The 57,414-nt window shown below is 73.5% G+C and carries 47 protein-coding genes and 1 tRNA gene (1 of these 48 running past the window's edge); 36 read left to right on the forward strand and 12 right to left on the reverse strand.

Annotated features, from left to right (window positions below):
* Window positions 1-398: 398 nt before the first annotated feature.
* Window positions 399-743 (forward strand): WhiB family transcriptional regulator, encoded by a 345-nt coding sequence (locus ACIQVI_RS24710; protein WP_030206027.1) that lies wholly within the window; start codon window positions 399-401, stop codon window positions 741-743.
* An 82-nt stretch (window positions 744-825) separates the two neighbouring features.
* Here the strand turns inward: ACIQVI_RS24710 and ACIQVI_RS24715 are convergent, their stop codons facing one another.
* Both ACIQVI_RS24715 and ACIQVI_RS24720 read right to left on the reverse strand, forming a co-directional pair.
* Window positions 826-2,292 (reverse strand): ArsA family ATPase, encoded by a 1,467-nt coding sequence (locus tag ACIQVI_RS24715; protein WP_403599497.1) that lies wholly within the window; start codon window positions 2,290-2,292, stop codon window positions 826-828.
* Window positions 2,289-3,251 carry an ArsA family ATPase gene (locus ACIQVI_RS24720; protein WP_403599503.1) on the reverse strand — a complete coding sequence of 321 codons (963 nt, stop codon included), beginning with the start codon at window positions 3,249-3,251 and terminating at the stop codon, window positions 2,289-2,291. The genes ACIQVI_RS24715 and ACIQVI_RS24720 overlap by 4 nt, the downstream gene beginning before the upstream one ends.
* 148 nt (window positions 3,252-3,399) lie before the next feature.
* Here ACIQVI_RS24720 and ACIQVI_RS24725 point away from each other — a divergent pair, with 148 nt between their 5' ends.
* From ACIQVI_RS24725 to ACIQVI_RS24745, 5 genes are all read left to right on the forward strand, one after another.
* Window positions 3,400-3,558, forward strand: a complete 159-nt coding sequence (locus tag ACIQVI_RS24725; protein ID WP_106969341.1) for a DUF4177 domain-containing protein — start codon at window positions 3,400-3,402, stop codon at window positions 3,556-3,558.
* Entirely contained in the window at window positions 3,555-4,025 is a 471-nt protein-coding gene (locus ACIQVI_RS24730) for a RidA family protein (protein WP_161373010.1), read from the forward strand. Before ACIQVI_RS24725 ends, ACIQVI_RS24730 begins: the two co-directional genes overlap by 4 nt.
* Window positions 4,026-4,216: 191 nt before the next feature.
* Window positions 4,217-5,104, forward strand: coding sequence for an NUDIX hydrolase (locus ACIQVI_RS24735; RefSeq protein ID WP_403599506.1), 888 nt, complete (start codon window positions 4,217-4,219; stop codon window positions 5,102-5,104).
* Window positions 5,101-5,931, forward strand: coding sequence for an MBL fold metallo-hydrolase (locus ACIQVI_RS24740; RefSeq protein ID WP_403599509.1), 831 nt, complete (start codon window positions 5,101-5,103; stop codon window positions 5,929-5,931). Before ACIQVI_RS24735 ends, ACIQVI_RS24740 begins: the two co-directional genes overlap by 4 nt.
* Window positions 5,932-6,111: 180 nt before the next feature.
* A complete protein-coding gene (locus ACIQVI_RS24745; RefSeq protein WP_351973347.1) occupies window positions 6,112-6,996 on the forward strand; it encodes a prohibitin family protein in 885 nt (294 codons plus the stop codon).
* Between the two features lie 122 nt (window positions 6,997-7,118).
* On the opposite strand, the gene ACIQVI_RS24750 is transcribed toward ACIQVI_RS24745, so the two are convergent.
* Complete coding sequence (locus ACIQVI_RS24750; protein ID WP_015034542.1) at window positions 7,119-7,793, reverse strand: Crp/Fnr family transcriptional regulator; 675 nt, start codon at window positions 7,791-7,793, stop codon at window positions 7,119-7,121.
* Window positions 7,794-8,048: 255 nt separating this feature from the next.
* On the opposite strand from ACIQVI_RS24750, the gene nth reads away from it, so the two are divergent.
* From nth to ACIQVI_RS24765, 3 genes are all read left to right on the forward strand, one after another.
* On the forward strand, window positions 8,049-9,101 hold the full coding sequence (gene nth, locus ACIQVI_RS24755) for an endonuclease III (protein WP_403599513.1): 1,053 nt from the start codon (window positions 8,049-8,051) through the stop codon (window positions 9,099-9,101).
* Between the two features lie 161 nt (window positions 9,102-9,262).
* The gene (locus ACIQVI_RS24760; protein WP_403599515.1) at window positions 9,263-9,997 is read left to right on the forward strand and encodes an NUDIX hydrolase; all 735 of its coding nucleotides are present in this window, start codon (window positions 9,263-9,265) and stop codon (window positions 9,995-9,997) included.
* Between the two features lie 48 nt (window positions 9,998-10,045).
* Window positions 10,046-11,245 (forward strand): MarP family serine protease, encoded by a 1,200-nt coding sequence (locus ACIQVI_RS24765; protein ID WP_351970818.1) that lies wholly within the window; start codon window positions 10,046-10,048, stop codon window positions 11,243-11,245.
* Between the two features lie 57 nt (window positions 11,246-11,302).
* Here ACIQVI_RS24765 and ACIQVI_RS24770 read toward each other — a convergent pair whose 3' ends face one another.
* The 6 genes from ACIQVI_RS24770 to ACIQVI_RS24795 form a co-directional block, all read right to left on the reverse strand.
* Complete coding sequence (locus tag ACIQVI_RS24770) at window positions 11,303-11,494, reverse strand: hypothetical protein (protein WP_121830210.1); 192 nt, start codon at window positions 11,492-11,494, stop codon at window positions 11,303-11,305.
* A 155-nt stretch (window positions 11,495-11,649) separates the two neighbouring features.
* The gene (locus ACIQVI_RS24775) at window positions 11,650-12,588 is read right to left on the reverse strand and encodes an alpha/beta fold hydrolase (RefSeq protein WP_121830211.1); all 939 of its coding nucleotides are present in this window, start codon (window positions 12,586-12,588) and stop codon (window positions 11,650-11,652) included.
* The gene (locus ACIQVI_RS24780) at window positions 12,585-13,091 is read right to left on the reverse strand and encodes a phage holin family protein (RefSeq protein ID WP_403599520.1); all 507 of its coding nucleotides are present in this window, start codon (window positions 13,089-13,091) and stop codon (window positions 12,585-12,587) included. Before ACIQVI_RS24780 ends, ACIQVI_RS24775 begins: the two co-directional genes overlap by 4 nt.
* A gap of 36 nt (window positions 13,092-13,127) precedes the next feature.
* On the reverse strand, window positions 13,128-14,519 hold the full coding sequence (gene nhaA / locus ACIQVI_RS24785; protein ID WP_403599523.1) for a Na+/H+ antiporter NhaA: 1,392 nt from the start codon (window positions 14,517-14,519) through the stop codon (window positions 13,128-13,130).
* A gap of 284 nt (window positions 14,520-14,803) precedes the next feature.
* Window positions 14,804-16,759, reverse strand: coding sequence for an acetate--CoA ligase (gene acs / locus ACIQVI_RS24790; protein ID WP_351970815.1), 1,956 nt, complete (start codon window positions 16,757-16,759; stop codon window positions 14,804-14,806).
* Window positions 16,760-17,035: 276 nt separating this feature from the next.
* Complete coding sequence (locus ACIQVI_RS24795; RefSeq protein ID WP_403599527.1) at window positions 17,036-19,528, reverse strand: SulP family inorganic anion transporter; 2,493 nt, start codon at window positions 19,526-19,528, stop codon at window positions 17,036-17,038.
* Window positions 19,529-19,841: 313 nt separating this feature from the next.
* Between ACIQVI_RS24795 and ACIQVI_RS24800 the strand changes: the two genes are divergently transcribed.
* Window positions 19,842-21,149, forward strand: a complete 1,308-nt coding sequence (locus ACIQVI_RS24800; RefSeq protein ID WP_121830215.1) for a hypothetical protein — start codon at window positions 19,842-19,844, stop codon at window positions 21,147-21,149.
* A gap of 22 nt (window positions 21,150-21,171) precedes the next feature.
* Here ACIQVI_RS24800 and ACIQVI_RS24805 read toward each other — a convergent pair whose 3' ends face one another.
* A complete protein-coding gene (locus tag ACIQVI_RS24805; protein ID WP_351970813.1) occupies window positions 21,172-22,146 on the reverse strand; it encodes an ATP-binding protein in 975 nt (324 codons plus the stop codon).
* 102 nt (window positions 22,147-22,248) lie between these two features.
* Here ACIQVI_RS24805 and ACIQVI_RS24810 point away from each other — a divergent pair, with 102 nt between their 5' ends.
* Window positions 22,249-23,067 (forward strand): oxidoreductase, encoded by an 819-nt coding sequence (locus ACIQVI_RS24810; RefSeq protein WP_351970812.1) that lies wholly within the window; start codon window positions 22,249-22,251, stop codon window positions 23,065-23,067.
* Between the two features lie 419 nt (window positions 23,068-23,486).
* Here the strand turns inward: ACIQVI_RS24810 and ACIQVI_RS24815 are convergent, their stop codons facing one another.
* The gene (locus tag ACIQVI_RS24815) at window positions 23,487-24,356 is read right to left on the reverse strand and encodes an HAD-IB family hydrolase (protein WP_351970811.1); all 870 of its coding nucleotides are present in this window, start codon (window positions 24,354-24,356) and stop codon (window positions 23,487-23,489) included.
* 684 nt (window positions 24,357-25,040) lie between these two features.
* Here ACIQVI_RS24815 and ssd point away from each other — a divergent pair.
* The 7 genes from ssd to ACIQVI_RS24850 all read left to right on the forward strand — a co-directional run bounded on the left by ssd (window position 25,041) and on the right by ACIQVI_RS24850 (window position 30,317).
* The gene (gene ssd / locus ACIQVI_RS24820) at window positions 25,041-26,111 is read left to right on the forward strand and encodes a septum site-determining protein Ssd (protein ID WP_403599532.1); all 1,071 of its coding nucleotides are present in this window, start codon (window positions 25,041-25,043) and stop codon (window positions 26,109-26,111) included.
* Window positions 26,108-27,283 (forward strand): TadA family conjugal transfer-associated ATPase, encoded by a 1,176-nt coding sequence (locus tag ACIQVI_RS24825; protein WP_403599535.1) that lies wholly within the window; start codon window positions 26,108-26,110, stop codon window positions 27,281-27,283. Before ssd ends, ACIQVI_RS24825 begins: the two co-directional genes overlap by 4 nt.
* Window positions 27,277-28,149, forward strand: coding sequence for a type II secretion system F family protein (locus tag ACIQVI_RS24830; protein ID WP_403599537.1), 873 nt, complete (start codon window positions 27,277-27,279; stop codon window positions 28,147-28,149). Before ACIQVI_RS24825 ends, ACIQVI_RS24830 begins: the two co-directional genes overlap by 7 nt.
* Complete coding sequence (locus tag ACIQVI_RS24835) at window positions 28,149-28,925, forward strand: type II secretion system F family protein (RefSeq protein ID WP_403599817.1); 777 nt, start codon at window positions 28,149-28,151, stop codon at window positions 28,923-28,925. Before ACIQVI_RS24830 ends, ACIQVI_RS24835 begins: the two co-directional genes overlap by 1 nt.
* Window positions 28,926-29,003: 78 nt before the next feature.
* A complete protein-coding gene (locus tag ACIQVI_RS24840; RefSeq protein WP_121830235.1) occupies window positions 29,004-29,216 on the forward strand; it encodes a DUF4244 domain-containing protein in 213 nt (70 codons plus the stop codon).
* Window positions 29,203-29,817 carry a TadE family type IV pilus minor pilin gene (locus ACIQVI_RS24845; RefSeq protein WP_403599540.1) on the forward strand — a complete coding sequence of 205 codons (615 nt, stop codon included), beginning with the start codon at window positions 29,203-29,205 and terminating at the stop codon, window positions 29,815-29,817. The genes ACIQVI_RS24840 and ACIQVI_RS24845 overlap by 14 nt, the downstream gene beginning before the upstream one ends.
* 125 nt (window positions 29,818-29,942) lie before the next feature.
* Window positions 29,943-30,317: an Rv3654c family TadE-like protein gene (locus ACIQVI_RS24850; RefSeq protein ID WP_403599543.1), complete on the forward strand. Its 375-nt coding sequence runs from the start codon at window positions 29,943-29,945 to the stop codon at window positions 30,315-30,317.
* On the opposite strand, the gene ACIQVI_RS24855 is transcribed toward ACIQVI_RS24850, so the two are convergent.
* Window positions 30,217-32,736 (reverse strand): DEAD/DEAH box helicase, encoded by a 2,520-nt coding sequence (locus tag ACIQVI_RS24855; protein WP_403599546.1) that lies wholly within the window; start codon window positions 32,734-32,736, stop codon window positions 30,217-30,219. The two genes, ACIQVI_RS24850 and ACIQVI_RS24855, sit on opposite strands and share 101 nt — an antisense overlap.
* 80 nt (window positions 32,737-32,816) lie before the next feature.
* Here ACIQVI_RS24855 and ACIQVI_RS24860 point away from each other — a divergent pair, with 80 nt between their 5' ends.
* The 18 genes from ACIQVI_RS24860 to ACIQVI_RS24945 form a co-directional block, all read left to right on the forward strand.
* On the forward strand, window positions 32,817-33,170 hold the full coding sequence (locus ACIQVI_RS24860) for an STAS domain-containing protein (RefSeq protein ID WP_030205962.1): 354 nt from the start codon (window positions 32,817-32,819) through the stop codon (window positions 33,168-33,170).
* A 15-nt stretch (window positions 33,171-33,185) separates the two neighbouring features.
* Entirely contained in the window at window positions 33,186-33,644 is a 459-nt protein-coding gene (locus tag ACIQVI_RS24865; RefSeq protein ID WP_121830223.1) for an ATP-binding protein, read from the forward strand.
* 256 nt (window positions 33,645-33,900) lie between these two features.
* Window positions 33,901-36,258, forward strand: a complete 2,358-nt coding sequence (locus ACIQVI_RS24870) for a sodium-translocating pyrophosphatase (protein WP_403599550.1) — start codon at window positions 33,901-33,903, stop codon at window positions 36,256-36,258.
* A gap of 161 nt (window positions 36,259-36,419) precedes the next feature.
* Window positions 36,420-37,100, forward strand: coding sequence for a small secreted protein (locus ACIQVI_RS24875; protein WP_351972860.1), 681 nt, complete (start codon window positions 36,420-36,422; stop codon window positions 37,098-37,100).
* A gap of 229 nt (window positions 37,101-37,329) precedes the next feature.
* Window positions 37,330-38,877, forward strand: coding sequence for a methyltransferase (locus ACIQVI_RS24880; RefSeq protein WP_403599553.1), 1,548 nt, complete (start codon window positions 37,330-37,332; stop codon window positions 38,875-38,877).
* A 180-nt stretch (window positions 38,878-39,057) separates the two neighbouring features.
* Window positions 39,058-39,213, forward strand: a complete 156-nt coding sequence (locus ACIQVI_RS24885; protein WP_403599556.1) for a hypothetical protein — start codon at window positions 39,058-39,060, stop codon at window positions 39,211-39,213.
* A 279-nt stretch (window positions 39,214-39,492) separates the two neighbouring features.
* The gene (locus tag ACIQVI_RS24890; RefSeq protein WP_351972863.1) at window positions 39,493-39,690 is read left to right on the forward strand and encodes a hypothetical protein; all 198 of its coding nucleotides are present in this window, start codon (window positions 39,493-39,495) and stop codon (window positions 39,688-39,690) included.
* 271 nt (window positions 39,691-39,961) lie between these two features.
* Window positions 39,962-42,793, forward strand: coding sequence for a type I DNA topoisomerase (topA, locus tag ACIQVI_RS24895; protein ID WP_351972864.1), 2,832 nt, complete (start codon window positions 39,962-39,964; stop codon window positions 42,791-42,793).
* A gap of 169 nt (window positions 42,794-42,962) precedes the next feature.
* Window positions 42,963-46,601: a dTMP kinase gene (gene tmk / locus ACIQVI_RS24900; RefSeq protein WP_403599559.1), complete on the forward strand. Its 3,639-nt coding sequence runs from the start codon at window positions 42,963-42,965 to the stop codon at window positions 46,599-46,601.
* 142 nt (window positions 46,602-46,743) lie between these two features.
* Window positions 46,744-47,943 (forward strand): DNA polymerase III subunit delta', encoded by a 1,200-nt coding sequence (locus ACIQVI_RS24905; protein ID WP_351972407.1) that lies wholly within the window; start codon window positions 46,744-46,746, stop codon window positions 47,941-47,943.
* A gap of 115 nt (window positions 47,944-48,058) precedes the next feature.
* The gene (locus ACIQVI_RS24910) at window positions 48,059-49,609 is read left to right on the forward strand and encodes an alpha/beta hydrolase (protein WP_403599564.1); all 1,551 of its coding nucleotides are present in this window, start codon (window positions 48,059-48,061) and stop codon (window positions 49,607-49,609) included.
* An 85-nt stretch (window positions 49,610-49,694) separates the two neighbouring features.
* Window positions 49,695-49,768: transfer RNA gene (locus tag ACIQVI_RS24915), tRNA-Thr, on the forward strand.
* Window positions 49,769-50,145: 377 nt separating this feature from the next.
* Window positions 50,146-52,761, forward strand: coding sequence for a BTAD domain-containing putative transcriptional regulator (locus ACIQVI_RS24920; RefSeq protein ID WP_403599567.1), 2,616 nt, complete (start codon window positions 50,146-50,148; stop codon window positions 52,759-52,761).
* A 356-nt stretch (window positions 52,762-53,117) separates the two neighbouring features.
* Window positions 53,118-54,095 carry a LuxR C-terminal-related transcriptional regulator gene (locus ACIQVI_RS24925; RefSeq protein WP_403599570.1) on the forward strand — a complete coding sequence of 326 codons (978 nt, stop codon included), beginning with the start codon at window positions 53,118-53,120 and terminating at the stop codon, window positions 54,093-54,095.
* Entirely contained in the window at window positions 54,092-54,805 is a 714-nt protein-coding gene (locus ACIQVI_RS24930; RefSeq protein WP_403599573.1) for a pyridoxamine 5'-phosphate oxidase family protein, read from the forward strand. The genes ACIQVI_RS24925 and ACIQVI_RS24930 overlap by 4 nt, the downstream gene beginning before the upstream one ends.
* A gap of 138 nt (window positions 54,806-54,943) precedes the next feature.
* Window positions 54,944-55,816 carry a diiron oxygenase gene (locus ACIQVI_RS24935; protein WP_351972402.1) on the forward strand — a complete coding sequence of 291 codons (873 nt, stop codon included), beginning with the start codon at window positions 54,944-54,946 and terminating at the stop codon, window positions 55,814-55,816.
* Window positions 55,813-56,718 carry a hypothetical protein gene (locus tag ACIQVI_RS24940; RefSeq protein WP_403599576.1) on the forward strand — a complete coding sequence of 302 codons (906 nt, stop codon included), beginning with the start codon at window positions 55,813-55,815 and terminating at the stop codon, window positions 56,716-56,718. Before ACIQVI_RS24935 ends, ACIQVI_RS24940 begins: the two co-directional genes overlap by 4 nt.
* A protein-coding gene (locus ACIQVI_RS24945; protein ID WP_403599579.1) for a 4'-phosphopantetheinyl transferase superfamily protein crosses the window boundary here: on the forward strand, window positions 56,715-57,414 show its 5' portion. 47 nt of this gene lie beyond the right edge of the window; only the first 700 of its 747 coding nucleotides appear in the window; the start codon lies at window positions 56,715-56,717; its stop codon lies beyond the right edge, outside the window. Before ACIQVI_RS24940 ends, ACIQVI_RS24945 begins: the two co-directional genes overlap by 4 nt.

Below are 57,414 nucleotides of genomic sequence, written 5' to 3' on the forward strand. Positions count from 1 at the left end.
CATTCGCCGGACAGGCGCACAGGCCTTGGCCTAAGCTGCTCACAACTGTCACAGCAGTGCGGTCCGACAACAAGGCCCGGTTGTGACGTCGGCATGAATTCCCGTGACCCCGAAACACGGGAAGCTCGTGTCCGATTCAGGATCATGCGTCACGCGGTGTCCGAAGTGAGACCGCCGAGGAAGGGCATATCCACGAGGTATGTCCCTTATCCCACGCATGTCCATCGATCACTCCCCTGGGTGATCTGACGCGCACGCATAGTCCGTTCGGGCCATTCAAGATTGGGCCCGAAGGGGGTGTTGCGCTGTGCCCACCTTCCGTAACGTCCCAACTGGCAGCGGTGAATATGCCGCTGCCGCCGTGGGGGAGCCTCGATTCGGGAGAGGACGGCGCCGGTATGGGCTGGGTAGCTGACTGGAGTGCGCAGGCGGCCTGCCGCACTACCGATCCGGATGAACTTTTCGTGCAGGGAGCGGCGCAGAACAGGGCGAAGGCGGTGTGCACCGGATGCCCGGTGCGGACCGAGTGCCTTGCCGACGCCCTCGACAACCGCGTGGAGTTCGGCGTGTGGGGCGGGATGACGGAGCGCGAGCGCCGCGCCCTGCTGCGCCGGAGACCGACCGTCACCTCGTGGCGCCGGCTCCTGGAGACCGCGCGCACGGAGTACGAGCGGGGAGCGGGCCTGCTGCCCGTGGCGATGGACGACGACGCGACGTACGAGGCGTACGCGGCGGTCGGCTGAACGCGCCGGGGCGTGCGCCCCGTTGGAACGGACCCGTACGCGCACCGGGAGGGGATCCCGACGCGCGGACGGCGGAGAGGGCTCAGGCCGAGGGCGTCCGCCCGGTCGTGAGCCGGTCACCGATGGCCCGCAGTCCGGCGAGGTCGTGCACATCGCCGGGCAGGGCGGCCACTTCCGCCACGGCCACCTCGGGGTGGCGCGCGGTGAAGCGGTCGCGCGTGTGCCGCTCGCGCGCGAGCACCCGCATCCGCTCGGCGTGGAGGCGCAGGAGTCCTGCGGTGAGCCGTCGTACGTCTACGTCTATGTCCACGTCTGCGTCTGGATCTACGTCTACGTCTGCGTCTGCATCCGCGTCTGCGGCGTCGTGCGCTTCGTCATCGGGGGCGGCGTCATCGATTGCGTCGTCGTGCTGTGCGGCCGGATCGGCAGTGGCTGTGGGGGCAGCCTCGGATCCGGCGGGTACGGCAGGTGCGGCGGGTACGGCTGATGCGGCGGCGGTGGCGAGTTCGGACGGCTCGGGGTCGGTGGCCGGGGAGCCACGCTGACCAGTCTTCCCGTCCCCCTGATCCACAATGCGACCCTCGTCAAGATTTTCCGCGGCGGCCCGCGCCCGCTCCGCCGAGAGGCCGGCGGCCCCGCTGCCGTGCACGCGGTTGAGGACGAGACCGGCCAGCGGCATCCGCTCCGCGGCCAGCCGCTCCACGAAGTACGCGGCCTCGCGCAGCGCGTCCCGCTCCGGCGTGGCCACCACGAGGAAGGCCGTGCCCGGGGCCTGGAGCAGCTTGTACGTGGCGTCGGCACGGGTCCGGAAACCGCCGAACATCGTGTCCATCGCCGCCACGAACGTCTGCACGTCCTTGAGGAACTGACCCCCGAGCAGCTTCCCGAGCGTCCCCGTCATCATCGACATCCCGACGTTCAGGAACTTCATCCCGGCCCGGCCGCCCACCTTCGCCGGGGCCATGAGCAGCTTGATGAACGTCCCGTCGAGGAAGGACCCGAGCCGCTTCGGCGCGTCCAGGAAGTCCAGGGCGGACCGGGACGGCGGGGTGTCGACGACGATCAGGTCCCACTCGTCGCGCGCCCGGAGCTGGCCCAGCTTCTCCATCGCCATGTACTCCTGCGTACCGGCGAACCCGGCCGACAGGGACTGGTAGAAGGGGTTCTCCAGGATCGCCCGGGCCCGCCCGGGCTCCGCGTGCGCCTCGACGATCTCGTCGAAGGTCCGCTTCATGTCGAGCATCATCGCGTGCAACTCGCCGCCGTCGGAGCCCTTGATCCCCTCCACCTTGCGCGGGGTGTTGTCGAGGGAGTCGATCCCCATCGACTGGGCGAGACGGCGGGCCGGGTCGATGGTGAGGACGACGACGCGCCGCCCGCGCTCCGCCGCCCGCACGCCGAGGGCCGCCGCCGTGGTCGTCTTGCCGACCCCGCCCGCGCCGCAGCAGACGATGATGCGGGTGCCCCGGTCGTCGATCAGCGGATCCAGCTCCAGCACGGCGACGGCGTCGAGCCCGCCCGTGGCGGCGGTCGCAGTCTTCTCCGTCACGCGCCCACCCCTTGCCTCCGCAGTTCCTTCGCCAGTCGGTAGAGCCCCGCGATGTCGCCCCCGTCCCCCAGGTACGGAAGCTCGTACGTGGGGACGCCGACGCCGTCCAGGACGGCGCGCTGCGCCCGTTCCAGCTCCACCCGCCGGGCGTGCTCGGCCGCCTGGTCCAGGAGCGGCTCGACCAGCTCCGCGGAGCCCGCGACGCCGACCGAGGCCAGGGTCTTCGCGATCGCCCGCCGGTGGTCGCCGGAGGCGGCCCGTACCGCAGCGGCGTCGAGGACGTGCGGCCGGACCATGTTCACCACGACCCGGCCCACCGGGAGTTCGGCCGCGCGGAGCTCCGCGATGCCGTCCGCCGTCTCCTGGACCGGCATCTCCTCCAGGAGGGTCACCAGGTGGACCGCCGTCTCGGGGGACTTGAGGACCCGCATGACGGCCTGCGCCTGGTTGTGTATCGGGCCGATCCTCGCCAGGCCGGCCACCTCGTCGTTGACGTTGAGGAAGCGGGTGATCCGGCCCGTGGGCGGCGCGTCCATGACCACGTGGTCGTAGGTCGGACGGCCGTCCTTCTCCCGCCGCCGGACAGCCTCGCACGCCTTGCCGGTCAGCAGGACGTCCCGTACGCCCGGCGCTATCGTCGTCGCGAAGTCGATCGCGCCGAGCTTCTTCAGGGCCCGCCCCGCGCTGCCCAGCTTGTAGAACATCTGGAGGTAGTCGAGGAGCGCGCGCTCGGCGTCGATCGCCAGCGCGTACACCTCCCCGCCGCCCGGGGCGACGGCGATCTTGCGCTCCTCGTACGGAAGCGCCTCCGTCTCGAAGAGCTGTGCGATGCCCTGCCTGCCTTCGACCTCGACGAGGAGGGTCCGCTTCCCCTCCGTCGCGAGGGCGAGGGCGAGGGCGGCGGCGACCGTCGTCTTACCGGTACCACCCTTGCCGCTGACGACCTGGAGCCTGCTCACGTTGTCGAGCCTAACCACTGGCGGCCGCGCCCAATCAGGAGGCCGCCCCCGAGAAGCTCCCTAGGGGGCGCCTCGGGGCCGCCCCGGAGGGCCGCTTCGCAGAGCCGCCTCGGAGAGCCGTCCTCCGGCAGCGGATACAGTCGGGCCCATGACCAAGTGGGAGTACGTCACGGTGCCGCTTCTGGTGCACGCGACCAAGCAGATTCTGGACACCTGGGGCGAGGACGGCTGGGAGCTCGTCCAGGTCGTGCCCGGGCCGAACAACCCCGAGCAGCTCGTGGCCTACCTGAAGCGGCCCAAGTCGTGAGCGGGGCCGTCGAGGCGAAGCTCGCCGAGCTGGGCCTGACGCTGCCGGAGGTCGTTCCTCCGCTGGCCGCGTACCAGCCGGCCGTCCAGTCGGGCGTCTACGTCTACACCTCGGGCCAGCTCCCGATGGTGGCGGGCAAGCTTCCGGTGACCGGCAAGGTCGGCGCCGAGGTCACCGCCGAGGAGGCCAAGCAGCTCGCCGCCACGTGCGCGCTCAACGCCCTCGCGGCCGTGAAGTCGGTCGCCGGTGACCTCGACCGCGTCAAGCGCGTCGTCAAGGTCGTCGGCTTCGTCGCCTCCGCCGCCGACTTCACCGGGCAGCCGGGCGTGATCAACGGCGCCAGCGAGCTGCTCGGCGCCGTCCTCGGCGAGAAGGGCGTGCACGCGCGCAGCGCCGTCGGCGTGGCCGTGCTGCCGCTCGACGCGCCGGTCGAGGTCGAGGTCCAGGTCGAGCTGACCGAGGCCTGACCGCCCCTCCCGCCGCACGTACGCGCGTGGGCCGGCCACCCCGCACGGGGCGGTCGGCCCACGCGCGCGTGGAGCCCCCACCGGCACCGGCCGCGAGGCCTGGCCCGGGTACAGCCGGACCACGCGCGCGTGGAGCCCCCGCCCGGCGGCTCGCCCTCGTGCATTCCCGTCCTTCCGCATAGCATCCGGCCATGTCGAATGGTCAGTCGAAGCAGTCGAACGGTCAGTGGTACCCGCCGGAGTGGCCCGACCGCATCCGCGCCCTCGCCGCCGGTGAGCTGACCCCGGTGGTGCCCCGGCGCGCCGCCACCGTCCTGCTCCTGCGGGACGGGGCCGCCGGGCCCGACGTCCACATGCTGCGCCGCCGCACCTCGATGGCCTTCGCGGGCGGCGCGTACGCCTATCCCGGCGGCGGCGTCGACCCGCGCGACGAGCACCCGGTGCGCTGGGCGGGCCCGTCCCGGGAGACCTGGGCAGCCCGGCTCGGCCTCGACGACCCCGCGCAGGCCCAGGCCGTGGTCTGCGCCGCCGTGCGCGAGACCTACGAGGAGGCGGGCGTCCTGCTCGCCGGGGAGACCGAGGACGGGGTCGTCGGGGACACGACGGGCGAGGACTGGGAGCGGGACCGGGAGGCGCTCGTCGCCCGCGAGCTGTCCTTCGCGGACTTCCTCGACCGGCGCGGGCTCGTCCTGCGCTCCGACCTGCTCGGCGCCTGGGCCCGCTGGATCACGCCCGAGTTCGAGCAGCGCCGGTACGACACCTGGTTCTTCGTGGCCGCCCTCCCGGCCGGGCAGCGCACCCGGAACGCCTCCACCGAGGCCGACCGCACGGTCTGGATCCGCCCGGCGGAGGCCGCCGCCGGCTACGACCGGGGCGAGCTGCTCATGATGCCGCCGACGATCTCCACCCTGCGCACCCTGGAGCCGTACGGGACGGCCGCCGAGGCCCTCGCGGCGGCGGAGGCGCAAGACCTGGCCCCCGTGCTCGCCCAGGCGCGCCTGGAGGGCGAGGAGCTGGTCCTGAGCTGGCCGGGCCACGAGGAGTTCACCAAGATCATCCCCTCCGGGGGTGCGCGATGAGCGACGCCGCCGCCCTGCCCGGGCAGCCGCGCGGGCTCGTGGTCACCGGGCCCGCGACCGACCGCGCCGTGAACGTCCTGGCGCCCAACCCGTCCGCGATGACCCTCGACGGCACCAACACCTGGCTGCTCTCCGAGCCCGGTTCGGACCTGGCCGTCGTCGTCGACCCCGGCCCGCTCGACGAGGGCCACCTGCGGAACGTGATCGGGACCGCCGAGAAGCTCGGCAAGCGGGTCGCGCTCACCCTGCTGACCCACGGCCACCCGGACCACGCGGAGGGCGCCGGGCGCTTCGCCGAGCTGACCCGGACGCCCGTGCGGGCCCTCGACCCGGCGCTCCGGCTCGGCGACGAGGGGCTCGGCGAGGGGGACGTGGTGACCGTCGGCGGCCTGGAGCTGCGGGTCGTCCCGACGCCCGGCCACACCTCGGACTCGCTCTCCTTCCACCTCCCCGCCGACCGGGCGGTCCTCACCGGGGACACGATCCTGGGGCGCGGGACGACGATGGTCGCGCACCCGGACGGGCGCCTCGGGGACTACCTGGACTCGCTGCGGCGGCTGCGCTCGCTGACCGTCGACGACGGGGTGCACACGGTCCTGCCGGGCCACGGGCCGGTCCTGGAGGACGCGCAGGGTGCCGTGGAGTTCTACCTCGCGCACCGGGCGAGCCGGCTCGCCCAGGTCGAGACGGCCGCCGAGAACGGCCTCCGCACGGCACCGGAGGTCGTCGCCCACGTGTACGCGGACGTGGACCGGTCCCTGTGGCCGGCGGCCGAGCTGTCGGTACGGGCGCAGCTGGAGTACCTGCGGGAGCGCGGGCTGATCTGACGCGGCCCTCCGGCCGCGCTTCCCCCTCCCCGCCGCCGTCCTTCCCGGGGAGGGGCCGGATTCCGGCAGCGGGGACCGGGGAATGGTTGCTGGGACCCGGCATGGCCCGGGGGACACGCCATGCTTTACGGTCCCTTTACGTCCGTTGTCTCGGCCATCGTTCCACCGGGGGGATTTCTCGTGTTCGTCCTGGCCATTCTTCTGCTCATAGCCGCGGTGGTGCTCTACTTCGTGGGGCGCTCCATGGACCGCACCGGCCTGCGCCTCGGCGCGCTGGGCGCCCTGATCGCCGCCCTCCTCGCGGGCATCACCAGCATCGTCCACGTGGTCGGCGCGTACGAGGTCGGCGTGCCGGTGACCTTCGGCAAGGTGGGCTCGCCCATGACGCCCGGCGTGAACGTGATCTCGCCGTTCACGACGGTCACCTCCTTCTCCACCCGCCCGGTGGACCTGAACCTCTCCGACCAGGACGTGGTCGAGGTCCGTTCCTCGCAGGGCGGTGTCATGGAGGCCGAGGTGACCGTGAAGTGGGCGGTCGCGCCGACCAAGGCCGTGGAGCTGTACCGGCTCGCCGGCAGCGAGGCCGCCATCCAGCAGCGGCTCGTCTTCCCGGACAGCCGGGAGATCGTGCGCAACGTCTTCGCCCGCCACACCAGCGAGGAGGGCTACAGCTCCGCCCGCGAGAAGATCAACGCCGAGATCGGCACCCTGATCAAGGAGCGGCTGGCCCCGCGCGGCATCGACGTGACCACGGTCAACCTGCGCAACGTGAAGCCGTCCAAGGCGCTCCAGGACCAGATCGACCGCAAGATCCAGCAGCAGCAGGCGACCGAGCGCGCCCTGGAGGCCGCCCGTACCGCCAAGGCCGAGTCCGACCGGCGCCGGATCGAGGCGGAGGGCATCGCCCGCGCCAACAAGATCCTCAACGACTCGCTGACGGACAAGGTCCTGATGAACCAGTGCATCGACGCCTTCAAGGAGGCGGCGGCGAAGAACCCGATCTACACCGTGCCCTGCGCGAACGGCTCCTCGGCGCCGGTGATCGTGGACGGCTCGAAGCGCTGATCCGGTAGCACGCGCGCGTACGTACGCGGAAGGCCGCCCCCGTGGACCGGGGGCGGCCTTTTCCGTGCCTACTTCCGTGCCTACGCGCGGACGTGCGCGTGCGTGCTCGCGTACGGGCGTGCTTACCGCGAGCGCTTCGCGAGGCGCTCCACGTCGAGGAGGATCACGGCGCGGGCCTCCAGGCGCAGCCAGCCGCGCTGGGCGAAGTCCGCGAGCGCCTTGTTGACCGTCTCGCGGGAGGCGCCGACGAGCTGGGCCAGCTCCTCCTGGGTGAGGTCGTGGACGACGTGGATGCCCTCCTCCGACTGCACGCCGAAGCGGCGCGACAGGTCGAGGAGCGCACGGGCGACACGGCCCGGCACGTCGGAGAAGACCAGGTCGGACATCTGGTCGTTGGTCTTGCGCAGCCTGCGGGCGACCGCGCGCAGCAGCGCGGTGGCCACCTCGGGACGCGCGTTCAGCCAGGGCTGGAGGTCGCCGTGGCCCAGGCCGAGCAGCTTGACCTCGGTCAGCGCGGTCGCGGTGGCGGTGCGCGGGCCCGGGTCGAAGAGGGACAGCTCGCCGATGAGCTCGCCGGGGCCGAGGACGGCCAGCATGTTCTCGCGGCCGTCGGGGGAGGTGCGGTGCAGCTTCACCTTGCCCTCGGTGACCACGTACAGGCGGTCGCCGGGGTCGCCCTCGTGGAAGAGCGCGTCGCCACGGGCGAGCGTCGCCTCACTCATCGAGGCGCGCAGCTCGGCAGCCTGCTCGTCATCGAGCGCCGCGAAGAGCGGGGCGCGCCGCAGAACGTCGTCCACGAGTTCTCTCCATACTGTCGACCTGCTCACGGGATCCGGATCCCATGATGCCGGACGTACAAAACAGTGCGATCAATCACAACAAGTTTGACGCACCGCGCCGCACTTCCGTACGTCAGGGGCCCGATCGGGGGCTGATCGGCCGTGCCCGGGGCAGATGTCGGCGGCGGCCCCTAGGCTGGCCGCGTGTCCAACTCGCCGGTGAGAGCGCAGGCCAAGGGGGCTGTAAGAGTGTCGGCCGAAAGTAATTCCGCCGTGGGCGAACACGGTGCGTCGAAACGGGCGAAAGGTGCGAATCGGAAGTCTGCGCCCGAGCCGGGACGCGCGCCCGAGCCCCGACCGGCGACGGGCACGGCCGGGACGGGCACGTCCAAGACGGGTGCGGCCGCGAGGGGTACGACCAAGACGGGGGCGGTCAAGACGGGTACGGCCACGAAGGGCACGTCCAAGACGGGTGCGGCCGCGGCGGGTACGCGTCGTGCGGCTCCGGCAGGGAAGCGCGGCACCGCCGAGTCCGCGGCGCACCGCGCCGCCGCCAAGCCCGAGTCGCGGCTCGCGATGGTGCGCCGGGCGCGCCGGATCAACCGCGAGCTGGCCGAGGTCTATCCGTACGCCCACCCGGAGCTGGACTTCCGTAACCCCTTCGAGCTGCTCGTCGCCACGGTCCTCTCGGCCCAGACCACCGACCTGCGGGTCAACCAGACCACCCCCGCCCTCTTCGCGAAGTACCCCACGCCCGAGGACCTCGCCGCCGCCGTGCCCGAGGAGGTCGAGGAGCTGATCCGGCCGACCGGCTTCTTCCGCGCCAAGACGAAGTCGATCATGGGCCTCTCCGCCGCCCTCCGGGACGACTTCGGGGGCGAGGTCCCCGGCCGCCTGGAGGACCTCGTCAAACTCCCCGGCGTCGGCCGCAAGACCGCCTTCGTCGTGCTCGGCAACGCCTTCGGGGTCCCCGGCATCACCGTCGACACCCACTTCATGCGCCTCGCCCGGCGCTGGAAGTGGACCGAGTCCGACGACCCGGTGAAGATCGAGGCCGAGGTCGCCACGATCTTCCCGAAGAGCGAGTGGACCATGCTCTCGCACCGGGTGATCTTCCACGGCCGCCGCATCTGCCACGCCCGCAAGCCCGCGTGCGGCGCCTGCCCGATCACCCACCTCTGCCCGTCGTACGGGGAGGGCGAGACCGATCCCGAGAAGGCGGCGAAGCTGCTCAAGTACGAGAAGGGCGGCTTCCCCGGCCAGCGGCTCAACCCGCCGCCCGACTACCCGGGCCGCCCGGCGCCGCCCCTGGGCGCGAGCGGCTGAGCCCGGCGGCCCCGCCCGGCCCGGGCGCTCGCCCACCCCGGGCGCTCATCCGCCCCGGGAACCCGCCCGGCCCGGGACCCGTTCGCCCCGGTCGGGTGGATCTCCGGGAGCCCGGGAACGAACCCGTCCGTCCATCGCGTTGTGAACCAACGGGGGTGCCTATGACGCGCACTGAAGAAGAGACCCAGGGGCACGAGCCCCACGGGTACGAGGCCCGCGGGTTCGGCACCGGCGGCCTCGTCAGCCGCGACGGCCTGCCCGTCTGGCTCGCCCCCGTCGACCGGGCCGCCCGCACCGTCCGGCCCGAGCAGCTGAGCCGCTTCCTGCCGCCCGCGAGCGGGGACGGCCGCCAGTCCGCCGTCCTCGTCCTCTTCGGCGAGGGCGAGCGGGGTCCCGAACTGCTCCTCATGGAGCGGGCCGGCACCCTCCGCTCGCACGCGGGGCAGCCCTCCTTCCCGGGCGGCGCCCTCGACCCCGAGGACGGCACCCCCGAGGACGGCGGACTGCTGCGCGCCGCCCTGCGCGAGGCCCGGGAGGAGACCGGGCTCGACCCCGCGGGCGTCCAGCTCTTCGGCGTGCTGCCCCAGCTCTACATCCCGGTCAGCCGCTTCGTCGTCACCCCGGTCCTCGGCTGGTGGCGCGCCCCGAGCCCGGTCGGGGTCGTCGACCCCGGCGAGACCGCCCGCGTCTTCACCGTCCCCGTGGCGGATCTCACGGACCCCGGCAACCGCGCGACCAGCGTCCACCCGAGCGGCCACAAGGGCCCGGCGTTCCTGGTCGAATCCGCCCTGGTCTGGGGCTTCACGGCCGGTGTGATCGACCGGATCCTGCACTTCGCCGGCTGGGAGCTGCCCTGGGACCGGTCCAGACAGGTCCCGCTCGACTGGCGCTCATGACAGGCTGACCCCGGGGCGACCGGAAACGAATCTGCGAGGCTATTGACGGTGAACGTGCTGGACATCTTGTTGCTGCTCGCCGCCGTGTGGTTCGCGATCATCGGTTACCGCCAGGGATTCGTGGTCGGCATCCTCTCGGTGATCGGATTCCTCGGCGGCGGTCTCGTCGCCGTCCTGCTGCTTCCGGTCCTCTGGAACGAGCTGACCGACAACAGCGAGGTCTCCACCACGGCGACGGTCGTCTTCGTGATGATCGTCATCGTCTGCGCCTCCGTCGGCCAGGCGTTCACCACCCACCTCGGCAACAAGCTGCGCCGGCACATCACCTGGTCGCCCGCGCGCGCCCTCGACGCCACGGGCGGCGCCCTGGTCAACGTCGTCGCGATGCTGCTCGTGGCCTGGCTGGTCGGCTCGCTCATCGCCAACACCTCGATGCCCACCCTGGGCAAGGAGGTGCGCAGCTCCAAGGTGCTGCTCGGCATCGAGCGGGTGATACCGCAGCAGGCGTCCGGCTGGTTCGCCGACTTCCGCTCCACCCTGGCCCGCAGTGGCTTCCCGCCGGTCTTCAGCCCCTTCGTCAACGAGCCGATCACCCCGGTCACGCCGCCCGACCCGGCGCTCGCGGACAGCCCGGTCGCCGCCCGTGCCCAGCGCTCCATCGTGAAGGTCGTCGGCACCGCGCAGAGCTGCGGCAAGGTCCTCGAAGGCACCGGCTTCGTCTTCGCCGAGCGCCGCATCATGACCAACGCCCACGTCGTCGGCGGGGTCGACGAGCCGACCGTCCAGATAGGCGGCGAGGGCAAGCTCTACGACGCCAAGGTCGTCCTCTACGACTGGCAGCGCGACATCGCCGTCCTGGACGTGCCGGACCTCAAGGCCCCGCCGCTCGTCTTCGCCGACGGGGACGCCCGCAGCGGCGACGGCGCGATCGTCGCCGGCTTCCCCGAGAACGGCGCGTACGACGTGCGCTCGGCGCGCGTACGGGGCCGCATCAGCGCGGACGGCCCCGACATCTACAGCCGGGGCCAGGTGAACAGGGACGTGTACTCGCTGTACGCGACGGTCCGCCAGGGGAACTCCGGCGGCCCGCTCCTCACCGAGGACGGCGAGGTGTACGGCGTGATCTTCGCCCGCTCCCGCGACGACGCGAACACGGGCTACGCCCTGACGGCCGACGAGGTCCGCGGGGACGTCGAGCGCGGTCTGGCGGCCAACCAGCAGGTCGACACCCAGGGCTGCGCCCTCTGAAGCCCCCGCGGCCCCCTCGTACCGCTGCCGCTCACTTCCTCCGGAAGGCCCGGGGGGTCAGTCGCGGGGATGCCTGAGCCGGGCCGAGACCCAGCGGGCCCGGCGGCGCAGGATGCGCGAGATCCCCACCCCTTGCACGGCGTGCGTACGGCCCGGCTCCGGAGGTCCGCCCCTTTCGAGGGGTCCCGGTCCGGCGGCCGAGCCGCGGTCGCGTGCCGTCGTGTCACCGTAGTCGTGCGTCCAGCCCATACCCGGACGTCTGCCCGTGCCCCAAGGTCGGTAACCTCCCCGGGGCCCGCCAATTGGAGTATGCGCGAGGCACATGGCCGTTCGAGGCAACTCCGTTCGTCGCACAGGGGTCCGACGGCGCGTCAGTGTCCGGGCGGCGGGAGCGCGACGGCCCGTCAGCGGTCCGGCTCGGGGTCCTTCAGCCAGTTGACCAGCTCCGTGGTGAAGGCCACCGGGTCCTCCTCGTGGGGGAAGTGCCCGAGGCCGTCGAAGAGCCGCCAGCGGTACGGAGCCTCCACGTACTCGCCCGAACCGGCCGCGCTGCGGGTCCGCATCACCGGGTCCAGGGAGCCGTGCAGATGGAGCGTCGGCACCCGCACCGGCCGCTTCATGCGCCGGTTGAACTGGATGCCGTCCGGACGGGCGAGCGACCGCACCATCCAGCGGTACGGCTCGATCGAGCAGTGCGCCGTCGACGGGACGAGCATGGCCCGCCGGTACGTCTCGACGGCCCCCTCGTCGGCGATCGGCTGCGGTCCCGACCAGTCCCGGATCAACTCCCCCACCAGGGCGGCGTCGTCCGCGACGAGCCGGCGCTCCGGCAGCCACGGCCGCTGGAAGCCCCAGACGTGCGACCCGGCCCGCGACTGGGCGAAGTCGGAGAGCATCGCCGAGCGCCAGCGGCGCGGGTGCGGCATCGAGGAGACCACGAGCCGGCGCACCAGCTTGGGCCGCATCACGGCCGCCGTCCAGGCGAGGTAGCCGCCCAGGTCGTGCCCGACGAGCGCCGCGTCCGGCTCGCCGAGCGAGCGGACGACGCCGGTGATGTCGAGCGCCAGGTTGGCGGGGTCGTAGCCCCGGGGGGTGCGGTCGCTGCCGCCGACCCCGCGCAGGTCCATCGCGACGGCCCGGAACCCGGCCTCGGCGAGGGCGGGCAGCTGGTGGCGCCAGGTCCACCAGAACTGCGGGAAGCCGTGCAGGAGCAGTACCAGGGGCCCGTCGCCCATCTCGGCGATGTGGAAGCGGGCGCCGTTGGCGGCCACGTCCCGGTGGGTCCACGGCCCGTCGAGGCGTACGGGTCCGCCGCCGGCGGTGCTGCTCTCGGGAAGGGTCATACGGACGAGCGTGCCACAACGGTGCCCTTGTCCAGGTCAATGGAGCCCTTGACCAGAGCCTTGGGCGCCTCGGGGCGCGGGTGCGGCTTGACGTTCTGCACGATCGCGGCCGTCTGCTTGGCGGACGCGATGGACTTCTCCGGCGGCTTGACCTTCTTGAACTTGGAGTACGCGAGGAAGCCGAGGAGCGCCGCGAGCAGCACGTTCGCCGTGAAGGAGAGCAGGAAGCACCAGACGAGGTTCCAGCCGCCGTTGCCGTTGTGCCCGCCGGTCCAGGTGTTGATGGCGTACGCGAGGGCGAAGCTCAGCATCGGCAGCGAGAACAGCAGCACCACGCCGGCCGCGATGCCCGCCGCGCTGCCGATCGCGCCGCGCTTGACGTCCTGCCGGATCTCGGCCTTGGCCAGGGCGATCTCGTCGTGCACCAGTGCCGACATCTCGGCGGTCGCCGAGGCGACCAGTTGGCCGAGGCTCGGCTCGCCCTTGTCGTACAGGTCGCTCATCGCTGCTCCCTCTCCTCGTCTACGGTCCGACTCAGATCATGCCGGACGGTCGGCCTCCTCGCTCGATGCCCCCGCCAGTTGGGCGCGCTGTCGGTGTTCGGCGGCCTTCCGCTCGTGGATCTCGGCCATCCGGAGGTGGTATTCCGGGCTGTTCTCCTCGTAGATGTCCGGGATACCGTCCTCGTCCTCGTCGCGCTCCTCGTTCGCGTAGAGCGCGCTGTACTTCCGCACCCGCAGCTTCAGCAGGACGGTGGCGAGGACGGCCGCGACGAGCGAGCCCGTCAGGACGGCGGCCTTCACCTGGTCGGTGAGGGCCGGGTCGCCGGTGAAGGCGAGTTCGCCGATGAGGAGCGAGACGGTGAAGCCGATCCCGGCGAGGGTGGCGAGGGCGAAGACGTCCGGCCAGGACAGGTCGGGGTTGAGTTCGGCCCGGGTGAAGCGGGCGGTGAGCCAGGTGCCGCCGAAGATGCCGACGGCCTTGCCGACGACCAGGCCGAGGACGACGCCGAGGGTGACCGGCTGGGTGAAGACCTCCCCGAGCGACTTGCCGGAGACGCTGACGCCGGCCGAGAAGAGGGCGAACAGCGGCACCGCGACACCGGCCGAGAACGGGCGGACCAGGTGCTCGATGTGCTCGCCGGGGGAGTGCTCCTCGCCCTCCCGGGTGGTGCAGCGCAGCATCAGGCCCATGGCGACGCCGGCGATGGTGGCGTGGACGCCGCTGTTGTACATCAGGCCCCAGACCACCAGGGCGAGCGGCACGTACACGTACCAGCCGCGGACCCCCTTGCGGAGCAGCAGCCAGAAGACGGCGAGACCGGCGAGCGCGCCGCCGAGCGCGGCGAAGTTCAGGTCCGAGGTGAAGAAGACCGCGATGATCAGGATGGCGAAGAGGTCGTCGACGACGGCGAGGGTGAGCAGGAAGGCGCGGAGCGCGGACGGCAGCGAGGTGCCGATCACGGCGAGGACGGCGAGCGCGAAGGCGATGTCGGTCGCGGTGGGGACGGCCCAGCCGTCGAGCGGGCCGTCACCGAGGACGTTGACCAGGGCGTAGACGAGGGCGGGCGCGGCCATGCCGCAGAGCGCGGCGACGACGGGCAGGGCGGCGGCCCGGGGGTCGCGCAGCTCGCCCGCGACGAGTTCGCGCTTGAGCTCGACGCCGGCGACGAAGAAGAAGACCGCGAGGAGGCCGTCGGCGGCCCAGTGCTCGACGGAGAGGTCGAGGCCGAGGGCGGCGGGGCCGAAGTGGAAGTCCCGCACCGACTCGTAACTGCTGCTCAGCGGAGTGTTCGCCCAGATCAGGGCGGTGACGGCGGCGAGGAGGAGCAACATGCCGCCGACGGTCTCGGTGCGCAGGGCGTCGGCGAGGTAGCGGCGCTCGGGCAGGGGGAGCAGGCCGAGGAACTTGCGGTCGGTGGGCGCGGACATGCGGGGGACCTCCGTCGGGCGGGCAGGGCGAAGCACATGCCGACCAGACTTCCCGGCGCACCTGGGTCTTTCTGTCGCGTTTCTGACGCGACCCACACCCTACCCAAGGGGGCGGTGGGGTATCCGGCCCGAGGAGGCGGTGGAGTGTCCGGCGAGAAGCAGCCTATGGAGTTTCTCCCGTTTCGTCCCCTCGGGAGCTTCGGGATCCCGATGTACGGGCACGCGGGAACGCCCGCCCCGGTCGGTGCTTTCCGGGGCGGGCGTTCCTTCCTGCGGGCTGCGGCTCAGTCCTCGCTGGAGGCGGCCGGCAGCTGGGTCTGGATGAGCGACATGACCGAGGAGTCGGTCAGCGTGGTGACGTCGCCCAGCTCCCGGTTCTCCGCCACGTCGCGCAGCAGACGGCGCATGATCTTGCCCGAGCGGGTCTTCGGCAGCTCCGCCACCGGCAGGACCCGCTTCGGCTTGGCGATCGGGCCGAGGGTCGCGCCGACGTGGTTGCGCAGCTCGGCGACGAGGCCCTCGTCCTGGCTGGCCGTGCCGCGCAGGATCACGAAGGCGACGATCGCCTGGCCGGTGGTCTCGTCGGCGGCGCCGACGACGGCCGCCTCGGCGACGGCCGGGTGGGAGACGAGGGCCGACTCGACCTCGGTCGTCGAGATGTTGTGCCCCGAGACGAGCATGACGTCGTCGACCCGGCCGAGCAGCCAGATGTCGCCGTCCTCGTCCTTCTTGGCGCCGTCGCCCGCGAAGTACTTGCCCTCGAAGCGGGACCAGTACGTGTCGACGTAGCGCTGGTCGTCGCCCCAGATGGTGCGGAGCATCGACGGCCACGGCTCGGTGAGGACCAGGTAGCCGCCCCCGCCGTTCGGCACCTCGTTGGCCTCGTCGTCCACGACGGTGGCGGAGATGCCCGGCAGCGGGCGCTGGGCGGAGCCCGGCTTGGTCTCGGTGACGCCCGGCAGCGGCGAGATCATCATCGCGCCGGTCTCGGTCTGCCACCAGGTGTCCACGATCGGGGTCTTGCCCGCGCCGATGTGCTCGCGGTACCAGACCCAGGCCTCGGGGTTGATCGGCTCGCCGACCGAGCCGAGGACCCGCAGGCTCGACAGGTCGAACTTGGCGGGGATGTCGTCGCCCCACTTCATGAAGGTGCGGATCGCGGTCGGCGCCGTGTAGAGGATGGTGACGCCGTACTTCTGCACGATCTCCCAGAACCGGCCCTGGTGCGGGGTGTCCGGGGTGCCCTCGTACATGACCTGCGTCGCGCCGTTGGCCAGGGGGCCGTAGACGATGTACGAGTGGCCGGTGACCCAGCCGATGTCGGCGGTGCACCAGTAGACGTCGCTCTCCGGCTTGAGGTCGAAGACGGCGTGGTGGGTGTAGGCGGCCTGGGTGAGGTACCCGCCGGAGGTGTGCAGGATGCCCTTCGGCTTCCCCGTGGTGCCCGAGGTGTAGAGGATGAAGAGCGGGTGCTCCGCGTCGAAGGCCTCCGGGGTGTGCTCGGCGGACTGGCGGGCGACGATGTCGTCCCACCACACGTCGCGGCCCTCGGTGAAGGCGGTGTCCTGGCCCGTGCGGCGGACCACGAGGACGTGCTCGACCTGCGGACACTTGGCGACGGCCTCGTCGATGGCCGGCTTGAGGGCGCTCGGCTTGCCGCGCCGGTAGCCGCCGTCGGCGGTCACGACCAGCTTGGCGTCGGCGTCCTGGATGCGGGAGGCCACGGCGTCGGCCGAGAAGCCGCCGAAGACCACCGAGTGGGCGGCGCCGACACGGGCGCAGGCCAGCATCGTGATGGCCGCCTCGGGGATCATCGGCAGGTAGACGGCGACCCGGTCGCCCTTGCGGACGCCCAGCTCGGTCAGCGCGTTGGCCGCCCTGGAGACCTCGTCCTTGAGCTCGGCGTAGGTGATCGCGCGGCTGTCGCCGGGCTCGCCCTCGAAGTGGATGGCGACCCGGTCGCCGTGACCGGCCTCGACGTGCCGGTCGACGCAGTTGTACGCCACGTTCAGCTCGCCGTCCGCGAACCACTTGGCGAACGGCGGGTTCGACCAGTCCAGGGTCTCGGTCGGCTCGGTGGCCCAGGTCAGCCGCTTGGCCTGCTCGGCCCAGAAGCCCAGCCGGTCCGCCTTGGCCTGCTCGTACGCCTCCGCCGTCACATTGGCGTCCGCCGCCAGCTCGGCGGGGGGCGCGAAGCGGCGCTCCTCGCGAAGCAGATTGGCCAGGCTTTCGTTGCTCACGACATCTCCCTTTCCCAGGGCGTCCTCTGTGCGTATGTGTCCCGCGTCATAGCTCACCAGTCAGATGCCCGGGTGACAAGAGCATCCAGGGAATTGGTTTAGACCTGTGGGTGGCTTGACGTGGGTGGCCCCTTCTTCCCGAGCGGTGGGAGAAGGGGCCACACAGTCTCACGGACGGACGGCGCCGATGGTTCAGAGGGCGTGCGGCCCGGATCGGCGCGCCGCCCGCGCGCCGACCGTGCGCTCCGGGGTGCGGGCCCGGGAAGGGGCGCTCGCTCAGGAGACGCGCGCCGCCTCCAGCCGGGCCGCCGGGTCGGCTGTCGGTTCGGTTTCCGGGTCGGTCCCGGGCTCGGTCTTCGCTTCGGGCTTCGGGGTGGTCTTCGCTTCGGGTTTCGCTTCGGTCGGCAGGGCGGCCGGTGGGGCGGTCGGCATGACCCGGGTGAAGACCTCGTCGTAGGCGTCGTGGCCGTGCGGCTCGTCCGCGCCGTCGAGCAGGTACGCCTGCGCCTCGCCCACGTGGAAGTACATCCCGTGCAACGTGAGGCTGCCGTCGGCGAGCCGGCGCGCCACCGACTCGTACGCCCGCAGGTGCTCCAGCTGCTGGACGACGTTGGTCAGGCAGAGCTGCTCGACCGCGTCGGCCGGCAGGCGGCCCGCGATCCGGGCCCAGGCGTGGCGTCTGCTCGCCATCCGCTCCAGGCTGGGCCGGCCGTGCCGGAGCCAGCGGCGGAGCGGGGACGGCGGATCGTCCGGACCCGCGCTCATCAGGGCCTGCATCGCGCCGCAGCCGGAGTGGCCGCAGACCGTGATCGACTCGACCCGCAGCACCTCCACCGCGTACTCGATCGCCGCCGCCACCGAGTCGTCCCCGCTGCCCTCGCCGGGGAGCGGGACCAGATTGCCGACGTTGCGCACGGTGAAGAGGTCGCCGGGACCGCTCGACGTGATCATGCTGGTGACCAGGCGCGAGTCGGCGCAGGTCAGGAAGAGCTGCGAGGGGCGCTGGCCCTCCCGGGCGAGCCGGGCGAGCTCGTCCCGTACGAGCGGGGCGGTGTTCCGCTGGAACTTGCCGATGCCGCTCGCCAGCTTCAGCCCCGGCCCGGTCCGGTCCGCCCGTCCCGCGTCCGTCCCGCCGGTCCCGTCCTGCCCGGCGGGCCGCTCCCCGCACTGGTGGTTGTGCCAGGGGGTCCAGGGCCGGCAGCAGGAGTGCGGGGCCGTGCCGGGGGAGGGGTCGGCGATCCGGGTGCCGGAGGGGCCGGTCGTCTCGACCTTGCCGCCGTGGGCGAGGTGCCCGGTCTTCCAGTCGCTCAGCGTCTCGTACGCCGCGTGGTCCATGAAGGACCCGTCCAGCTCGACCACCACGTCGGATCCGTGCGGCAGTTGGTGCAGCGCCCGGCTCAGCCGAGGCACCGCGAGGAAGGTCAGCTGGCCCCGGACGCGCAGCAGTTGGCGTCCGCCCCGCTCCTCGCGGGTGATCCGGGTGCGGGTGAGCCGGTGCAGGGCGACCGCGACGGCCACCCCGATGCCGAGGGCGACGCCCTCCAGGATGCCGACGAGGACGACTCCGGCCAGCGTCACCGCGTAGACGACGACTTCACGGTGACGGGTGACGGTGCGGATGTGGGTGATGCTGACCATCTGGATGCCGACCACCATCACGAGGGCGGCGAGCGCGGGCAGCGGGATCAGGTCGAGCACGGGCACGAGCAGCAGGGCCGCGAGGACGATCCACAGGCCGTGCAGCATGGTGGAGGCGCGACTCACCGCGCCCGCCGAGACGTTGGCGACGCTGCGGACCGCGACCCCGGCGACCGGAAGGCCGCCGAGCGCGCCGGAGACCATGTTCGCCATGCCCTGGCCGGCGAGTTCGCGGTCGAGGGCGGTGCGGGGGATGCCCAGGCCGTGGTCCGGGCGGGCGGCGACGAGCTTGTCGACCGCGACGGCGGAGAGCAGGGACTGCACGCTGGTGACGAGGGTGATCGTGAGCACGCCGGCGGCGATGCCGAGGACCGGCCCCTCGGGCAGCCCCGGCAGGGCGTGGCTGCTCCAGGACGGCAGGTCGACGCGGGGCACGGCGAGCCCGGCGACCACCGCCACCGCCGTCGCGCCCGCCACCGCGACGAGCGCGGCCGGGGCCTTGCGCAGGGGCGTCCCGGCGCGTCCCGGCAGGCGCGGCCAGCAGAGCAGTACGGCCACGGTGAGCGCGCTGATGACGAACGCGGCGGGCTGGACGTGGGTCAACTGGGCGGGCAGACCGAGGGCGTTGTCCACGGCGGAGCTCTGGGGGGTGCCGCCGAGCACGATGTGCAGCTGGGCGAGGGCGATGGTGACGCCGATGCCGCCCAACATGCCGTGCACGATCGCGGGCGAGACGGCGAGCGCGGAGCGGGCCACGCGCAGGGCGGACAGGCCGAGTTGGGCGAGTCCGGCGAGGACGGTGATGGCGCAGGTGGTGCGCCAGCCGTAGAGCCGGATGAGCTCGGCGGTGACGACGGTGAGACCGGCGGCGGGGCCGCTCACCTGGAGCGGGGAGCCGCCGAAGCGTCCGGCGACGAGGCCGCCGACGGCGGCGGCGACCAGGCCGGCCTGGAGCGGGGCTCCGGTGGCGAGGGCGATGCCGAGCGAGAGCGGCAGCGCGATCAGGAAGACGGCGATCGACGCGGACAGGTCGACGCCGGCGACGCGGAAGCGGCGCGGCCCCTCCGGGGGGCTGTGCGGCCGCTGGACGCGGGGTCGGGTGGTCGTGCGGTCAGGGGTGCAGAGGGTCATGTTCCCGTCTCCTCCGGGGCGGCGCGGTCGCGGCTCGTGCGGGACGAACGTGGGGCTCGCGGCCGTGGGTCACGGCGTACAGCGGCGGGATGTGCGGTGGGGTCTCGGGAGAGACCCTTCGAAGAAAGCATCAACGCTCAGTAAATGGATCGTAATGGAGAGTAAAGAACCCGGTGGTACTTTCCGGGCGAATGGGGCAATGATTCACCTGTTCTAGTGATCGACCGGCACTTTCCCGCTTGTCGTTTCATCTCACTGGCCGTCGCGGTGCGACGTTGGCGCCGCTCGCACGGAACCGAGGAGAGGTGGGCGGATGACAGCCGCCGGGAGAAGGACCACTGCCCAGAGGAGGGCGCTCGCCGCCGGCGCCCTCACCGTCGCCCTGATCACCGGCGTCGCCGGCTGCTCGGGCTCCGGGGACGACGCCACGAAGGGCACGGCGGGCGGCGGCCCCGGCGTCGAGAAGGGCCCGGCCGCGGCCCCGCAGACGGTGCCCCGGCTGATCGGCGACGGCTCGACCGCCTTCACCGGAGCCCAGCCGAAGCAGCCGAGCTGGCAGCGGCTCAAACCGGGGGAGACCCCGCCGCAGTTCGTGGTCTTCTCGTGGGACGGCGCGGGCGAGGACAGCCAGAAGCTGTTCTCCCACTTCCGCGAGGTGGGCAAGAAGTACAACGCCACCATGACGTACTTCCTCAGCGGCGTGTACCTGCTGCCCGAGGAGAAGCGAAACCTCTACGACCCGCCGCAGCACGGCACCGGCCGCTCCGACATCGGCTTCAACGACACCGAGGGCATCCGCGCCACCGTCCGCGAACTCCGCGGCGCCTGGCAGGACGGCAACGAGATCGGCACCCACTTCAACGGGCACTTCTGCGGCCCCGACGGCGGCGTCGGCACCTGGTCCGTCGAGGAGTGGAAGAGCGAGATCAACCAGGCCAAGTCCTTCGTCAAGACCTGGAAGACGAACGCCGGACTCCGCGCCGAACAGCCGCTGCCCTTCGACTACGACAAGGAACTCGTCGGCGCCCGCACCCCCTGCCTGGAGGGCCGGAAGAACTTCGTCCAGGCGGCGGCGCAGATGGGCTTCCGCTACGACACCAGCGGCGTCAACGACCAGATCTGGCCCAAGAAGGACCTGGGCCTCTGGGACCTGTCGCTGCAGCTCGTGCCCGTCCCCGGCCGCGCGTTCCAGACGCTGTCCATGGACTACAACTTCCTGGTCAACCAGTCCCCCGGCACCACCCAGGGCAACCCCGCCCAGCACCGGTACTGGGGCGACCAGATGCGGGACGGCCTGGTGCAGGCCTTCGAGCGCTCCTACCGGGGCAACCGCGCGCCGTTGATCATCGGCAACCACTTCGAGTCCTGGAACGGCGGCACGTACATGCGGGCCGTCGAGGAGACCATCGCCACCGTCTGCGTGCAGAAGGACGTCAAGTGCGTCTCCTTCCGCCAGCTCGCCGACTGGCTCGACGCCCAGGACCCGGACGTCGTCGCCAAGATGCGCACCCTGAAGGTCGGCGAGGCCCCGGCGGCCGGCTGGAAGGCCTTCCTCTCCTCGCCGGCCTCCCCGGCCTCCCCGGCGAAGCCGGTGGGCGCCGCCGCTCCCGCGGCGGGCTGACCCGGTCCGGAGGGGGCGGCCGCTACACCGTCAGCGGCTCGCCGAGCACGAAACCGGGGTCGACCTGCGCCGCCAGGTCGGCCCCGGTCTTGGCGTTGCCCCAGCTCTCCGCGTTCCGCAGGTGGAAGTGGACCATCTGCCGCGTGTACCGCTCCCAGTCGCGCTGGGCGTACGAGTCGTCCGCCGCGTCCTGGAGGGCCTGGAGCGACATGCGGTTCTCCGCCTCCAGGAGCTCGAAGCGGGACGGGCGGCCCTTCTCCATCGCCCGGACCCAGTCCGAGTGGCCCACGGTCACGAGCAGGTCCTCCCCGACCTCCTCGCGCAGGAAGTCGAGGTCGTCCGGGCCCTGCACCTTGTTCCCGACGACCTTGAGCGCGACGCCGAAGTCCCGCGCGTACTCCTTGTACTGGCGGTAGACCGAGACCCCCTTGCGGGTCGGCTCCGCCACCAGGAAGGTCATGTCGAAGCGGGTGAAGAGGCCGGAGGCGAAGGAGTCCGAGCCCGCCGTCATGTCGACGACCACGTACTCGTCGGGGCCGTCGACCAGGTGGTTCAGGCAGAGCTCCACCGCGCCGACCTTCGAGTGGTAGCAGGCGACCCCGAGGTCCGACTCCGTGAAGGGGCCGGTCGCCATCAGCCGGACCTCGCCGTCGTCCAACCGGACCGGGCGCGCGCACGCCCCGTACACCGGGTTGTCCTCGCGGACCCGCAGCAGCCGGGAACCCTCCCCGGGCGGCGTCGTCTTGATCATGGTGTCGGCGGAGACGATCCGCGGATTGGTGCCCCGCAGGTACTCCTTGATGAGCGGCAGGTGTGCGCCCATCGCGGGCAGCTCGGCGGCCTCCGTCTCGGACAGGCCGAGCGCGGCGCCCAGGTGCTGGTTGATGTCCGCGTCGACGGCGACGACCGGAGCTTCGTTGGCGGCGAGGTGACGGATGAAGAGCGAGGACAGCGTGGTCTTGCCGCTGCCGCCCTTCCCGACGAAAGCGATCTTCATGTTCACCTAGGGTAGCCGTACGATCGCCAAACGTGGTCGGGTTGCGTGAAGAAGACCACTCCATCGTGGGGCGGGCCGGTCGGACGCGTAGCCTCCCTACTTATGAGTACGCACGCCTCTGACCCCCTGGCCGCCCTCGGCTCCCTGCCGGGCGTCGCCGACGCGGTGGACTCCGTACGCAAGGCCGTCGACCGGGTCTACGGCCACCGTGTGATGCGCCGCCGCAGCAACGAGATCTCCTCCGAGGCGGCGCTGCGCGGAGCGCGCGGCTCGGCGGCCCTGTCCGGCGCCGACTGGGCCCTGGAAGAGGTCCGCCGGCGCACCGACTTCAGCGCCGACCCCGAGGCCCGCACGGTCGGCGCCGCCCTGCGTCTCGGCGCCGAGGCCGGGCAACTCCTCTCCATCTGGCGCCAGTCGCCGCTGCGCGTGCTCGCCCGTCTCCACCTGGTCGCCGCGGGCGATCCGGACGACTCGGTGGGGCGGCCCCGGCTGGACGGCGAGAAGGTCGACGAACCGCTGATCGAGGGGCCGGTTCCGACGCCCGCCGAGGTCGCGGGACGGCTCGACGGCCTCGCGGAACTGATCGTCGCGGGCAGTGGCGCCCCGGCGCTCGTGACGTCCTCCGTGGTGCACGGCGAACTGCTCGCACTGCGCCCCTTCACCTCGTACAACGGCCTGGTCGCGCGGGCGGCCGAGCGGATCGCGCTCGTCGGCAGCGGTCTCGACCCCAAGGCGATCTGTCCGGCCGAGGTCGGCCACGCGGAGCAGGGCCGGGCCGCGTACCTCGCCGCGTTCGAGGGGTACCTGTCGGGCACCCCGGAGGGCGTGGGTGCCTGGATCGCGCACTGCGGGCGCTCGGTGGAGCTGGGGGTCCGGGAGTCGACGGCCGTCTGCGAGGCGCTCCAGCGCGGCGCGGCCTGAGGATCGGGATCGGGACCGGAGGGGCCGCGGGCGCGGCGTGACCCGAGGGCCGGGGGCCCGGCACGGACCAAGGGCCGGGAGTCCGGTGCGGCTCAAGGGTCGGGGGAGCGGTCAGGCTCCGGGGCCCGAAAAGGGTTGCGGCGGTACCTTTTCGGGTACCGCCGCTGGCACGTCCACCCAGTTACCAAGCGTCCTCGATATGTGCCCATCAGGCCGGGAACTTTGCCCGTGGCCTGGTGCGGCTGGCCCGTAATCGACGGGTCGACGTCGCGTGGGTACCTGGCTTTCGTGCTAGGTCCGTGGGGCCTTCATGCTCAACAGGTGATCCTCTCGGATGTCCCAGGTCTCGCGGGCCTGATTCCTTTTTACTCCTCTTGGGGTGGAAGCGAAAGTGCTGGTTCCACTTCTTCGGGATTTGCTCAAATTCGGGCAAAGCCGCCGACGGTCCGAGGGGCGGCGAGAGCGGCCTGACGGCGCCGGGCGGCGTACCAGACGAGCCCGGCTCCGACGGCGGCCGCTCCCACGGCCGCCGCGGCGACGAGCGCCGGCCGGGGCGGCATCCGGAACTCCGGCAGCCGCTGCTTGAGGCGGACCGGCTTGTCGAAGGAGAGGACCGGCCACTCCCGGGCGACGGCCTCGCGGCGCAGCGCCCGGTCGGGATTGACGGCGTGCGGGTGGCCGACGGCCTCCAGCATGGGGATGTCGGTCGCCGAGTCGCTGTACGCGTAGCAGCGCGAGAGGTCGTAGCCCTCCGACTTCGCGAGCTCCCGGACGGCCTCGGCCTTCGTGGGGCCGTAGGCGTAGTACTCCACCTCCCCGGTGAAGCAGCCGTCCTCGCCGACCACCATCCGGGTGGCGACGACCCGGTCGGCCCCGAGCATCTCGCCGATCGGCTCGACCACCTCGGCGCCCGAGGTCGAGACGATGACGACGTCCCGGCCGGCGGCGTGATGGGCCTCGATGAGGGAGGCCGCCTCGTCGTAGATGATCGGGTCGATCAGATCGTGAAGGGTCTCGGCGACGAGCTCCTTCACCTGGGCGACGTTCCAGCCTTTGCAGAGCGCGGAAAGATATTCGCGCATCCGCTCCATCTGGTCGTGATCGGCACCGCCCGCCAGGAAGACGAACTGGATGTAGGCCGTCCGCAGGGCGGCACGGCGGCTGATCAGCCCGCCCCGGTAGAAGGACTTGCTGAAGGTCAGCGTCGAGGACTTCGCAATGACCGTCTTGTCCAGGTCGAAGAAGGCGGCTGCGCGCGGCAAGGAGTGGTTTTCCACGAGCCCGAGCATAGGTGCCCGCCATTCGGCGTACGCTGGGGCGCGTGGGTTTGCCTGAGAAGCCTCTCGGGTACACCATGGAAGTCACGGATCGTTCGCGACCGTGCTACCCCGGTCCGGCTCCTCCCCCCCCGAGTCGGCCGGAGAGACGACCCCCGCTCTCCCCCCCGGCGGGGGTCGTCGCATGTCCGGAGCCGTTTTGGGCCTGCGTGACATCGCCCGCTCCCTTCTCTTCACCTCGCGGCCGCGAGTCGGCCATCGGGCTGTCGCACCCTTGATTGCTCACTCAGAGTAACCGGCGGGATGCGTTCCGGGGAGCCTCCGGAGGGGTGGCGGGGTTATTCACAGGGCCTCCCTTATCCACAGTTTTTCGGTGAGATCCCCACGATTTCCCGGACGGCCCCACGGTGATTCCTGTCGCGAAGTTCGCGGACGGCGGGAATCACGAGAGGGGTGTGTGCCGTGGAGGCATCCAGGAGTTCCGGGAGCGGGACCGGGACCGGGAGCGGGACGGGGAGCACGGGCCGGGGCGTGGGGTCGGCCGGAGCCGGAGCGAGGCGGCCCGGGGCGTGGGGGTCGGAGGGGCTGGGTCCTGGGCAGCCGGGTCCGAGGGGATCCAGCCCGGGGGGATTCAGCCCGGGGGAGTCGGGCTCAAGGGGGTCGAGCCCGGGGGAGCCGGGTCCGGAGGATCGGGGCGTGGGGGAGGTGCGGCGGGCCGGACCGCTGATCGTCACCGAGGACCTCGGGCTGCTCGACGACCTCCTCCGGCTGTGCGCGGCGGCCGGGGTCGAGCCCGAGGTGCACCACCGGGTGCCCGAGCGGCGGTCGGGTTGGACGGACCCGCCGCTCGTCCTGGTCGGTGACGACGCCGCCGCCCGCTGCCGGGGAGCGGTGCGCCGGCCGGGGACCCTCCTGGTCGGGCGCGACCGGGACGATCCGGGGGTGTGGCGCCTCGCCGTGGAGATCGGCGCGGAGAGCGTGCTGCGGCTCCCGGACGCCGAGGGCCTGCTCGTGGACCGCATCGCCGACGCGGCCGAAGGGGTGGGCCGGCAGGCGCTGACCGTCGGTGTCGTCGGCGGCCGCGGGGGCGCGGGCGCCTCCACCCTGGCCTGCGGTCTCGCCCTCGCCGCCGCCGGAAGCGGGCGGCGCACCCTCCTCGTCGACGGGGACCCGCTGGGCGGCGGCCTCGACGTGCTGCTCGGCGGTGAGCGCGAGGAGGGCAGGAGGTGGCCCGACTTCGCCGCCTCCAAGGGCCGGCTCGCGAGTGGCGCCCTGGAGGAGTCCCTGCCGTCCGTGCGGGGGGTCCGGGTGCTCAGCTGGGGCAGGGAGCCCGCGCCGCCGGTGCCGCCCGAGGCCGTGCGGTCCGTGCTCGCCGCCGCGCGCCGCCGGGGCGGGGTTGTCGTGGTCGACCTGCCGCGCAGTGGAGACCTGCCGACCGCCGAGGCCCTGGCCCAGCTCGACCTCGGACTGCTTGTCGTGCCCGGCGAGCTGCGGGCCGTCGCGGCGGCCCACCGGGTGGCCGCGGCCCTCGGGACGGCCGTGCGCGACCTGCGGGCCGTGGTGCGCGGGCCGTACGCGACGGGGCTCGACGAGCGGTGGGTCGCCGACGCGCTGAGGCTGCCGCTCGTCGGCGAACTCCCCTACGACCCGGGGATCGTGGCCGACCAGGACGCGGGGCTTCCGCCGGGCGCCGAGCCCCGGGGGCCGCTCGGCCGGTTCTGCGCCGCCTTCTGGGAGCGCGTGTTCACGCCCGGCGGTGCGGCATGACCGGGGCCTGGGGCGAAGGCGGCGGCACGGGCCTGCTCGACGCCGTGCGACAGCGGCTCGCGGCGAGCGGGGCCGAGCCCACCCCGGCCCGGGTCGCGGCCGCGCTGCGGGCCCAGGGGCGGCTGCTCGGCGACGCGGAAGTGCTCGGAGCGGCCGAGGAGTTGCGGTGCGAACTCATCGGAACCGGCCCCCTCGAACCGCTGCTCGCCGATCCGGCGGTCACCGACGTCCTGGTCTCCGCCCCCGACCGGGTGTGGGTGGACCGGGGCACCGGGCTCGAACGGGTCCCGGTGGCCTTCCCCGACGTCGCCGCCGTCCGCAGGCTCGCGCAGCGGCTCGCGGCCGTCGCCGGGCGCAGGCTCGACGACGCCCGCCCCTGGGTGGACGCCCGGCTCCCCGACGGCACCCGGATGCACGCGGTGCTGCCGCCGGTGGCGGTCGGCTCGACCTGCCTCTCGCTGCGGGTGGTGCGCCCGCGGGCCTTCTCCCTGGAGGAGCTGGCCGCGGCGGGCACGGTGCCGCCCGGCGGCGCCCCCGTCCTGCGGGCCCTGATCGACGCCCGGGTCTCGTACCTGGTCAGCGGTGGCACGGGCACGGGGAAGACCACGCTCCTCGCCTCCCTGCTCGGCCTGGTGGGGGAGCGGGAGCGGATCGTGCTCGCCGAGGACTCGGCGGAGCTGCGGCCCGACCACCCGCACGTGGTGCGCTTGGAGGCGCGGCCCGCCAACCAGGAGGGCGCCGGGCTCGTCACCCTGCGGGACCTGGTCCGGCAGGCGCTGCGGATGCGGCCCGACCGGCTGGTGGTCGGGGAGGTGCGCGGAGGGGAGGCCGTGGATCTCCTCGCGGCCCTGAACACGGGCCACGAAGGGGGCTGCGGAACGGTCCATGCCAACACGGCGGCGGACGTGCCGGCGCGGCTCGAAGCCCTGGGGACGGCGGCCGGGCTCGACCGGGCCGCCCTGCACAGCCAGTTGGGCGCGGGGCTCTCGGCCGTGCTCCACGTGGTGCGGGACCGGGACGGGCGGCGGCGGATCGCCGAGATCCACGTCCTGGAGCGCGACCGGGAGGGGCTGGTCCGGACGGTTCCCGCGCTGCGGTGGGGCGCGTCCGGGTTCGTACGGGAGCGGGGCTGGGAGCGGTTGAGGACGCTGATCGGAGGGGGAGCGTGGTGACGGCGGAGGCGGTACAGGGCGCGGCGCAGGGTGCCGCGGTGCTCTGCGCGGGGCTCGCCCTGTGGTGGGCGGTCGAGCGGCGGCGCGGGACCGGCCGGGCGCGGGCGGTCCTCGTGGGCGGTGTGCCCGAAGGGCCCGGCGGGGCGCGGACGGTGGCGGTCGCGCGCTGGTGGGCCCTGCTGCGGGGGCGGCGCGCGTGGCTGTGCCTGCCGGTGGCGGGGGCGATCGCGCTGCTCGGGGAGTCGCCGCTGCCGCTGGTGGCGGGAGCGCTCGCGGTGCCGCTGGTCGGGCGGCGGCTGCGGGCCGCCGGACGGCGGAGGGAGCGGGAGGCGCGGGCCGAGCAGGTCGTGGCCCTGTGCGGGGCGGCCGTCGGGGAGTTGCGGTCCGGCCGGCAGCCCGCGCAGGCGCTGTCCTTCGCGGCCCGGGAGACCGGGGCCCTGGGCGACGAGGAGGCGCGGGTGCTCGCGGCGGCCCGGTTCGGCGGGGACGTGCCGGAGGCCCTGCGGAGGGCGTCCCGGCAGGACGGCGCCGACGGCCTCGCGGGCATGGCGGCCTGCTGGCAGGTGGCCGTCGACGGGGGCGCGGGCCTGGCCGCCGGGCTCGACCGGCTGGAGGCCTCCCTGCGGGGCCACCACGAGCAGCGGGAGCGGTTGCGGGCCGAACTGGCCGGTGCCTGGGCCACGGTGACCGTCCTCGCGCTGCTCCCGGCGGCGGGGCTCGCCCTCGGCGCGGCGCTCGGAGCCGACCCGCTGCGGGTGCTGCTCCATACCCCGGCCGGTCTGGGCTGCCTGGCCGTGGGCGGGGCCCTGGAGGCGGCCGGGCTGTGGTGGGCCGCGCGGATCGTACGGGGAGGTGAACGGGCGTGATGCCACTGGACGTCCTCCAGGCGGGGGCGCTCCTGACGGCGGCGGTGTGCCTGGCCGCGCAAGGCGTCCGCGAGGTGCTGCGCGAGTCGGCGGCGCGCCGGTCGCGGAGGCGGGCGCGGAACCTCCTCGGAACACCGGCCCCACCGCCCCGGAAGGTTCGGGCGGAGCTGCCGCCGTGGGTGGTGCTCTGGGCGGTGCCGGTCGTGGCGGCCGGCCTCGGCTGGGCGTTCTTCGGCGGGATCGCCGGCCTGGGTGCGGGCGTGCTCGCGGCCTGCGGGGTCCGAGGACGGATTCCCGGGCGCCGGAAGCCGCCCGGTCCGGACGGTGACGAGGAGGAGGCGGTACGGCATCTGCCGCTCGCGGCGGACCTGTTGGCGGCCTGCGTCGCCTCGGGGGCCTCACCGGGGGAGGCGGTGGAGGCGGTGGGCCGGTCGTTGGGCGGTCCGCTCGGGGAGCGCCTGGCCCGTACGGCGGCTGAACTGCGCCTCGGTGGCGAACCGGCCGAGGTGTGGCGGAGGTTCGGCGCGATACCGGGAGCCATGGGGCTCGCCCGCTGCCTGGAGCGGGCCGGTTCCTCGGGGGCGCCCTCGGCGGAGGCCGTGGCCCGGCACGCGACGGCCCTGAGAGCGGCCCGCGCCCGTACGGCGGCGGCCGGGGCGCGCCGGGCCCAGGTCCTGATCAGCGCGCCCGTGGGGCTCTGCTTCCTGCCGGCCTTCCTGGCGGTGGGGGTGGCCCCGGTGGTGATCGGCCTCGCGACGGGCCTGCTGAACGGGTGACGACGCCCGGAAGACACGACATGACGACACAGCACCGAAGATGACGAGGAGAACGACATGGCGGTTACGGCGGCAGGGATGGCGACGGCGGTCAGGGACCGGGTCGGCGGATGGTGGCGGGCACGACGGGAGGCCGCGCGCCGCGACGCGGGCATGAGCACGGCCGAGTACGCGGTGGGGACGATCGCGGCGGCGGCGTTCGCCGCGGTGCTCTACAAGGTCGTGACCAGCGGGACGGTCTCGGGAGCGCTGGAGTCGATGATCGGGAAGGCGCTCGATGCGTCGTTCTGACCGGGGCTTCGTGACCGTGGAGGCGGCGATGGTCCTTCCCGTCCTGGCGCTGTTCACGGTGACCCTGCTCTGGGCGCTGGCGGCGTCCGCCGCGCAGATCCGGTGCGTGGACGCGGCCCGGGCGGGGGCGCGGGCGGCCGCCCGTTCGGAGCCGGTGGCCGCCGCGGAGGCGGCCGCGCGGACCACGGCTCCCGAGGGCGCCCGGGTGTCGGTGACGCGCTCGGGCGAGCTGTGGCGGGTGACGGTGGAGGCGGCGGCCCCAGGCCCCCGGGGCCTGGGCCTCACCCTGCGGGCGGACGCGGCGGCCCTCGCGGAGGACACCGGATTCCTCACGGAGGGCGGCGCGGCGACCGGGGCCTTGGGCATCGGGGATGCCGGGGTCGGGGGTCTCGGGGGCGCGGGTTCCGGGCCTTCGGAACCCGGGGCCGGGGATCTCGGGCCTTCGGAACCTGGGGCCGGGGGTCTCGGGGGCGTGGATTCCGAACCTTCGGGACTCGGGGTCGCGGATTCCGGACCTTCAGGACTCGAGGTCGGGGATTCCGGATCCTCGGGATCCGGGGTCGGGGATTCCGGGCCCTCAGGCCTCGGGAGTCCGCCGTGAGGGCCGGTCGGCGGCGGTCCGGTCGGCGGTGGTCCGGGCAGTGGGGATTCGGGAAGTGGGGATCTGGGCGGTGGGGGTCCGTTCTTCGGTGGTCCGGGCGGTGGGGGGATCGGGGTGCGGCGACCGTGTGGACGGCGTTCGCGGCCTGTGCGCTGTGCGTGGTGTTCGGGGCGGTGCTCGCGCTGGGGCAGGCGGTGGCGGCCCGGCACCGGGCCGGCGGGGCCGCCGACCTGGCCGTCCTCGCCGCCGCCGACCGGGCCCTGTGGGGCGAGGCCGAGGCGTGCGCGGCGGCCTCCCGGGTGGCCGGCGCGCAGGGCGCCGAGCTGGTGCGGTGCGCGGTGCGGGGTGAGGTGGCCGAGGTGACCGCGCGGGTGGCGCGCGGCCCGTACCGGCCGGAGGTCAGGTCGCGCGCGGGGCCTCCGGGACCTCTGCCGGGCCCGCCGGGCCCGCCTGCGGGGCCGTCTCCCGGTCCTCCGGGGCCTCGCGGAGGAGTTCCGTGAGGAGGCGGACCGCGCCGCGCTTGTGGAGGGGGTCGTTGCCGTTGCCGCACTTCGGGGACTGGATGCAGGAGGGGCAGCCCGCCTCGCACTCGCAGGAGGCGATGGCCTCCCGGGTGGCCGTCAGCCAGGCGCGGGCCGTGTGGAAGGCCCGCTCGGCGAAGCCCGCGCCGCCCGGGTGCCCGTCGTACACGAAGACGGTGGGCAGCAGGGTGTCGGGGTGCAGCGGGACGGAGACGCCGCCGATGTCCCAGCGGTCGCAGGTGGCGAAGAGCGGCAGCATCCCGATGGAGGCGTGCTCGGCGGCGTGCAGGGCGCCGCCGAGGATCTCCGGGTTGACCCGGGCCGCGTCGAGCTGGTCCTCGGTGACCGTCCACCACACGGCGCGGGTGCGCAGGGTGCGGGGCGGCAGGTCGAGCTTGGTCTCGCCCAGGACCTCGCCCGTGATGAGGCGGCGGCGGAGGAAGGAGACGACCTGGTTGGTGACCTCGACGGAGCCGTAGCAGAGGCGGCCGGCTCCCCAGGGGATCTCGGTGTCGGTGTCGAGGACGGCGATGGAGGTGGTGTCGCGGGCGGTGGTGGAGTACGGCGGGACGGCCTCCTCCACGAGGGCCACGGAGTCCTTGAGGTCCAGCTCCCGCACCAGGTAGGTGCGACCCTGGTGGAGGTGGACGGCGCCCTCGTGGACGGAGGCGTGGGAGGCCGCCTCGTCGACCGTGCCGAGGAGGCGGCCGGTGCCGGCCTCCACGATCCGCACGGGGCTCCCGCCGCCGCCCCGGATGTCGGTGAGGTCGGCGGCCCGCTCGCGGCGGGTCCAGTACCAGCCGGTGGAACGGCGGCGCAGCAGGCCGGCCGTCTCCAGCTGGGGGAGCAGGTCGGGGACGGCCGGGCCGAAGAGGGCCAGGTCGGGTTCGGTCAGCGGCAGCTCCGCCGCCGCCGCGCACAGATGGGGGGCGAGGACGTAGGGGTTGTCGGGGTCCAGGACGGTCGACTCGACCGGCTGTTCGAAGATCGCCTCCGGGTGGTGGACCAGGAAGGTGTCCAGCGGGTCGTCCCGGGCGACCATGATCGCGAGGGCGCCCTCGCCCGAGCGGCCGGCGCGGCCCGCCTGCTGCCACAGGGAGGCCCTGGTCCCCGGGTAACCGGCGATCAGGACGGCGTCCAGGCCCGAGACGTCCACGCCCAGCTCCAGGGCGGTCGTGGCGGCCAGGCCCAGGAGCTCCCCGGAGTGCAGGGACCGCTCCAGGGCGCGGCGCTCCTCGGGCAGGTAGCCGCCCCGGTAGGCGGCGACGCGGCGGGCCAGCGCGCGGTCGGTCTCGGCGAGCCGCTCCTGGGCGATCACCGAGATCAGCTCGGCGCCGCGCCGGGACCGTACGAAGGCGACCGAGCGGGCGCCCTGCCGGGTCAGGTCGGTCAGCAGGTCGGCGGTCTCGGCGGTGGCCGTGCGGCGCACGGGCGCGCCGCGCTCGCCGCTCAGCTCGGTCAGCGGCGGCTCCCACAGGGCGAAGACCAGCTCGCCGCGCGGGGAGGCGTCGTCGGAGACCTCGGTGACCGGCAGGCCGGTGAGACGGCCAGCGGCCCGGGCGGGGTCGGCGGAGGTCGCCGAGGCGAGGAGGAAGACCGGCTCGGAGCCGTACCGGGCGCAGATCCTGCGCAGGCGCCGCAGCACCTGGGCGACGTGGGAGCCGAAGACGCCCCGGTAGGTGTGGCACTCGTCGATCACGACGTAGCGCAGGGCGCGCAGGAAGGAGGACCACCGGGGGTGGGAGGGGAGCAGGCCCCGGTGCAGCATGTCGGGGTTGGTGAGCACGTAGTTCGCGTACTGGCGGACCCACTCGCGCTCCTCGACCGGCGTGTCGCCGTCGTAGAGGGCGGGGCGGATCCGGTTGCCGAGCGGGGCGGCCAGTTCCCGCACGGCGCGCCGCTGGTCGGCGGCGAGGGCCTTGGTGGGGGAGAGGTAGAGGGCGGTGGCCCCGCGCCCGTTCGGGGCCTCGGAGCCGTCCAGGAGGGTGCTGAGGACCGGGGCGAGGTAGGCGAGCGACTTGCCCGAGGCGGTGCCGGTGGCGATCACCACGGACTCGCCGTCGAGGGCGTGCTCGGCGGCCTGTGCCTGATGGGCCCAGGGATGCTCGATCCCGGCCTCCCGGACCGCCGCGATCACCTCCGGACGGATGCGGTGCGGCCAGACCGCATGACGACCCGCCCGGGCGGGCATGTGCTCCGTATGAGTGATGCGCGCGGCTCGGCTCTCTCCCGAGGAGAGCCGGTCGAGGAGCATGTCGGGAGAGGGGCGGCTGCCCTTGTCCCCGGCGGGACGACTGGGGCGGTGATTCTTGGCCATCGGCATCGAGTGTGTCACTGCCATGACGGACAATGCTTCCAAGGCGTCGTGCATGGCTGTTGGTAAGTGATTGAATGCCATCGCGGCTGGCGATCCGTTCCTCGGCCCCGTCCGGGAGCCCCGAGAGAACGATCGCCCGATAGCAAGGTGCTGGAGGATCCGTGGACCTGTCCCTGTCGACTCGCAACGTGACCGGTGCTGGTGGTGACCGTACGGTCGTCGAGGTCGGTGGCGAGATTGATGTGTATACCGCGCCCAAGCTGCGCGAGCAGTTGGTCGAGTTGGTGAACGACGGCAGCTACCACCTGGTCGTCGATATGGAGAGCGTGGACTTCCTCGACTCCACCGGCCTCGGTGTGCTCGTCGGCGGCCTGAAGCGCGTCCGTGCCCACGAGGGCTCGCTGCGCCTCGTCTGCAACCAGGAGCGCATTCTCAAGATTTTCCGGATCACGGGTCTCACCAAGGTGTTCCCGATCCACACCTCGGTCGACGAGGCCGTCAACGCCGTCGACTGAGCCCGGGGGGTTCGCATGGCCACCGTTGAACTCCGCTTCAGTGCCCAGCCCGAGCACGTCCGGACGGCCCGCCTGGTGGCGGCCGCGGTGGCGCGCCGGGCGGGGGTGGACGAGGCGGTCCTCGACGAGGTGCGGCTCGCCGTCGGCGAGGCGTGTTCCCGTGCCGTCGGGCTGCACCGCAGCAACGACGTCACGACCCCCATCCGGGTCGTCCTGACCGAGGAGGAGAAGTCCTTCTCCATCGAGGTCGGCGACGAGGTGCCGGGTGCGGGGGTGGCGGCGGCCGATGCCGTCGGGGTGCCCGGCGCGCGCGCCGAGGCCCCGGCCGAGGACTTCGACGACGCCGACGGCGAGGACGAGATGGGTCTCGCGGTGATCCGCGGACTCGTCGACGACGTCGAGGTGAGCGCCGGCGCGGACGGCGGCACCCTCCGCATGACCTGGCCGGTGAGTTCGGCGGACGTCCTGTCCTGAGACGCCCCCGGACCCGCCCGGCACGAGAGCGGCGGTACGAGAAGAGGCCCTGCCCCGCAGGGCCTCTTCTCGCGTCCCGGGGCGTCCGGGACCGTACTCCGAGGCGTCTTGCCCCTCGTGTCCCGGGGCGCCGGGATCCGTGTCCAGGGCGTCCGGGGGCCGTACCCCAGGGCATCGAGGCCGTGGATTGATGCATCCGCGCGGGCGGCTTCCGGGTCCCCGTATGTGCCGGTTCGTCTCCCTATGATCCGTCCCCATGGACCGATCCGTCCCCACGGACCCCGCTTCTCTGCCCCTGGACCCTCCTCCCCTCGCCTCCCTCGCCGCGGCGGTGCTCACGAGCGGGAACCGGACGATCGTGGTCGTCGTCGCGGCCGTCGCCCTCGCCGCGCTGGTCGTCGCGTGGATCTTCGCCCGCCGGGTGCTCGCGGCCGGCGAGGGCACCGAGCGGATGCGGGAGATCGCCGCCGCCGTGCAGGAAGGGGCCAACGCCTATCTCGCGCGGCAGCTGCGGACCCTCGCCGTCTTCGCCGCCGCCGTGTTCCTCCTGCTCCTCGCGCTGCCCGCCGACACCTGGTCGCAGCGGGCCGGACGGTCCCTGTTCTTCCTGGTCGGGGCGTTGTTCTCGGCGACCACCGGCTACCTCGGCATGAGGCTCGCCGTACGGGCGAACGTCCGGGTCGCCGCCGCGGCCCGGGACGCCGCCCCGGCACCGGGCGAACCGGAGGAGGACCCGGCCGGGGCCACCCACCGGGCCATGCGGATCGCCTTCCGCACCGGCGGGGCCGTCGGCATGTGCACCGTAGGCCTCGGGCTGCTCGGCGTCGCCTGCGTCGTCCTCGTCTACGCCGCCGACGCGCCCAAGGTCCTGGAGGGGTTCGGGCTCGGCGCGGCGCTCATCGCCATGTTCATGCGCGTGGGCGGCGGCATCTTCACCAAGGCCGCCGACGTCGGCGCCGACCTGGTCGGCAAGGTCGAGCAGGGCATCCCGGAGGACGACCCGCGCAACGCCGCCACCATCGCCGACAACGTGGGGGACAACGTCGGCGACTGCGCCGGCATGGCGGCCGACCTCTTCGAGTCGTACGCCGTCACCCTGGTCGCCGCGCTCATCCTCGGCAAGGCCGCCTTCGGCGACCACGGCCTCGCCTTCCCCCTGATCGTGCCCGCGATCGGCGTGGTCACCGCCGTGATCGGCATCCTCGCCGTCTCGCCCCGGCGCACCGACCGCGGCGGGATGAGCGCGATCAACCGCGGCTTCCTCGTCTCGGCGGTGATCTCGCTCGGGCTCGTCGCCGTCGCCGCCTTCGCCTACCTGCCGTCCTCCTACGCCGAGCTGGAGGGCGTCACCGAGCCCGGCATCCCCGGCCACGGGGGCGACCCGCGCGTCCTCGCCCTGGTCGCCGTCGCCCTCGGCATCGTCCTCGCCGCGCTCATCCAGCAGCTCACCGGCTACTTCACCGAGACGAACCGGCGGCCCGTACGGGACATCGGGAAGTCCTCGCTCACCGGCCCCGCGACCGTCGTCCTCGCGGGCGTGGCCCTCGGCATGGAGTCCGCCGTCTACACGGCGCTCCTCATCGGACTCACCGTGTACGGGGCGTTCCTGCTCGGCGGGGCCTCGATCGTGCTGGCGCTCTTCGCGGTCGCGCTCGCCGGGACGGGCCTGCTCACCACCGTCGGCGTGATCGTCGCCATGGACACCTTCGGCCCGGTCGCGGACAACGCCCAGGGCATCGCGGAGATGTCCGGGGACGTCGAGGGCGCGGGCGCGCGGGTCCTGACCGAGCTGGACGCCGTCGGCAACACGACCAAGGCCATCACCAAGGGCATCGCCATCGCCACCGCCGTCCTGGCCGCCGCCGCGCTCTTCGGCTCGTACCGGGACGCCATCGCGACCGCGGTCGCCGACGTCGGCGCGGAGGTAGGCGCGCCGACGCTCTCGATGGACGTCTCGCAGCCCAACAACCTCTTCGGCCTGATCCTCGGCTCCGCGGTCGTCTTCCTCTTCTCGGGCCTCGCCATCAACGCCGTGTCCCGGTCGGCGGGATCGGTGGTGTACGAGGTGCGGCGGCAGTTCCGCGAGCACCCCGGGATCATGGACTTCACCGAGAAGCCGGAGTACGGGCGGGTCGTCGACATCTGCACCAAGGACGCGCTGCGCGAACTCGCCACGCCCGGGCTGCTCGCCGTGACGGCCCCGATCGCGGTGGGCTTCGCGCTCGGCGTCGGCCCGCTCGGCGCGTACCTCGCCGGGGCGATCGGCACGGGGGCGCTGATGGCGGTCTTCCTCGCCAACTCCGGTGGCGCCTGGGACAACGCGAAGAAGCTGGTCGAGGACGGGAACCACGGCGGCAAGGGCGGCGAGGCGCACGCGGCGACCGTCATCGGGGACACCGTCGGCGACCCGTTCAAGGACACGGCGGGACCGGCGATCAACCCCCTCCTGAAGGTGATGAACCTGGTCGCGCTCCTCATCGCCCCGGCGGTCGTGCGGTTCGGCCACGGGGACGACGCGAACGCCTGGGCTCGGGCGGCCGTCGCCGCGGTCGCGCTGCTCGTCGTCGCCACCGCCGTGCTGCTCTCCAAGCGGCGCTCCGTGGAGGTCTCCTGACGCCGCGTCCGTCTCGTCCAGGGAGACGCCGGGGAAACGTGAGCGGTCTCTCCCTTGGTTCAAAAGGCTTCAATCCGGGATGAATCAGTCGTACGAAAGGTGGAAGTAGCCCGTTCGGCGTGTATGTTCCGGGGCCGAGAGCCTTGGAAGGGACCGATCCGGTGAACAAGAAGCTTGCGGCCGCACTGTCCGGCGGCGCGGTACTGGTGCTCGCGCTGTCGGGTTGCAGCGACGACGAGGGCAACAAGGTGGACGACTGGGCGAAGACGTTCTGCGACCAGGCCAAGCCCCAGATCCAGAAGCGGGCCGACGCCCACCAGATCATCATCTCGACGGCGGCCGACAGCAAGCCCGCCGAGATCCAGGCCGCGGACTCGAAGGCGTTCCAGGACATCGCCAACGCCGACCGCGCCCTCGCCAAGGCCGTCGAGAGCGCCGGCGCTCCGCCCGTGGAGAACGGCGAGAAGGTCAAGCAGGACGCGATCAAGGAGCTCAACGAGACCGCGGTGGCCTACGAGGGGCTCAAGAAGCAGGTCGACGCGCTGGACCCGTCGAACCAGCAGAAGTTCGCGGACGGCCTCCAGAACGTCGCCAACGGGCTGACCCGGATCGAGAAGATGGACCAGCAGGCCCTCGCCAAGCTGGAGGAGGGCGAGCTCGGCCAGGCGATGGCCAAGCAGCCCGGCTGCCAGAAGCCCACCGCGTCGACCCCGCCGAAGCCCTCGGGCTCCGCTTCCCCGGGCGCCGGCTCCACCGCGGACGCGGGCGGCGCCGTCGAGCCCTCCGAGGGCGCGTCCGCGAAGCCGAGCGGGAAGGCTACGGCGACCAAGAGCGAGGAGTAGGCCGGTACCTGGGCCCGGGTGGGCTGTCGGCGGGTTGCTGGTGGGCTGCCGACGGGCTCCCGGCGGGTTCCCGGTGGGCTGTCGGTGAGCATCGGCGAGCTGCCGGTGAGCCTCGGCGGGCTGTCGGCGAGTTCCGGCGGCTCCCCCGGTCCGGAAGGCGACCGGGCCGTCACCGGGCGGCCCGATGTCGGTGGCGGGCGTTGTCGGTGGCGGCCGTCACAATGGGGTGGTGAGTACGACCAGCCTGACTTCCCGCCTCCCGGCGCCCGCGCACGCCGCCCGTCTGCGCGAGGCGCTGCTCGCCGCCGCCTTCACCGCCGACGGACTGCTCGACCTGCTCGGCGCCCCCGCCTACGCGGCGCTCGCCCGCAGCGAGACCGTGCCCGCCCTGCGCGCCACCGGCGGCGACGGCCCGCTGGAGACCCTCGTCCGGCTCTTCCTGCTCCAGGAGCCCGTCGAGCACGCCCGCGCCGCCGCCGCGCTCCCGCTGGACGAGGCCGTCGCCGACGGCTGGGTGCTCCGCGAGGACGACACCGTGCGCGCCACCGTCGACGTCCGGCCCTACGGCGGGCCCGACGGCGAGGACTGGTTCATCGTCTCCGACCTGGGCTGTGCCGTCGGTGGCGCGGGCGGCATCGGGAAGAAGGACGAAGGGGTCGTCCTCGGCGTCGGCGGCGCCTCCACCACCCTCGCCGGCATCACCGTCCGTACGCCGGTCCCCGCCGCGCTCGACCTCGGCACCGGCTCCGGCATCCAGGCGCTGCACGCCGCCCTGCACGCCACCCGGGTCACCGCCACCGACCTCAACCCGCGCGCCCTGGACTTCACCCGGCTCACCCTCGCCCTCTCCGGAGCCCCGGAGGCCGAGCTGGTCACGGGCTCGCTCTTCGAGCCGGTCGGGGACGACACGTACGACCTGATCGTCTCCAACCCGCCGTTCGTGATCTCCCCCGGCACCGGACTCACCTACCGGGACGGCGGGATGGGCGGCGACGACCTGTGCCGGACGCTCGTGCGGCAGGCGGGCGAGCGGCTCAACGACGGCGGGTACGCCCAGTTCCTCGCCAACTGGCAGCACGTGGACGGCGAGGAGTGGCAGGAGCGGCTGCGGTCCTGGGTGCCGCGCGGCTGCGACGCCTGGATCGTGCAGCGGGAGGTCCAGGACGTCACCCAGTACACCGAGCTGTGGCTGCGGGACAGCGGCGACCACCGGGGCGACCCGGCCGCCTACCGGGCCGCGTACGCCCGCTGGCTCGACGAGTTCGAGGCCCGCAAGACGCGCGCGGTCGGCTTCGGCTGGATCACGATCCGGCGGAACGCGGCGGTGGCCTCCGGCGCGGTCGAGCCCTCGATCGTGATCGAGGAGTGGCCGCACCCGGTCGAGCAGCCCCTCGGCCCCACCGTCCTCGCCCACTTCGAGCGCCAGGACTACCTGCGGACCCACGACGACGCGGCCCTCCTCGCCGACCGGTTCACGCTCGCGCCCGAGGTGGTCCAGGAGCAGGTCGGCCTGCCCGGCGCCGAGGACCCGGAGCACGTGGTCCTCCGGCAGAACCGGGGGATGCGCCGGGCGACCCGGGTGGACCACGTCGGCGCCGGGTTCGCCGGAGTCTGCGACGGCACCCTCAGCGCGGGCCGCATCCTCGACGCCATCGGCCAGTTGATGGGCGAGGACCCGGTCCTGCTGCGCGACCGCACCCCGCAGGCGATCCGGCTCCTCGTCGAGGAGGGCTTCCTGCTGCCCGTCGACGAAGGGGCCGAGGGGGAGGGCATCTGATACGGGCCGGGGGCGGGTGATACGGACCGAGCTGGACGAGGTCTCGTTCGGGGCGATCGGGATCGCGATCGGCCCGCGGCGCGACGTCTCCGACTTCCTGCTGCCTCGCCCCTTCGGCACGGTCCACGTCCACGAGGAGCCCCCCGCCCTGACCCGAGCGTTCCGAAATCTCGGACAGGCGTGTTCCGTTTCCTCGCCACCGACCGGCTCGTGCTCGTCGGCGGGGCGATCTCCCGCCGGGCACTGCGCAACCGGGCCACCCCGCCGGTGTTCGTCGGAACGCCGCTGGTCCGGCCCCTCTCCCAGGTTTTCCTCCTCGTCGGCCCGGGCAGGTAACCGGATGTCGCCGACGGCCGCTTCCACCCCGCCGGAAACGCTGCCCCCGCAGCTTCCGCCTCCTGCGCGTACGGCGGCACAGGACCCCGCTCCGGGCCGGACGAGCCCTCCCGTACGTCCTCACGTCCTCGGCGTGAGGCGGGTCACTACCGGCCATCTTCGTGAAACCGGCCGGACGGGCCCACGGCGTTCACCCGGAGTTCGCGCCCCCGCCTTCCGGGGCTGCGAGCCTCCCCTGCGGGAGACGAACACCGCACGGGGACGGAACGGGGTACGGGCATGGAGAGCGGGCCGGCGATCTTCGCGGGAGCGGCGTTCACGCTGTTCGGAGGCGCGCTGTTGCTGTGGACCGCCGTGCGCGCGCTGCACCGCGAGCCCGTCGCGTACGGAATCCCCCCGCGCGCCGCGGTCGCGCTGACGAGCCTCTCCGGGGCCGCCCTGCTCGCCCTCGGCGTCTGGTGCTTCGGGCGCCTCTGACCTCCTCCTCCGGTGCCGCCGCCGAGCCCGGCGCGCACGCCCCGCCCCGCCGGTCCGGGAGTCCGGGCGGCAGGAATGCCAGGACTCGGGTTACCGTTCGAGTGGCCGTTGCGGGCTTTCGCCGTTTGACACGGGGGCGGGTTGTACCGTCACACTCCGCAGCGACGGGAGCGTCACCGTCCGTGCCGCTGCCGTGCGTGCCGGCGCCGTACGTGCCCGGTAAGCGCGCCGTACGTGCCCAGAGAGTGCCGAACCGGAGAGAAGAGCGAAGTTGTCCCCGACCAGCGAGACCGCACACGGCGGCCGCCGACTCGTCATCGTCGAGTCGCCTGCCAAGGCGAAGACGATCAAGGGCTACCTCGGCCCCGGCTACGTCGTCGAGGCGAGCGTCGGGCACATCCGCGACCTCCCCAGCGGCGCCGCCGAGGTGCCCGAGAAGTACACCGGCGAGGTGCGCCGCCTCGGGGTCGACGTCGAGCACGACTTCCAGCCCGTCTACGTCGTCAACGCCGACAAGAAGGCGCAGGTCAGGAAGCTCAAGGAGCTGCTCGCCGAGTCCGACGAGCTCTACCTCGCCACCGATGAGGACCGCGAGGGCGAGGCCATCGCGTGGCACCTTCAGGAAGTCCTGAAGCCCAAGGTCCCGGTCCACCGGATGGTCTTCCACGAGATCACCAAGGACGCGATCCGCGAGGCCGTCGCCAACCCGCGCGAGCTCAACCAGCGCATGGTCGACGCCCAGGAGACCCGCCGCATCCTCGACCGCCTCTACGGCTACGAGGTCTCGCCGGTCCTGTGGAAGAAGGTCATGCCGAAGCTGTCGGCGGGCCGCGTCCAGTCCGTCGCCACCCGGCTCGTCGTCGAGCGCGAGCGCGAGCGCATCGCCTTCCGCTCCGCCGAGTACTGGGACCTCACCGGCACCTTCTCCACCGGCCGCAAGGGTGACGCCTCCGACCCGTCCTCGCTGGTCGCGCGGCTCGCGACGGTCGACGGCCGGCGCGTCGCGCAGGGCCGCGACTTCGGCTCCGACGGGCAGCTGAAGACCGCGAACGTCCTCCACCTGGACGAGCAGAACGCGCGGACGCTCGCCGCCGCGCTCGCCGACACCGCGTTCTCCGTGCGCTCGGTCGAGTCGAAGCCGTACCGCCGCTCCCCGTACGCCCCCTTCCGGACCACCACCCTCCAGCAGGAGGCGAGCCGCAAGCTGGGCTTCGGTGCGAAGGCGACCATGCAGGTGGCGCAGAAGCTGTACGAGAACGGCTTCATCACCTACATGCGTACGGACTCCACGATCCTGTCCGACACCGCCGTCTCGGCGGCCCGGGCGCAGGTCACGCACCTGTACGGCGCCGACTACTTGCCGGAGAAGCCCCGCGTCTACGCGGGCAAGGTCAAGAACGCGCAGGAGGCGCACGAGGCGATCCGGCCTTCGGGCGATCGTTTCCGCACCCCGGCGGAGACCGGTCTGACCGGCGACCAGTTCAAGCTGTACGAGCTGATCTGGAAGCGGACCGTCGCCTCCCAGATGAAGGACGCGACCGGCAACTCGGTCACCGTCAAGATCGGCGGCCGGGCCTCCGACGGCCGCGACGCCGAGTTCAGCGCGTCCGGCAAGACGATCACCTTCCACGGCTTCATGAAGGCGTACGTGGAGGGGGCCGACGACCCGAACGCCGAGCTCGACGACCGCGAGCGGCGCCTGCCGCAGGTCGCCGAGGGCGACGCGCTGTCCGCCGAGGAGATCACGGCGGACGGCCACGCGACCAAGCCGCCGGCCCGCTACACCGAGGCCTCGCTGGTCAAGGAGCTGGAAGAGCGCGAGATCGGCCGCCCGTCGACGTACGCCTCGATCATCGGCACCATCCTCGACCGCGGCTACGTCTTCAAGAAGGGCACGGCGCTCGTGCCGTCCTTCCTGAGCTTCGCCGTCGTCAACCTCCTGGAGAAGCACTTCGGGCGGCTCGTCGACTACGACTTCACCGCCCGCATGGAGGACGACCTCGACCGCATCGCGCGCGGCGAGGCCCAGTCCGTGCCGTGGCTGAAGCGCTTCTACTTCGGCGAGGGCGCGACCCCCGGGGCGGGCGGCGCCGCCGACGCCGGGAACGGCGACGGCGACCACCTCGGCGGCCTCAAGGAGCTGGTCACCGACCTCGGCGCCATCGACGCGCGGGAGATCTCCTCCTTCCCCGTCGGCAACGGCGTCGTGCTCCGCGTCGGCCGCTACGGCCCGTACGTCGAGCGCGGCGAGAAGGACGCCGAGGGCCACCAGCGCGCCGACGTCCCCGAGGACCTCGCGCCCGACGAGCTGACCGTCGAGCTCGCCGAGGAGCTGCTCGCCAAGCCGAGCGGCGACTTCGAGCTGGGCACCGACCCCGTCAGCGGCCACCAGATCGTCGCGAAGGACGGCCGCTACGGCCCGTACGTCACCGAGATCCTGCCCGAGGGCACCCCGAAGACCGGCAAGAACGCGGTCAAGCCGCGCACCGCCTCCCTCTTCAAGACCATGTCCCTCGACACGGTGACCCTGGACGACGCGCTCAAGCTGATGTCCCTGCCCCGGGTCGTCGGTACGGACGCCGAGGGCGTCGAGATCACCGCGCAGAACGGCCGCTACGGCCCGTACCTGAAGAAGGGCACGGACTCGCGGTCGCTCACCGACGAGCAGCAGCTCTTCACGATCACGCTCGACGAGGCCCTCGCGATCTACGCCCAGCCGAAGCAGCGGGGCCGGGCCGCGGCCAAGCCGCCGCTGAAGGAGCTGGGCACCGACCCGGTCAGCGAGAAGCCCGTGGTCGTCAAGGACGGCCGCTTCGGCCCGTACGTGACGGACGGCGAGACGAACGCGACGCTGCGGACCGGCGACAGCGTGGAGACGATCACGCCCGAGCGCGGCTACGAACTGCTCGCCGAGAAGCGGGCCAAGGGACCGGCGAAGAAGACCGCCAAGAAGGCCCCGGCGAAGAAGACCGCCGCGAAGAAGGCCACCGCCTCCACCGCCAAGAAGACGGCGGCGAAGAAGACGACCGCGAAGAAGACGACGACGGCGACGAAGACCGCGGCCGCGAAGAAGACGGCGTCGGCGGCGAAGAAGACGGAGTAGTCGTTCCGCGTCGCGACGACACCGCGACGACTGCCGAGGGGCGGAGACCACCGGTCTCCGCCCCTTCGCCTTCCCTCCTCCGGTCCTCCCGTCCGCCTCCTGTCACAGCCTCGTCCGGATGTTCGGGCGGAGGCCACGGGGAGGAAGGGCGTCCGGATAGGGTGGACGGATGACGCGAGCAGAGCAGCCAGACCGTCTCGGCGATTCCGACGCCGCACTCGTCGCGGATTCCCGGGAGCGCGCCGTACGCGCCCTCTTGCGCCACCAGCCGCTGCGCCGGCTGTGGAGCGCCCATCTGCTCGGCAGTACCGGCGACGCCCTCGCCCTCCTCGTCCTCGTCCTCCTCGGTTTCCAGGCGGCGGTGACGGAGGGGGCGCTCGGGGGCGGCTACCGGGGGGCCGCGTTCGCCGTGGCCGCCGTCGTCGGCGCGCGCCTGCTTGCCTCGGTCCTCTTCGGGGCCGTCCTCCTCGGACCGCTGATCTCGCTCACCGGGCCCGGCGGGAAGCTCGACCGGCGCTGGACCATGATCGGCTCCGACGGCGTGCGGATCGCGCTCCTCGTCGTCGCGCCGCTGTGGGTCGACTGGACCCCCGGCAGCGCCCTCTGGTACCTGCTCGGCACCGTCTTCGTCACCGGAGCGGCCGAACGGCTCTGGACGATCAGCCGCGAGGGCGCCGCGCCCGCGCTGCTGCCCGCCCCGCCCCTGGAGGGTTCCGCCGTACGGCCGCTGCCCGACCACCTCGGCGCGCTGCGCCGGCTGTCCCAGCGCACCGGCTTCCTCGCCGTCCCGGCCGCAGCCGTCGTCCTGCTCGCCGCCACCCTGGTCGGCGAACTGCTCGGCGTCGGACTCGACTGGTTCTCGCTGCACCAGGCCGCCCTCGGCTCGTACGTCGCCGCCGGGCTCTTCGCCGCCTCCGTCACCGTCCTGTACGCGATGGCGCTGCCCGGCGGGGAGACGCCCCGGCCCCGCTCGCCCCTGGAGGGCCTGCGCCGGCCGTCCGCGAAGAAGACCGACGCGAAGACGACCGGGGCGAAGACGACCGACGCGGGCAAGGACGGTGCCGCGGGCAAGGACGGCGCCGCGGAGAAGGGGGGCGCCCCGGAGAAGGGCGGCAAGGACGGCCGCACCGGCATCCTGTCCCTCCTCGTCCTCGCCTGCGCCACCGTCGCCGGGGCGATCGCCGCGGCCGCGTCCGTCGCCGTGCTCCACGCGGCCGACCTGGGCGGCGGCCCCGTCACGTACGCCCTCCTGATCCTGGCCCTCAGCGGCGCCACCGCCGCCGGCATCCGCACCGCGGGCTCCGTGCTGCCCGTCCTGTCCCGGCGCCGGCTGCTCGCCCTCGCGATCACCGTCACCGGGGTCGCCCTGATCGCCGCGGGCCTGGTCCCGGACACGGCGACCGTCCTGTTCCTCGCCGTCCTCGCCGGGTACGCGGCCGGGGTCGCCGCGAACACCGGCCACGTCCTCGTCGACCAGGAGACCGAGGAGCCCCGCCGGGCCCGGACCACCGAGCACCTCCAGGCCGCCGCCCGCTTCGCGATGGGCATCGGCGCGCTCGCCGCCCCGCTGCTCGCCGCCGCGATCGGGCCGCACCGGCTCGCCTCCGGCAGCTCCGTCCTGGAGCACGGCGGCGCCGCCTTCACGCTCGCCCTCACCGGCGCCCTGCTGCTCCCGGTCGCCGCGCTCGTCCTCGCGAAGACCGACGACCGGGCGGGCGTCCCGCTCCGGCGCGACCTGCGCGACGCGCTGCGCGGCTCCGACCCGGCCCAGGCGCCGTCCCCGACCGGCTTCTTCATCGCCCTGGAGGGCGGCGACGGCGCCGGGAAGTCCACCCAGGTGCAGGCGCTCGCCGACTGGATCCGCGCCAAGGGCCACGAGGTCGTCGTCACCCGCGAGCCCGGCGCCACCCCGATCGGCAAGCGGCTCCGCTCGATCCTCCTCGACGTGTCGTCGGCGGGGCTCTCGAACCGGGCCGAGGCCCTGCTGTACGCGGCCGACCGCGCCGAGCACGTCGACTCCCTGGTCCGGCCGGCCCTGGAGCGGGGCGCGATCGTCCTCTCCGACCGGTACATCGACTCGTCCGTCGCCTACCAGGGCGCGGGCCGCGACCTGTCCCCGACCGAGATCGCCCGCATCTCCCGCTGGGCGACCGACGGCCTGGTCCCGCACCTGACCGTCGTCCTCGACGTCTCCCCGGAGACCGCGCGGGAACGGTTCACCGAGGCGCCCGACCGGCTGGAGTCCGAGCCGCCGGAGTTCCACGCGCGCGTACGGGCCGGTTTCCTGGCCCTCGCGGCCGCCGACCCCAGCCGCTACCTCGTCGTCGACGCCGGCCAGGAGCCCGAGGCCGTCACCACCGTCGTCCGCCACCGGCTCGACCGGATGCTGCCGCTCTCCGAGGCCGAGGTGAAGGCCGCCGAGGAGGCCCGCCGCAAGGCCGAGGAGGAGGCGCGGCGCAGGGCCGAGGAGGAGGCCGCGCGCAAGGCCGAGGAGGAGCGCCTGGAGCGCGAGCGCCAGGCACAGCTCGCCAAGCTGCGCGCCGAGGAGGAGGAGCGCAAGCGGCGCGAGGAGGAAGAGGCGCGCCGCCTGGAGGCCGAGCGGCAGGCCGAGGAGGCCCGGCGGAAGGCCGAGGAGGAGCGGATCGCCGCCGAGCGCGCCGCCGAGGAGGAGCGCAAGCGCCTCGCGGCCGAGGAGAAGGCCCGCAAGGAAGAGGAGGAGCGGCTCCGCAGGGAGGCCGAGGAGGAGGCCCGGCTGCGGGCCGAGGCCGAGGCGCGCCGCCTGGAGAAGCAGCGCAAGGCCGAAGAGGCCCTGCTCCGCGCCGAGGAGGCGCGCCGGGCCGCCGAGGCCGCCGCCGCCGCGAAGGCGGCGGAGGAGGCCGCGGCGAAGGCTGCCGCGGAGAGGCTCGCGGCCGAGGCCGCCGCGAAGGCCGCGGCCGAGCGCGCCGCCGCCGAACGCGCGGCGGCGGAGCAGGCGGCCGCCCAGCGGGCCGCCGAGGCGAAGGAGGCCCGGGAGCGGGCCGCCCGCGAGCAGGAGGCCCGGGAGAAGGCCGCGGCGGAGCAGGCGGCGGCCGAGGCCGCGGCCGCCGCCGAGCGGGAGGCCCGCGCGAAGGCCGCCGAGGCAGCGCGCCGGGCGGAGCGGAAGAAGGCCGAGGCCGCCGCGCGTGCCGCCGCCGAGCGGGCCGCCCGCGCCGCCGAGGTGTCGGCGAACGAGGTCACGGTGGCCACGCCGATCGTGAAGCCGGACGACGTCACCGTGCCGACTCCCGTGGTGAAGCCGGGTGCCGGGCGCTCCCCGGAGCAGGACGCCCCGACCGGCTCGACCGATGCGGCCGACTCGACCGCCCCGACCGTCTCGCCCGAAGAGGTCACCGTGGCCACGCCGATCGTGCGTCCGGAGGCGGAGGCCCGGCCGGAGCCGGAGACCGCCGTCCTGCCGCAGGTCCGCGAGGAGCGGGGCATCGACGAGACGGCGGTCCTGCCCCGGATCCGCGAGGAGCGCGGCGCCGACGAGACCGCCGTGCTGCCCCCCGTACGGGATCCCCGGAAGCCCCGGGCGTCCGGGCCCGGCGCCGACCGGCTGCCGAAGGACTTCTTCCGCGACGAGCGGGCGGCCGGTTCCGGCGGCGCGCGTGCGGAGGAGCCGCACGGGGCGAACGACCGGACCAGGGAGCTGCCCCAGCTCGACGAGAACGGACGGCCGCGCCGCCGCTCCGACTGGGCCGAGGAGACCCCGCTCGACGACCTGCCGACGCTGGCGGACGAGCTGTTCGGCCCGCACGAGGACGAGGAGCCCCGGCGCCGCCGCTGACGCCTCCCGCGCCCTCCCGCGCCCTTCCGCACGGCCGGACGCCTTCGGGCTCCGGCCGTGCGGCCGTTCCCCGCCTTTCCGGTGGACGGGGACTGTCCGAGGGCTGCCCCACAATGGAGGGCGTACCTGAGGAGGGGCAGACATGGCCGTATGGGACGACCTGGTCGGACAGACCCGAGTCGAGGAGCAGCTCGCTGCCGCCGCGCGCGACGCCGACGCGTTCGTGACCGCCCACGAGACCGGCGGACCCGTTCCCGAGGCCTCGAAGATGACCCACGCCTGGCTCTTCACCGGCCCGCCGGGCGCCGGGCGGGTCGACGCCGCGCGGGCCTTCGCGGCGGCCCTCCAGTGCGTCAGCCCCGACCGGGCCCTCGGCGGGACGCCGGGCTGCGGCTTCTGCACCGGCTGCCACACGACGATGATCGGCACCCACGCCGACCTCACGACGGTCTCCGCCGTCGGTACGCAGATCCTCGTCGGCGACATGCGCGACACCGTCCGCAAGTCCTTCACCGCGCCGGCCAACGGCCGCTGGCAGGTCATCCTGGTCACCGACGCCGAGCGGCTCAACGAGCGGTCGGGCAACGCGGTCCTGAAGGCCGTGGAGGAGCCCGCCCCCCGCACCGTCTGGCTGCTCTGCGCCCCCTCCCTGGACGACGTGCTGCCCACGATCCGCTCCCGCTGCCGCCACCTGAACCTGCGGACCCCCTCGGTGGAGGCCGTGGCCGACGTACTGGTGCGGCGCGACGGCATCGAGCCCGGGGCCGCCCTGGCCGCCGCCCGCGCGGGCCAGGGGCACGTCGGCCGGGCCCGCCGGCTCGCCACGGACGAGCGGGCCCGCGCGCGCCGCGCCGTCGTCCTCAAGCTGCCGGTGCGGGTCGCGGACATCGGCGGCTGCTTCAAGGCCGCCCAGGAGCTGGTCGACGCGGCCGCGGAGGACGCGAAGCAGGTCGCGGAGGAGGTCGACACCAAGGAGACCGAGGAGCTGAAGGCGGCGCTCGGGGCCGCACAGGGCGGACGGATGCCGCGCGGCACGGCCGGGCTGATGAAGGAGCTGGAGGACAAGCAGAAGCGGCGCGGGCGCCGGACCCAGCTCGACAGCCTGGGCCTCGCCCTCACCGACCTCACCGGCTTCTACCGGGACGTCCTCGCCCTCCAGCTCCGCTCCCGCACCCCCCTGACGAACGAGGACGTACGGGACGCGCTGGAGGCCGTCGCCCGCGCCTCCACCCCGGAGCTGACCCTCCGCCGCATCGAGGCCGTCCTCGCCTGCCGCGAGGCCCTCGACCGGAACGTGGCACCGCTGCTCGCGGTGGAGGCGATGACGATGGCGCTGCGGTAGGGCGGGGCGTCCGGATCGGGCACGTCCATCCAGTGGGTCCGGATCCCGCGCGGCGTTCCGTAGGCGACTCGTCACGATTGGACACGGTCCGTACCGGGCCGGATACGCTCCGGGGATGGACTCCAGGCGCTTGCTCCGTACGTCCGCCGCGGCCCTCGCCTCGGCCGGGCTCATCCTCTCCGGCTGCTCGGGCGGGAGCAGCGGCGCCGCCGCGCCCCGCACGACGACCCAGGGGCAGCAGGCGCCCTCCGCCGCGCCCGAGGCGCTGAAGAAGTTCTACGCCCAGAAGGTGACGTGGCGGGACTGCGGAACGAGCGGCTTCCAGTGCGCGACCCTGAAGGCGCCGCTCGACTACGCGAAGCCGGATGGAGAGGAGATCGAGCTCGCGGTCTCCCGGGTACGGGCCACGGGCCCGGGGAAGCGGCTCGGTTCGCTCCTGGTCAACCCGGGCGGGCCCGGCGGCTCCGCCGTCGGCTACCTCCAGGGGTACGCGGGCGTCGGCTACCCGGCTCCCGTCCGCGCCCGCTACGACATGGTGGCCGTCGACCCGCGCGGGGTCGCCCGCAGCGAGCCGGTCGAGTGCCTGACGGGCCCGCAGATGGACGCGTACACCCAGGTCGACCAGACCCCCGACGACGCCGCCGAGACCGAGGCGCTGGGCGCCGCCTTCAAGGACTTCGCGGCGGGCTGCGCGAAGCGCTCGGGGAAGGTCCTGCCGCACGTCTCCACCGTCGAGACGGCCCGGGACATGGACGTGCTGCGGGCGGTCCTCGGCGACGAGCGGCTGAACTACGTGGGGGCGTCGTACGGCACGTTCCTCGGCGCCACCTACGCCGAGCTGTTCCCCGACCGGGTCGGGCGGCTGGTCCTCGACGGGGCGATGGACCCCTCGCTCCCCGCGATCGACCTCAACCGCGACCAGACCGCCGGCTTCGAGACCGCCTTCCGCGCCTTCGCCGCCGACTGCGTCGCCAAGGCGGACTGCCCGCTGGGCACCGGGTCGGTCCCGGCGGCCGGCGAGGCGCTGAAGAAGTTCTTCCGGGACGTGGACGCGAAGCCGCTGCCCACGGGGGAGAGCCGGCAGCTCGGCGAGTCCCTCGCCACCACGGGCGTGATCGCGGCGATGTACGACGAGGGCGCCTGGCCCCAGCTCCGCGAGGCCCTCACCCAGGCGAAGGGCGGCCGGGGGGCGGGCCTCCTGGCCCTCGCGGACAGCTACTACGAGCGCGAGCCGGACGGCGAGTACGCCAACCTGATGGCCGCCAACGCCGCCGTGAACTGCCTCGACCTGCCGGCCGCCTACCGGGACCCGGCCGACGCGGCGAAGGCCGTCCCGTCCTTCGAGAAGGCCTCCCCGGTCTTCGGCGCGGGACTCGCCTGGGCGGCCCTCAACTGCACCTACTGGCCGTCCCCGGCCACCGGCCGCCCCCACCGCATCACCGCCGAGGGCGCCGCCCCGATCCTGGTCGTCGGCACCACCCGCGACCCGGCCACCCCGTACAAGTGGGCCGAGTCCCTCGCCGCCCAGCTCTCCTCCGGCACCCTCCTGACCTACGAGGGCGACGGCCACACCGCGTACGGCCGGGGCAGCGACTGCGTCGACACGGCGATCAACACCTACCTCCTCGAAGGCACCCCTCCGCCGACCGGAAAGCGCTGCTCGTAGGCCCTCTCCGGGCGTGGTCGGACCACCCCCGGAAACTGTGTAGACTTGGCGACGCCGCTGCGCCCACCATGGGACCGCACGGCTTGCCGCCTTAGCTCAGTTGGCCAGAGCAACGCACTCGTAATGCGTAGGTCTCGGGTTCGAATCCCGAAGGCGGCTCAGTCGAAAGCCGGGTCAGATGGATTCTGACCCGGCTTTTTCGTTGCCCGGAACGGGGTCTGTTTTCCGGGTGGCTTGGGTCTCGCCCCCGGGACGTCGTGGAGGAGGGGCGCGTGGGCCCCGCGCGGGTGTATGGCGGACGTACCCTTGCCCGGTGCATTGGTCTAGTCCAAACTGATCATTGACGAAGCCTCTGCAGAGTCGGCCGTGCACGGCCCGCCAGGCCGCCGCCGGTCATGATCGACAGGACGCGGTCATCGGATGAGGGGGATGCCATGTCGGAGCGGGCGCCGGCCACGGGGGACTTCGGGGGCGGGCCGGAGGGTGAGGCGGGGGCGTTCGGTCCGCGGCTCCGGGCGTTCCGCAGGCGGGCCGGGATGAGTCAGGAGACGGCCGCCGCGCGGGCCGGGATCAGTACCAGGGCGTTGCGCGACATCGAGCGCGGGCGGGTGCTGCGGCCCCAGGCGCGGACCCTCCAGCGGCTCGCCGGGGCGCTGGGGCTCAGCAGCGGCGAGCTGGGGGAACTGCTGGCCGCCGGCCGCGCCGGGGCGCCGCGCGGCGCCGGCAGGCCGCGGCTCCTCATCCTCGGCCCGCTCTCCCTGCGGCGCGGCCGGACCCCCGTCCCCGTCACCAGCCCGATGCTGCGCCGCCTGCTCGGGCTCCTCGCGCTCAAGCACCCCGAGCCCGCCACCCAGCAGGAGATCACCGACACCCTCTGGCCGTCCGGGCCGCCCAGCTCCCACCAGAGCCTCGTGCACACCTACGTCAGCCAGGTGCGGCGGCTCCTGGAGCAGGACGGGCCGCGGACCGGGCCGCCGCCCACCGTCGTGCGCACCCCCACCGGCTACCTCCTGGAAGCGGCCCGGAGCCAGATCGACCTCGGCCACTTCGACGAACTCCTCGACCAGGCGGAGCGGCTGCTCCGGGTGCCCGATCCGGCGGCCGCGTACGAGGCGCTGACCCAGGCCCTGCGGTGGTGGCGGGGCCCGGTGCTCGCCGACGCCGACCCGGTCCTGCGCCGGCACCCGGCCGCGGTGGTGGCCGACGAGCGGCGGGTCAAGGCGGTGCTGCTGCACGCCGACACGGCGCTGCTGCTGCACCGGCCCGGGGAGGCCGTCCCGGCGCTGTGGGACATGGTGAACGCCGAGCCCCTGCACGAGGGCCTGCACGCCCGGCTGATCCTCGCCCTCGCCAGCTCCGGCGAACAGGCCGCCGCCCTCAACGTCTTCAACCGGCTGCGCGACCGCCTCGACGAGGAACTCGGCATCGCGCCCAGCGCCGAGGTCCGCGACGCCCACCTGCGGGTCCTGCGCCAACAGCTTCCCCCCGCGCGCCGCCCCGACCGCCCCGCGCCGCCCGAACGCGCCGCGCCCACCGGGCCGTTCCCCGCCCAACTGCCCGCCATGGCGGGCCCCTACGTCGGGCGGCGGCGGCAGATGCGGGAGCTGGACGCCCTCGTCTCGCCCGACCCGGCGGACCGCGCCCACGTGGTGGCGGTGGTCGGCGCGCCCGGGGTCGGCAAGACCGCCCTCGCCAAGCACTGGGCGCACGCCCGGCGCGAACGCTTCGCGGACGGACAGCTCTTCGTCGACCTGCGCGGCCACTCCCCGCTCCCCACCCTGCGCCCCGCCGACGTCCTGGCGCAGTTCCTCCGGGCCCTGGGCGCCCCGCCCGGCCGGCTGCCCGCCGACGAGGACGAGGCCGCCGCCCTGTACCGCACGCTGCTCGCCGACCGCCAGATGCTGATCGTCCTCGACAACGTGCGCGACGCCGAGCAGGTCAGACCGCTCATCCCCGGCGCCCGGGGCTGCGCCGTGGTGATCACCAGCCGCAGCCGGCTCGCGGGCCTCGTCGCCAGCGACGGCGCCCGCCAGCTCGTCCTGGACGTCCTCGACCCCGAGGAGGGCCGCGGCCTGCTCGCCGCCACCGTCGGCGAGAGCCGGGTCGCGGCCGAGGAGGAGGCGGCCCGCAGGCTCGTGCGGGTGTGCGGCGGCCTGCCCCTCGCCATCCGGATCGCCGGGGCGAACCTGCTCGCCCGCGACACCCGCATCGCCGACCACTGCGCCGCGTTACCCGGCGACGACATGCTCAGCCGGCTGCGCGTCGAGGGCGACCGGCGCTCGACGGTGCGGGCCGCCTTCGACCTCTCGTACCGCGCGCTCCCGGCCGAGGGGCGGCGGATGTTCCGGCTGCTCGGCCTGATGCCGGGGCCCGACCTCACCGTGGCCGGGGCCGCCGCCCTCGCGGACGCGACCCCGGCCGGATCGGCCGGCCTCCTCGCCGTTCTGACCGACGCCCACCTGGTACGGGAACGGGCCCCCGGCCGGTTCGGACTCCACGACCTGCTGCGCTCCTACGCCCGCGAACTGGCCGGCCGGGAGGAGGCGCACGCCGCCCGGCAGCGGCTCTTCGACTGGTACCTCCACCGTGCCGACGCGGCGGCCCGGCTGCTCTACCCGGCGCAGACCTTCCCGGACCCGGCCGCCGGGACGGCGCCCCCGGCCCCACCGGTCTTCCCGGACCGCTCCGAGGCCGCCCGGTGGCTGGACGACGAGCGGGAGAACCTGGCCGGAGCCGTCCTCCAGGCGTCCGGGTCCGGCTTCACCACCGTCGCCTGGCGCCTCGCCGAGAGCCTGCACCCCTACCTCGCGACGGGGATGTACACGGGCGACTGCCTCAAGGTCGCGACCGCCAGCCTGTTCGCCGCCGTCGCCGACGGCGAGCTGCGGGCCCAGGCCGCCGCCCAGCTGCGGCGCGCCGAATGCCACCGGGCGCTGGGGAATGAGGCGCAGGCTCGGGAGCTGTTCGCCAGCGCCCTCGAACTCGCGCGGCAGGCCGACTGGACCGAGGGGCAGGTCCTCGCCCTGCGCCGCACCGGCGCCGCTCCCCCCGCCTGCGGCCCCCTCTCCCCGGCCCGTGAACTCACCGGTTGCGGCCACGGGACGGGGGCCGCAACCGCCGCCGACACCCCCGGGCGCGGTCTGCCCCGCTGAGCGGTCCGCAAGGTCTCTTTTCAGTCAACTACTCCTTTGTTACGGGAAGTTGAACCGGAGGAAGGACAAGTACTCCGGCAGTTGCCAGAGTTCTGCCGGTTGCCAGGGGCATACCGCCGACGGCCGCCGGAACCACAGGTCGACACCGGTGCGCGCGGCCGGGAGCGCCCTTCCGGAAGCCGCCGGTCCTCTGGTCCGGCTGTAGGAGCCCGCCCAGCCCGGAGCCATACGGTGGCCGCACCGCACAGCCGTTCCCACACCGTTCCCCCTGCCGACCACATCCGCGCGATCAGAACGAGGTGACGATGGAAACCGCGACACAGCCCCCCCGTCAGGAAGGCCGGAGGGCGGCCCAGGTGGACGAGTTCGTGGTCACGTTCTACGAGTGCGTCCTCGGGCGCGCCGACTTCGCCCCGGCCGGGATCGCCGAGGAGCTGGGCGTCCCGCACCGGCGGGCCGAGCAGGCGGTCGCGGTGCTGCGCGAACTGCGCCTGGTCAAGCCGGCCGGAGGCGGCACGGGCCGGCTCGTCGCGGTCAGCCCGGAGGCCGCCCAGATGGAACTCCTCGTCCCCCTGGAGCGGGAGATCCTCGACGGACGCCGCCGCCTCGCCGGGTTCAAGGGGCAGCTCAGCTCCTTCGTCGCCGCCTTCGAGAAGCAGTCCAGGGCCCGCGCCGAGGCCGTGGTGATCACCGACGACCGGGAGGAGATCGAGCTCCGCCTCCTGGAAGCCGCGCAGGCCTGCACCACCGAGGTCCTGGTGATGCAGCCCTGCGTCGCCCGCGAGACCCCCGAGCTGCGCCTCGCCCGCCCCCTGGTCCTCGACGTGCTGCGGCGCGGCGCGCAGGGCCGGATCCTCTACCCCCACACCGCCCGCGGCGACTCCGACACCCGCGCGCACCTCGGCGAGGTCCTGCCCGCGGGCGGCCGGGTGCGCACCACCAAGGAGGTCCGCGACCGCTTCCTGGTCTTCGACCGGAAGACGGCCTTCATCCCGGCCGGCGAGGGCGACGCCATCGCCGTCGTCTACGACGGCGCGGTCGCGGCCTTCCTGGCCGGACAGCACGCCCGCGTCTGGGAGTCCGCGTTCGACTTCGACTCCGGGGCGGCCGGTTACGCCGGGACGATGGGGGACCTGAAGGCGACCCTCCTCGACCTGCTCGCCTCCGGCGCCAAGGACGAGGCCATCGCGCGCCGGGTGGGCATGTCCGAACGGACCCTGCGCCGCCACGTGGCCGCGATCATGCAGGAGCTGTCGGCCGGCAGCCGCTTCCAGGCCGGCGTCCTCGCCGCCCGGGCCGGCCTGGTCGACCTGGCCCTGGGGAGCGCCGCGTGAGCCGCTACGACCACATCGCGTACACCCCGTCGGTGCGCAGGGCCCAGGAGGAGATGGGCAGCGCCACGGCGGCCGGCCGCCGCCTGCGGGAGCCGGACGGCGGGCCCGACCCGCTCACCGGCGACGCCGCCGACTTCATCCGGGGCCTGGACGGCTTCCTGTTCTCCAGCGTGAGCGAGAGCGGCTGGCCGTACATCCAGTTCCGGGGCGGCCCGCCGGGGTTCGTCCACGTCCTGGACCCGTACACCCTCGGCTACCTGGACGTCCGGGGCAACCGGCAGTACATCACCACCGGCAACGTGCGGGGCGACGACCGGGTCGCGCTCTTCTTCATCGACCACGCCCGCCGGACCCGCCTCAAGCTGTTCGGCCGGGCCACCGTCGTACCGGTGGAGAAGGACCCCGCGCTCGCCGAGCGCCTGGACTCGACCCGTACCGAGGGGACGGTCGAGCAGCTCGTCACGATCCGGGTCGAGGGCTACGCCTGGAACTGCCCCAACCACATCACCCCCCGCTTCAGCCAGGACGAGCTCTCCGACGCCCTGGCGCCGGTCCGCGCGCGCATGGCGCGCCTGGAGGAGGAGAACGCCGCCCTGCGCGCGGAACTCGACGCGCGACGGGGGGACGGCGCTTTCCCGCCCCCTGACGGCGCTTCCCCGCCTCCTGACGGCGCTTCCCCGCTCTCCGGCGGTGCCTCTCCCGCCCCCTGACGGCGGTTTTCGGGGCTTCGTCCGCCGGGCTCCCACTGACCGAATTCGGCAGCCGGTTCCGGGCATTGATGGACCCCCTCCCCGGGGCCCAGTCTGGAATCGGCGAAGAGCCCTCGAAGCGAACGGAGACATCGCGCGATGGTCAGCGACGTGATCGACCGGAACGATCGGTTCCGGGGAATTCTGGACCGGCTCGCCACCAAGTCGATCGACGACTACTACAACCCGTACCGGCTGTTCGAGTGGCCGGACCGGCTCCCCGAGGACATGTGGTGGATGAGCCCCGAACTCACCACCACATACGGCACGGAATGGGCCGAGAAGCTCACTCCGCAGCAGCTCCACGCGCTTTCCAAGCACGAGAGCATCAATTTCTACAGCCTCAATGTGCACGGCATCCGGGAACTCCTCATCGAGGTGGTCAACCGGATCCACACCGCCGGTTTCGAAACGCCGTCGGAGTTCTTCCACCACTTCATCGGTGAGGAGAACGAGCACATGTGGTTCTTCGCCGAATTCTGCCTCCGCTACGGCGGGAAGATCTACCGGCAGCCGGCCGGCGGGGCGGAGGCGGCCGTCCCCTCGGACAAGATCCAGAGCCTGCTGGTCTTCGCCCGCATCCTGATCTTCGAGGAGCTGGTCGACCACTTCAACTCGGCGATGGCCGAGGACGAGCGGCTGCACGAGACGATCCGGGGCATCAACCGGATCCACCACCAGGACGAGTCCCGGCACATCGCCTTCGGCCGCGAACTGGTCAACCTGCTCTACCTCGACCTCAAGCAGACCGCCACCGAGCAGGAGCTGGACGAGGTCTCCACCTATCTGCGCCGCTACATGAGGCACAGCTTCGAATCGCTCTACCACCCCCAGGTCTACCGCGACGCCGGCCTGGAGCGCCCGCACGAGCTGCGCCGCTCCCTCCTGGAGTCCCCGGCCCGCGCCGAGGCCGAGCTGCGCACCTTCCGCAAGACCGCCAAGTACCTGGAGAAGACGGGGATCGTCCGATGAACCGGCTGACCGGGAGCGACGGCGTGCCCGCCCTCGCCATCCTCGGGCCCGGGGCCACCCGGCTCGTCAGGGAGCTCGACGGGGTCTTCACCGGCTGGGGGCTCGCGGACGGCGCCGAGGAGATCAGCGCCCCGCCGCTCTTCCCGGTGACCGACCTGGAGAAGTTCGACGTCTACACCAACTTCCCCCACCTCGCCTGGGTGGCCGGCTCGCTCGACCTGACCGACGACCGGTTCAAGCCGGTGGAGGGGAAGTTCGGGCCCGGCGCGGTCACCGAGGCGCGGTACGGCCTCCCGCACGCCACCTGCTACGGCGCGTACCTCTTCCACGAGGGCGGGGAGGTCGCCGACGACACCCTGGTGACCCTGGTCAACCGCTGCTTCCGCAACGAGGACCACTACGGCGGGCTGCGCCGCCTCGCCAGCTTCCAGATGCGCGAGGTCGTCGCGCTCGGCGGCTTCGACCACACCCAGCGGGTCCTCGCCCGCTTCACCGGACGCATCCAGGCCTTCGCCGCCGCGCTCGGGATCGAGCTGGGCCGGGAGGCGGCGGGCGACCCGTTCTTCCGGAACGACGGCGGCCGCGCGCTGATGCAGAAGCTCAGCCCGGTCAAGTACGAGTTCCAGTACGGCGACCTGGCGATCGCCTCGGTCAACACCCACCGCAACTTCTTCGGCGAGCGGTGCGGGATCCGCCTGGAGTCCGGCGAGCACGCCTACACCTCCTGCGTGGCCTTCGGCCTGGAGCGCTGGCTCGCCGTCCTGACCGAACACTTCGAGGAGGACCTCGACGCGGCGCTCGACGCGGTGCGGACCGCCGCCGCGGGGCTCACCACGACCGGTGCCGCCGTGGGTGCCTCCGTGGGTGCCTCCGTGGGTGGTGCCGCCGCCGAAGCGCCGTGACCCGGCCCCTGATCGGCGTCGACCTCGTCCCGCTCTCCCGGGTACGCGACCTCCTGGGAGCCGGAACCGGCTCCGACCCCGCTTCGGGATCAGGCTCCGACCGCGACCGCGACCCCGGCTCCGACCCCGACTCCGGTCCCGGCTCCGACCCCGGTCCCGTCCTCCGGCGGTTCCTCTCCGTCGAGGAGCTGGCCGTCTCCCGGACGCCGGACGGCGCGCCCGACCCGTCGGGGATCGCCGGGCGGCTCGCCGCCAAGGAGGCCGTCTTCAAGCTGCTCGGCTCGGTCGGGAAGCCCGTCCCCTGGCAGGGCATCGAGGTCCTGCGCGGCCCCGGCGGCCGGCCCGGGGTCCGGCTCTCCGGCCGGGCGGCCGAGCTGGCCCGTACCGCCGGGGTCGGCCCGATCGACGTGAGCATCAGCCACGACGCCGGCTTCGCGATCGCCGTCGCGGCCGCCACCACCCCGTACGACCGCCCCTCCCGCTGGATCAGTGACTCTGAAGGGAATGCCATGAGTTCCGCAGGTATCGACAAGGTCCGGGACTGGATCCTCGGCCGTCACCCCGAGCGCACCGAGCTCGCCTCCGACGTCGACCTCATCGAGAGCCGCCTCGTCGACTCGCTCGCCTTCGTCGAGCTCGTCTACACCATCGAGGACGCCGCGGGCGTCGAGATCGACTTCGACAACATCGACATCG

The organism is Streptomyces sp. NPDC098101, from assembly GCF_044760185.1.
GTDB lineage: Bacteria > Actinomycetota > Actinomycetes > Streptomycetales > Streptomycetaceae > Streptomyces.

Bases quoted from the DNA above. Each gene is read 5' to 3' on its own strand.
- ACIQVI_RS24710 (WP_030206027.1), top strand. From the start codon at position 399: ATGGGCTGGGTAGCTGACTGGAGTGCGCAGGCGGCCTGCCGCACTACC.
- ACIQVI_RS24725 (WP_106969341.1), top strand. From the start codon at position 3,400: ATGACCAAGTGGGAGTACGTCACGGTGCCGCTTCTGGTGCACGCGACC.
- ACIQVI_RS24735 (WP_403599506.1), top strand. From the start codon at position 4,217: ATGTCGAATGGTCAGTCGAAGCAGTCGAACGGTCAGTGGTACCCGCCG.
- ACIQVI_RS24740 (WP_403599509.1), top strand. From the start codon at position 5,101: ATGAGCGACGCCGCCGCCCTGCCCGGGCAGCCGCGCGGGCTCGTGGTC.
- ACIQVI_RS24760 (WP_403599515.1), top strand. From the start codon at position 9,263: ATGACGCGCACTGAAGAAGAGACCCAGGGGCACGAGCCCCACGGGTAC.
- ACIQVI_RS24770 (WP_121830210.1), bottom strand. From the start codon at position 11,494: ATGGGCTGGACGCACGACTACGGTGACACGACGGCACGCGACCGCGGC.
- ACIQVI_RS24775 (WP_121830211.1), bottom strand. From the start codon at position 12,588: ATGACCCTTCCCGAGAGCAGCACCGCCGGCGGCGGACCCGTACGCCTC.
- ACIQVI_RS24780 (WP_403599520.1), bottom strand. From the start codon at position 13,091: ATGAGCGACCTGTACGACAAGGGCGAGCCGAGCCTCGGCCAACTGGTC.
- nhaA (WP_403599523.1), bottom strand. From the start codon at position 14,519: ATGTCCGCGCCCACCGACCGCAAGTTCCTCGGCCTGCTCCCCCTGCCC.
- ACIQVI_RS24795 (WP_403599527.1), bottom strand. From the start codon at position 19,528: ATGACCCTCTGCACCCCTGACCGCACGACCACCCGACCCCGCGTCCAG.
- ACIQVI_RS24800 (WP_121830215.1), top strand. From the start codon at position 19,842: ATGACAGCCGCCGGGAGAAGGACCACTGCCCAGAGGAGGGCGCTCGCC.
- ACIQVI_RS24805 (WP_351970813.1), bottom strand. From the start codon at position 22,146: ATGAAGATCGCTTTCGTCGGGAAGGGCGGCAGCGGCAAGACCACGCTG.
- ACIQVI_RS24810 (WP_351970812.1), top strand. From the start codon at position 22,249: ATGAGTACGCACGCCTCTGACCCCCTGGCCGCCCTCGGCTCCCTGCCG.
- ACIQVI_RS24815 (WP_351970811.1), bottom strand. From the start codon at position 24,356: ATGCTCGGGCTCGTGGAAAACCACTCCTTGCCGCGCGCAGCCGCCTTC.
- ACIQVI_RS24825 (WP_403599535.1), top strand. From the start codon at position 26,108: ATGACCGGGGCCTGGGGCGAAGGCGGCGGCACGGGCCTGCTCGACGCC.
- ACIQVI_RS24835 (WP_403599817.1), top strand. From the start codon at position 28,149: ATGCCACTGGACGTCCTCCAGGCGGGGGCGCTCCTGACGGCGGCGGTG.
- ACIQVI_RS24840 (WP_121830235.1), top strand. From the start codon at position 29,004: ATGGCGACGGCGGTCAGGGACCGGGTCGGCGGATGGTGGCGGGCACGA.
- ACIQVI_RS24845 (WP_403599540.1), top strand. From the start codon at position 29,203: ATGCGTCGTTCTGACCGGGGCTTCGTGACCGTGGAGGCGGCGATGGTC.
- ACIQVI_RS24855 (WP_403599546.1), bottom strand. From the start codon at position 32,736: ATGGCATTCAATCACTTACCAACAGCCATGCACGACGCCTTGGAAGCA.
- ACIQVI_RS24865 (WP_121830223.1), top strand. From the start codon at position 33,186: ATGGCCACCGTTGAACTCCGCTTCAGTGCCCAGCCCGAGCACGTCCGG.
- ACIQVI_RS24870 (WP_403599550.1), top strand. From the start codon at position 33,901: ATGGACCGATCCGTCCCCACGGACCCCGCTTCTCTGCCCCTGGACCCT.
- ACIQVI_RS24890 (WP_351972863.1), top strand. From the start codon at position 39,493: ATGGAGAGCGGGCCGGCGATCTTCGCGGGAGCGGCGTTCACGCTGTTC.
- tmk (WP_403599559.1), top strand. From the start codon at position 42,963: ATGACGCGAGCAGAGCAGCCAGACCGTCTCGGCGATTCCGACGCCGCA.
- ACIQVI_RS24905 (WP_351972407.1), top strand. From the start codon at position 46,744: ATGGCCGTATGGGACGACCTGGTCGGACAGACCCGAGTCGAGGAGCAG.
- ACIQVI_RS24910 (WP_403599564.1), top strand. From the start codon at position 48,059: ATGGACTCCAGGCGCTTGCTCCGTACGTCCGCCGCGGCCCTCGCCTCG.
- ACIQVI_RS24920 (WP_403599567.1), top strand. From the start codon at position 50,146: ATGAGTCAGGAGACGGCCGCCGCGCGGGCCGGGATCAGTACCAGGGCG.
- ACIQVI_RS24935 (WP_351972402.1), top strand. From the start codon at position 54,944: ATGGTCAGCGACGTGATCGACCGGAACGATCGGTTCCGGGGAATTCTG.
- ACIQVI_RS24940 (WP_403599576.1), top strand. From the start codon at position 55,813: ATGAACCGGCTGACCGGGAGCGACGGCGTGCCCGCCCTCGCCATCCTC.